Source organism: Frankia umida (assembly GCF_023242945.1).
Lineage (GTDB): Bacteria > Actinomycetota > Actinomycetes > Frankiales > Frankiaceae > Frankia > Frankia umida.
The window spans coordinates 1-54118 of sequence record NZ_JALKFT010000034.1 but is presented as its reverse complement, the minus strand read 5'-3'; the positions used below and the strand labels follow the sequence as shown (position 1 = coordinate 54118).

General features: G+C 70.7%; 32 protein-coding genes and 3 pseudogenes. 16 read left to right on the top strand and 19 right to left on the bottom strand.

Annotated elements, in window-relative coordinates; translation table 11 throughout:
• Positions 1-165 precede the first annotated feature (165 nt).
• Positions 166-414, top strand: a pseudogene (locus MXD59_RS22320) (IS30 family transposase); the annotation flags it as partial.
• A gap of 277 nt (positions 415-691) precedes the next feature.
• On the opposite strand, the gene MXD59_RS22315 reads toward MXD59_RS22320, so the two are convergent.
• On the bottom strand, positions 692-4420 hold the full coding sequence (locus MXD59_RS22315) for an ABC transporter ATP-binding protein (RefSeq protein WP_248826563.1): 3729 nt from the start codon (positions 4418-4420) through the stop codon (positions 692-694).
• 399 nt (positions 4421-4819) lie between these two features.
• Positions 4820-5749: a LysR family transcriptional regulator gene (locus MXD59_RS22310; RefSeq protein ID WP_248826562.1), complete on the bottom strand. Its 930-nt coding sequence runs from the start codon at positions 5747-5749 to the stop codon at positions 4820-4822.
• Positions 5750-6179: 430 nt separating this feature from the next.
• Here MXD59_RS22310 and MXD59_RS22305 point away from each other — a divergent pair, with 430 nt between their 5' ends.
• From MXD59_RS22305 to MXD59_RS22275, 7 genes are all read left to right on the top strand, one after another.
• A complete protein-coding gene (locus tag MXD59_RS22305) occupies positions 6180-6956 on the top strand; it encodes an SDR family NAD(P)-dependent oxidoreductase (protein WP_248826561.1) in 777 nt (258 codons plus the stop codon).
• Positions 6957-6983: 27 nt separating this feature from the next.
• Positions 6984-8618, top strand: coding sequence for a rhodanese-like domain-containing protein (locus MXD59_RS22300; RefSeq protein ID WP_248826560.1), 1635 nt, complete (start codon positions 6984-6986; stop codon positions 8616-8618).
• A 45-nt stretch (positions 8619-8663) separates the two neighbouring features.
• A complete protein-coding gene (locus MXD59_RS26700; protein ID WP_283097317.1) occupies positions 8664-9044 on the top strand; it encodes a TauD/TfdA dioxygenase family protein in 381 nt (126 codons plus the stop codon).
• Positions 9044-9946, top strand: a complete 903-nt coding sequence (locus MXD59_RS22290) for an ABC transporter permease (protein WP_248826559.1) — start codon at positions 9044-9046, stop codon at positions 9944-9946. The genes MXD59_RS26700 and MXD59_RS22290 overlap by 1 nt, the downstream gene beginning before the upstream one ends.
• Positions 9930-10844 carry an ABC transporter ATP-binding protein gene (locus MXD59_RS22285; RefSeq protein ID WP_372512171.1) on the top strand — a complete coding sequence of 305 codons (915 nt, stop codon included), beginning with the start codon at positions 9930-9932 and terminating at the stop codon, positions 10842-10844. Before MXD59_RS22290 ends, MXD59_RS22285 begins: the two co-directional genes overlap by 17 nt.
• Before the next feature lie 26 nt (positions 10845-10870).
• Complete coding sequence (locus tag MXD59_RS22280) at positions 10871-11980, top strand: ABC transporter substrate-binding protein (protein WP_248826558.1); 1110 nt, start codon at positions 10871-10873, stop codon at positions 11978-11980.
• 116 nt (positions 11981-12096) lie between these two features.
• Positions 12097-13113: an aldo/keto reductase gene (locus MXD59_RS22275; RefSeq protein WP_308301763.1), complete on the top strand. Its 1017-nt coding sequence runs from the start codon at positions 12097-12099 to the stop codon at positions 13111-13113.
• On the opposite strand, the gene MXD59_RS22270 is transcribed toward MXD59_RS22275, so the two are convergent.
• Positions 13094-14485, bottom strand: coding sequence for an NtaA/DmoA family FMN-dependent monooxygenase (locus MXD59_RS22270; RefSeq protein ID WP_308301762.1), 1392 nt, complete (start codon positions 14483-14485; stop codon positions 13094-13096). The two genes, MXD59_RS22275 and MXD59_RS22270, sit on opposite strands and share 20 nt — an antisense overlap.
• Before the next feature lie 17 nt (positions 14486-14502).
• The gene (locus MXD59_RS22265; protein WP_248826557.1) at positions 14503-15846 is read right to left on the bottom strand and encodes an NtaA/DmoA family FMN-dependent monooxygenase; all 1344 of its coding nucleotides are present in this window, start codon (positions 15844-15846) and stop codon (positions 14503-14505) included.
• Positions 15847-16056: 210 nt separating this feature from the next.
• Between MXD59_RS22265 and MXD59_RS22260 the strand changes: the two genes are divergently transcribed.
• Positions 16057-17262, top strand: a complete 1206-nt coding sequence (locus tag MXD59_RS22260; protein ID WP_248826556.1) for an acyl-CoA dehydrogenase family protein — start codon at positions 16057-16059, stop codon at positions 17260-17262.
• A gap of 170 nt (positions 17263-17432) precedes the next feature.
• Here MXD59_RS22260 and MXD59_RS22255 read toward each other — a convergent pair whose 3' ends face one another.
• Both MXD59_RS22255 and MXD59_RS22250 read right to left on the bottom strand, forming a co-directional pair.
• Positions 17433-18398, bottom strand: coding sequence for an MBL fold metallo-hydrolase (locus MXD59_RS22255; RefSeq protein ID WP_248826555.1), 966 nt, complete (start codon positions 18396-18398; stop codon positions 17433-17435).
• A gap of 303 nt (positions 18399-18701) precedes the next feature.
• Positions 18702-19604 carry an oxygenase MpaB family protein gene (locus MXD59_RS22250; protein ID WP_248826554.1) on the bottom strand — a complete coding sequence of 301 codons (903 nt, stop codon included), beginning with the start codon at positions 19602-19604 and terminating at the stop codon, positions 18702-18704.
• A gap of 341 nt (positions 19605-19945) precedes the next feature.
• Between MXD59_RS22250 and MXD59_RS27825 the strand changes: the two are divergent.
• Positions 19946-20167, top strand: a pseudogene (locus tag MXD59_RS27825) (transposase); the annotation flags it as partial.
• 434 nt (positions 20168-20601) lie between these two features.
• Here the strand turns inward: MXD59_RS27825 and MXD59_RS22240 are convergent.
• The 5 genes from MXD59_RS22240 to MXD59_RS22220 all read right to left on the bottom strand — a co-directional run bounded on the left by MXD59_RS22240 (position 20602) and on the right by MXD59_RS22220 (position 23689).
• Positions 20602-21114: a GNAT family N-acetyltransferase gene (locus MXD59_RS22240; protein ID WP_248826553.1), complete on the bottom strand. Its 513-nt coding sequence runs from the start codon at positions 21112-21114 to the stop codon at positions 20602-20604.
• On the bottom strand, positions 21080-21313 hold the full coding sequence (locus MXD59_RS27820; protein WP_308301765.1) for a type II toxin-antitoxin system RelE/ParE family toxin: 234 nt from the start codon (positions 21311-21313) through the stop codon (positions 21080-21082). Before MXD59_RS27820 ends, MXD59_RS22240 begins: the two co-directional genes overlap by 35 nt.
• 193 nt (positions 21314-21506) lie before the next feature.
• Positions 21507-22100 carry a riboflavin biosynthesis intermediates N-glycosidase gene (gene ybiA / locus MXD59_RS22230; protein WP_248826552.1) on the bottom strand — a complete coding sequence of 198 codons (594 nt, stop codon included), beginning with the start codon at positions 22098-22100 and terminating at the stop codon, positions 21507-21509.
• 903 nt (positions 22101-23003) lie between these two features.
• Complete coding sequence (locus tag MXD59_RS22225) at positions 23004-23330, bottom strand: helix-turn-helix domain-containing protein (RefSeq protein ID WP_248826551.1); 327 nt, start codon at positions 23328-23330, stop codon at positions 23004-23006.
• Entirely contained in the window at positions 23327-23689 is a 363-nt protein-coding gene (locus tag MXD59_RS22220) for a type II toxin-antitoxin system RelE/ParE family toxin (RefSeq protein WP_248826550.1), read from the bottom strand. Before MXD59_RS22220 ends, MXD59_RS22225 begins: the two co-directional genes overlap by 4 nt.
• Positions 23690-23818: 129 nt before the next feature.
• Between MXD59_RS22220 and MXD59_RS26695 the strand changes: the two genes are divergently transcribed.
• The 3 genes from MXD59_RS26695 to MXD59_RS22210 all read left to right on the top strand — a co-directional run bounded on the left by MXD59_RS26695 (position 23819) and on the right by MXD59_RS22210 (position 27715).
• The gene (locus MXD59_RS26695) at positions 23819-23950 is read left to right on the top strand and encodes a hypothetical protein (RefSeq protein WP_283097314.1); all 132 of its coding nucleotides are present in this window, start codon (positions 23819-23821) and stop codon (positions 23948-23950) included.
• 666 nt (positions 23951-24616) lie between these two features.
• Complete coding sequence (ltrA, locus tag MXD59_RS22215) at positions 24617-26020, top strand: group II intron reverse transcriptase/maturase (protein ID WP_248826549.1); 1404 nt, start codon at positions 24617-24619, stop codon at positions 26018-26020.
• Between the two features lie 438 nt (positions 26021-26458).
• Positions 26459-27715: a restriction endonuclease gene (locus tag MXD59_RS22210; RefSeq protein ID WP_308301761.1), complete on the top strand. Its 1257-nt coding sequence runs from the start codon at positions 26459-26461 to the stop codon at positions 27713-27715.
• Positions 27716-28282: 567 nt separating this feature from the next.
• Here the strand turns inward: MXD59_RS22210 and tnpC are convergent.
• Both tnpC and MXD59_RS22200 read right to left on the bottom strand, forming a co-directional pair.
• Positions 28283-29372: pseudogene (tnpC, locus tag MXD59_RS22205) on the bottom strand (IS66 family transposase); the annotation flags it as partial.
• A 38-nt stretch (positions 29373-29410) separates the two neighbouring features.
• Positions 29411-30103 (bottom strand): TetR/AcrR family transcriptional regulator, encoded by a 693-nt coding sequence (locus tag MXD59_RS22200; RefSeq protein WP_248826547.1) that lies wholly within the window; start codon positions 30101-30103, stop codon positions 29411-29413.
• Between the two features lie 226 nt (positions 30104-30329).
• Between MXD59_RS22200 and MXD59_RS22195 the strand changes: the two genes are divergently transcribed.
• Entirely contained in the window at positions 30330-31532 is a 1203-nt protein-coding gene (locus MXD59_RS22195) for a cytochrome P450 (protein ID WP_248826546.1), read from the top strand.
• A gap of 80 nt (positions 31533-31612) precedes the next feature.
• Here MXD59_RS22195 and MXD59_RS22190 read toward each other — a convergent pair whose 3' ends face one another.
• From MXD59_RS22190 to MXD59_RS22165, 6 genes are all read right to left on the bottom strand, one after another.
• Positions 31613-31870 (bottom strand): cytochrome P450, encoded by a 258-nt coding sequence (locus tag MXD59_RS22190; RefSeq protein WP_248812674.1) that lies wholly within the window; start codon positions 31868-31870, stop codon positions 31613-31615.
• 39 nt (positions 31871-31909) lie between these two features.
• Positions 31910-33310 carry a Dyp-type peroxidase gene (locus MXD59_RS22185; RefSeq protein WP_248826545.1) on the bottom strand — a complete coding sequence of 467 codons (1401 nt, stop codon included), beginning with the start codon at positions 33308-33310 and terminating at the stop codon, positions 31910-31912.
• The gene (locus tag MXD59_RS22180) at positions 33307-33849 is read right to left on the bottom strand and encodes a hypothetical protein (RefSeq protein ID WP_248826544.1); all 543 of its coding nucleotides are present in this window, start codon (positions 33847-33849) and stop codon (positions 33307-33309) included. The genes MXD59_RS22185 and MXD59_RS22180 overlap by 4 nt, the downstream gene beginning before the upstream one ends.
• Positions 33846-34454 (bottom strand): hypothetical protein, encoded by a 609-nt coding sequence (locus MXD59_RS22175; protein ID WP_248826543.1) that lies wholly within the window; start codon positions 34452-34454, stop codon positions 33846-33848. The genes MXD59_RS22180 and MXD59_RS22175 overlap by 4 nt, the downstream gene beginning before the upstream one ends.
• A gap of 1435 nt (positions 34455-35889) precedes the next feature.
• On the bottom strand, positions 35890-36549 hold the full coding sequence (locus tag MXD59_RS22170; protein ID WP_372512172.1) for an HAD family hydrolase: 660 nt from the start codon (positions 36547-36549) through the stop codon (positions 35890-35892).
• Positions 36550-36938: 389 nt separating this feature from the next.
• Positions 36939-39773, bottom strand: coding sequence for a helix-turn-helix transcriptional regulator (locus MXD59_RS22165; protein WP_248826542.1), 2835 nt, complete (start codon positions 39771-39773; stop codon positions 36939-36941).
• A 976-nt stretch (positions 39774-40749) separates the two neighbouring features.
• On the opposite strand from MXD59_RS22165, the gene MXD59_RS22160 reads away from it, so the two are divergent.
• Together MXD59_RS22160 and MXD59_RS26690 are read left to right on the top strand one after the other, a co-directional pair.
• A complete protein-coding gene (locus tag MXD59_RS22160; RefSeq protein ID WP_248826541.1) occupies positions 40750-47253 on the top strand; it encodes a type I polyketide synthase in 6504 nt (2167 codons plus the stop codon).
• Between the two features lie 78 nt (positions 47254-47331).
• A partial coding sequence (locus MXD59_RS26690) for a type I polyketide synthase (RefSeq protein WP_308301760.1) occupies positions 47332-54118 on the top strand: 6787 nt, incomplete at its 3' end.

Sequence of the window (54118 nt, the reverse complement as noted above, 5' to 3'; positions counted from 1 at the left end):
CGTCCAACTCGCCGAGGGTCGTCCCTGGATGCCCGCAACCACCTAACCGAAGATCAAAGCGATACCTGACCAGTTACAAAATCTCTAGTCGGACTAAAGGGGCGTAAATTTTCGAAAGGGATGATATGACGCAGGTGTCGCCGACCTCACCGTGGGCAAGGAAAAAGGTTCCAGGTCGTGACGCTGGTCGAGCGCACCACCAGGTTCGTCCTGCTCGTCCGGATTCCCTACGACCGCAACGCCGAGAAGGTTGCCTATCTGCTGGCCCGGAAGATGGAGACCCTGCCCGAGTTCATGAAGAACTCCGTCACCTGGGATCAGGGCAAGGAGATGGCCCGGCACGCGAAGTTCACCGTTGCCACCGGTATGCCCGTCTGTTTCTGTGATCCGCATTCGCCGTGGCAGCGGGGGTCGACCTGATCGCCGAGCCGTCGCCGCTGGCGCTGGAGCGCGCCACCAAGGCCGCGGCGGGGACCCGGCACCCGCAACGCGCGCGTCGTCCTCGCCGACGCCGGACCTGGTGCGGTCGTCCGTCACCGCGTCCTGGCTGCGCCAGCTCGGCCTGAACGAGGTCGCGGCCCTGCCGGTGACAGCGGCGGAACTGACCGAGTCGGGGCCCGGGCCCATCGCCTTCCGCGAGTTCCCCGCGGCCGAGCCGGCGGCGGCATCCGCGGCGGTGGGCCAGCGCCGCTCACCATGCTCCGGCGTCGAGGGGCGCGGTAAGCGGCCCGCCGTCGGCGGCCGCTGCCCACAGCTCGGCGTAGCGGCCGCCGAGGGCGATCAGCTCGTCGTGCGAGCCATCCTCGGCGATGGTGCCGTTGTCGACGACGAGGATGCGGTGCGCGGCTCTGGCGGTGTGCAGGCGATGGGCGATGAGCAGGGTCGTGCGACCGCTGGACACCAGGCCCATCGCCCGCTGGACCCGCGCCTCGGTGGCGAGGTCGAGGTTGGCCGTGGCCTCGTCGAGCAGGAGGATCGCCGGGTCGACGAGCAGCGCCCGCGCGAGACTGAGCAGCTGGCGCTGCCCCGCGGACAGCGAACGCCCCTGCTCGGAGACCGGGGTCAGGTAGCCCCGCGGCAACCCGGCGACGAACTCGTGTGCGCCCACCGCCCGCGCCGCGCGTTCGACCTGCAGGTCGCTGGCGTCCGGGCGGCCGTAGGCGATGGTGGACCGGATCGTGCCGGAGAACAGGAACGGTTCCTGCGGGACGTAGCCCAGCTGGTGCCGGTAGGCGGCCAGGTCGAGCTCGGTCAGGGGGACACCGTCGACGCGGACGGTGCCCCGCGAGGCGTCGTGGAAGCGGGCCACCAGCTTGACCAGCGTGGACTTGCCGGCGCCCGTGGTGCCGACCAGTGCCACGACCTGGCCGGGCGGGATGAACAGGCTCACGTCGTTCAGGGCCACCAGGCCGGTCCCCTCGTAGGCGAAGGTGACGTGCTCCAGGCTGATCTCGCCACGCAGCCGGCCGGGCGGCAGCACCGGGTGAGCGGCCTGCGGGGTGGCGGTGCGGGTCCGGAGCAGCTCGCCCAGCTGGCGCGCGGCCGCGTTCGCCTGCAGCCACTGGTCGAAGACGGTGGACAGCTGCTGGATGGGTGTGAAGAACTGGTCGAGGTAGAGCAGGAACGCGATCAGCAGGCCGGGGCTCAGCGACCCGTGGGCCACCTGGTGTGCGCCGACCACCAGCGCGACGGTCTTCGCGACGGTGCTGAGCAGCTGCAGGAACGGGAAGTAGCGGGCCTGGTACTCCGCCGCGAGACATCGGGCCTGGCAGTAGGACTCCGCGAGCGCCGCGAACCGGGCCTCGTTGGCTGGCTGTTGGCCGTAGGCCTGGCTGACCGCGACGCCGGCCAGGCTTTCCTGCAACTCGGCATAGAGCACCGAGATCCGCTCGCGGGCCACCTGGTAGGTGCGGCCCGACGCCCGCTGGAACCAGTACGTCGAGGCGACCAGCGGCACCAGCACCACCGCGACGGCCAGCGCCAGCGACGGGCTGAAGACGGCCAGCGCCACGGCGATACCCGCCATGCCCACCAGGCTGGTCATGGCGGCCAGCAGGCCCTGCTGCAGCAGCAGGGCGAACGCCTCGATGTCGGAGGTCATCCGGGTCATGATCGCGCCGGCCGGGCTGCGCTCGTAGAAGCTCAGCGACAGCCTCTGCAGGTGCGCGAAGGTGCGCACCCGCAGACCGACGAGCATCCGCTCGGCGGTGTGCTGCGAGCGGTAGGTCATCGCCCGTGCGTTGAACCAGACGATCACCTGCACCACCAGCAGCGCGGCGCAGACGGCGGCGAGCACCCGCACGGAACCACGGGAGACACCGTGGTCGACACCGAAGCGGATCAGCGCGGGGATCCCCGCACCTGCGGCGGCGTCCACCGCCACCAGCGCCGCGACCAGCGCCAGCGGCACCCGGAACCGGCCGAACTCGGCGCTCAGCGAGAACCCGTCCACGGGCCGCATCGCCTCGGCCACGTCGACGTCTGCTTCACCGCCGAGCGCCGGCAGCGCCGCCACGGCGGCGAGCAGCTCGGCCGAGCCGGTCGTGAGCCCCGCCAGCCGTGCGGTGTCGCCCGCGGGCCCGGCGCCCGGACCGCCGGCGGCCGCGGCGATGGCCTCACTCCCGTGGCTGCTTGTCTTCGGCGCGCCGGCCCGGTCGACGTCCACGGGCCACGCGGCCAGGTCGATCGCGTCCACCGGCCGGACTGAGGTGGTCGGCCCGGCGCCGGGGCCCGGACCGGTGAGCAGCTCGCGGAACAGTGCGGACCGTGCCAGTAGCTCCTCGGTGGTGCCCTCGTCGACGATGCGCCCCGCGTCCAGGACGACGACGCGGTCGGCGAGGCGCAGCGTCGAGAACCGCTTGGCGATCAGCACGGCGGAGCGGGTGCCGAGAACCTCCGTCAGGGAGGCGTGGATCGCGTGCTCGGTGCGGGCGTCGATGGCCGAGGTGGCGTCGTCGAGAACCAGCATCCGCGGGCCGGCGAGCACGGCCCGGGCCAGGGCGAGGCGCTGGCGCTGGCCACCCGACAGGGTGAAACCGCGTTCGCCGACCACGGTCTGGTAGCCGTCCGGCAGCCCGGCGACGAAGCCGTGCGCGTGTGCGGCGACCGCGGCGTGCTCGATCTCGTCATCAGTGGCGTCGGGGCGCCCGAAGGCGATGTTGTCGCGGATGGTGCCGGAGAACAGGAATCCCTCCTCCGGCACGATCCCGATCGAGGCGCGCAGCGAGGCGAGGGTGTAGTCGCGAACGTCGCGGCCGTCGACCCGCACCGTGCCGCGGTCCGGGTCGTGGAAGCGGACCAGCAGCTGGGCCAGCGTCGACTTGCCCGATCCGGAGGCGCCGACGATCGCGATCCGTTCGCCCGGTGCCACCCGCAGGCTGACGTCGCGCAGGACCGGTTTCCCGTCGGCGACGTCGACGTCGACGTGGTCGAGTTCGAGCAGGCCGACCGGGTCGCGCAGCGGCACGGCGTCCGGTGCCTCCACGACGGCCGACTCCGTGGCGAGCAGCTCCACGAGCCGCGCTGCGCCGGCCCGCGCCTGCTGGCTGGTCACCAGCATGCCGGACAGGAAGCGCACCGGCGTCACCAGCTGCAGGACGTAGCTGGAGAAGGCGAGGAAGACGCCGAGCGAGGCATGGCCGCGCAGCACCAGGAAGCCGCCGAGGGCGAGCACCGCGAGCTGGGTCAGGCCGGGGATCGTCTCCAGCGTCGCGCTGAAGAAGGCGGTGATCCGCGCGGTGCGCAGCCGGGACCGGAACAGCGCCCGGGCGGCGCGGCCCAGCTCCGCCTGCTCCTGCGCGTCCTGCCCGAACGCCTTGACGACCCGAACCCCGGTGACCGCCTCCTCGACGACCCCCGCGACCGCGCCCTTGTAGTACTGGTCGGCCCAGCTGGCGGGGAAGGAGCGGCGGCGGAAACAGACCGCGACGGCGAAGAACACCGGAACGGAGACCGCCATCACCAGCGCGAGCAGCGGCGCGAGGATCACCATCACCACCACGGCGACGACCAGCAGCGTCAGGCTGCCGAACGTGATGCCCAGCTGCTGCAGGAACATCTGGATGAGCGTGAGGTCGGACGTCGCGCGCGACATCACGTCGCCGGAACGGAACCGGTCGCGGCCGGTCGCGTCGAGGTACTGCAGGTGGTGGTGGACGCGGATCTGCAGGTCGCGCTGGCTGCGTACGGCCGCCTTGAAGCCGACGCGGCGGCGCAGGTAGTTACCGAGGTAGCTCGCCGCGCCGGCGACCAGCAGGAGCGTGGTCCACACGGCGAGCGAGCGGTCGTGACGCAGGATCGTGTCATCCAGGATGACCTGTTGGATCAGCGGCAGCAGACCCAGCGTCGCCTGGCCGGCGACCGCGAGCGCGATGGCCCACCGGATCGAGCGGAGATTTCGCCCCAGCAAAGGGGCGAGCATACGCAGAGCACCCTTGCGCGCCATGCTCACGTCGACCTTTCCGAAGGGGCCGTCTGATTTCCGGCGTGCGCGGTCGAGGGGACGGGCGACACTACGTGTGTGGCGCGGCACCCGTCCGTCGGACGGCGCGGCCCAGACCCGCCGCCACCGTTCCCTGCCGGCGGACATGGGCGGCTCGCCCGACTCGTCAGACGTTAACGCAGGGCGAAGGAATGTTTATTAAGTTTGTCTACAGTAACGATTTAGCATCAATTTGTTGATTGTCGATGCGCTCGACCCGGATCGTGAGGGGCGGCCACCCGCGGCTGTCACCGTTGCGCGGAGAACCCGCGGAGGACTGCTGGAATGCCGAGGTTCGCGCACGCACCGCACCGCATCGCCACCGCTGGCATCACGCGGTCACGAAGCGACGCTCAGCTGCGGCTCGCCCAGCGCCTGGGCGCCGATCACGCGCAGCGTGCGCAGGATGTGCGCGATGTTCGGGTCGGCGCGACGCCTGGTCCGCACGACCGCGCTGACCGTGCGATGCCCGACCGGGACACCCTCGACGATGAGGTGCTCCAGGTGTGGTGGCACCGACAGTCGGGGCACGATCGCCGGGACGACGCCGGTGGCGGCGAGGTCGCAGACGATCTGGGCGGTCACCAGCCGGTGCATGATCCGCGGGGTGAAACCGGCTCGCTCGGCGGCGCGCAGCAGAGCGATGTCCAGGCTCGAGTCGACCAGCCCTGTCACCCACGCGAGGTCCGCGAGGGCGGCGAGCCCTCGGCTGCGCACCCGCGGGTGCAGCCGGGTGGGTACCAGCAGCGCGAACGGCTCGACCAGCAGGGTCTCCTGGGTCAGCCCACTGAGCATGTCCTGAGCCTCGAAGTCGCAGCGGTAGATGATCGCGACGTCCACCTCGTTCTGGCGCAGCAGGCGCAGCGCGTCGCCCGCGTCGGCCTGCTGCAGCCGGATCTGCAGGTGTGGCTTGTCCGTGCTCAGGCGATGCACGAGCGGCGCGGCGAAGGCGGGGATGCCCAGGTTGTAGGACGCGACGGCGACCTGGCCGGAGATCTGGTCACGCTCGGCCGCCAGCGCGCTCATCGCGTCGTCCATGGCGCCCAGCACGACGCGCGCGTGCTCGACGAGGACGCGGCCGCTGCGGGTGAGGCCCAGGGTTCGCCCGTCCCGGCGGAACAGGATGGCGCCAGTCTCCTGCTCAAGCACCCGCAGCTGTTGGGACACGGCGGAGCTGGTGATGTTGCGCCGCTCGGCGACGGCGGTGACCGTGCCGAAGTCGGCGAGATCGCGGAGCAACATCATGCGGCGCAGGTCGAGCATGCTCATGGTTACCTCGGGGGTGAGCGAGTTGACCGCCACGACGCCGGGCAGGGCCGGCCGGCGTCGACGATGAACGTCTGGAAAAGGCGTGACGGGCCCGACCATCAGCGGGGCGGGCCACCATTCGGTTACCGGACGAAGCGGATCAACAACAGGCGGCGGCGCAGGCACGCATGAGATCCACATGCAGACGCGCGACGAGGTCCATCCTGCTGCTCACCCGCCGATGATGGCACAGACCTGCATGAACACACCACCTTGTCGATCGAACCGATCGACTTTCGCGCGGCGTGGCCGGGCGGCGCGTGGCCACGGTTAAGCCCAATTCCACCTGTTTCCGTAGAGGAACTTGCTTGTTCGGCATGTCGTAGGCCCCGCACGCTGAGCCGGTCCCGGCAGCCGAACGCTGCCACCGTGCACTCGATCGGGGAAACCTGTGGGTCTCGAACTGGCTGGCAAGCGTGCGATCGTCACCGGCGGCGGCACCGGCATCGGCCGTGCCATCGCCGAGGAACTGGCTCGCGAGGGCGTGCGGGTCGCGATAGCGGGGCGTCGCGAGGACGCGCTGGACCGGGCGGCCGCCGCGATCCGGGAGTCGACCGGCGCCGACGTTCTCGCCGTGCGGGCCGACACCGGCGACGACGACTCGGTGCGGGCCCTGGTCGACACCGTGCGGACGGCTTTCGGCGGCGTCGACATCCTCGTGAACAACGCCGCCGAGCAGCCCGCCCAGCACGGCCCGAGCCTGCACGACGCCGACGACGCGTGGTTCCAGCGGCAGCTCAACGTCAAGGTCATCGGCTACCTGCGGACGATCCGCGCAGTCGCCCCGCTGCTGGTCGAGAACGGCTGGGGCCGCATCATCAACATCAGCGGCACCGGCTCCCGGTCCACGGTCTCGGTCATCGGCTCGGTGCGCAACGCCTCGGTCACCGCGCTGACCAAGAACGTCGCCGACGAACTCGGCCCCCATGGCATCAACGTCACTGTCGTCCACCCCGGGCCCACCCGCACCGAGCGCTACACCGAACTGGTCGAAGCGAGGGCGCCCGGCACCGCGGCGGGGCCGGGCGCGGACACCGTCATCGGCCGGGTGATCGAGCCGTACGAGGTCGCCTGGGTCGTCGCCTTCCTTGCCTCCCCGCGCAGCGTCGCCATCACCGGGGACGGCGTCTTCGCCGGCGGCGGCGTGCCCGGGTCCATCCACTACTGAGCCCCGACACCAGCCCGGGAGAACCCCATGACCGACTTCACCACCCTCACCATCGACGCCACCGGACTGCGTGCGCTGCTCGGCGGCGGCGCGGAGTACGCGCTCGTCGACGTCCGCGAGCCGGGCGTCACCGCCGAGCAGGGCTCGATCCTGCTGGCCGTCTCGATCCCGCTCAGCGTCCTGGAGCGCCGGGTGGGGGCGCTCGTCCCCCGCCGGGACACGCCGGTCATCACCTATGACGGGGGCGACGGCGACGGCGGGCTCGCGGAGCGCGGCGCGGCCCGGCTGCGCGAGCTCGGCTACACCGATGTCCGCGTGCTTGCGGGCGGGCTCGCCGCGTGGGCCGAGGCCGGGTACAAGGTCCACAGCGGCGGAGACCACGTCATCGGGCAGGCCTTCGGCGAGTGGATCGAGGAGATCTACAAGACGCCGCACATCAGTGTGCCCGAGTTCCTCGAGCGCCGGGCCGCCGGTGAGGACATCGTGCTGCTGGACAGCCGGCCCATCGGCGAGTTCACGAACCACAGCCTGCCCGGCGGGACGTCGATCCCCGGCGCCGAGCTCGTCTACCGGGCCGCCGAGGTGGTGTCCTCGCCCGAGACCCTGGTCGTGGTCAACTGCGCCGGGCGCACGCGCAGCATCCTCGGCGCCCAGGTCCTGATCAACGCCGGCCTGCCGAACCGGGTCGTGTCCCTGGAGGGCGGCACCCAGTCGTGGGTGCTGGAGGGCCACGAGCTCGACCACGGCCAGCGGTCCGAGGCGCCGCTCCCGACGGGCGCGGCGCTGGACGCCGCGCGGGCGGCCGCAGACCGCTTCCGCGAGCGTTTCGGTATCCGGCACATTGACGCGGCGACGCTGGCGCGCTTCGCCGCGGACGACACCCGCTCGCTCTACGTCCTCGACGTGCGCACGCCCGAGGAGTTCGCGGCCGGCCACCGGCCCGGTTCGCGCTCGGCGCCGAGCTGGGACGTCGCGCCGTGGGTGTTCCGGCATGTCGGGACGCACGGTTCCCGCGTGGTCCTCGTCGACAACGACGGCGTGCGGGCCACCGTCGCCGCCTCCTGGATCATCCAGCTCGGCTGGGCCGAGGTCTTCGTCCTCGACGGCGCGCTCGACGGCGTCGAGCTGGAGACCGGGCCGGTGGTGAGCCCGGACCTCGGTCTGCCGAGCGGCGGCCCGCGCGCCGTCACCCCCGGCGAACTGGCCAGCGCGCCGGCAGGGGAGACGCTCGTGCTCGACGTCGCCCCCAGCCCCGACTACCGGGCCGGTCACCTGCCCGGGGCGTACTTCGCCATCCGCGCCCGGCTCACGGAGTCACCCTCCGCCCTGCCCGGCACCGGGCCGACCGGCACCGGGCCGATCGTGGTGACCTCCTCCGACGGTGTGCTCGCCCGGTACGCCGCCGCCGACCTCACGGCCGTCACCGACCGGGAGGTAAGGGTGCTCGACGGCGGTACCGCCGCCTGGCGTGCCGCGGGCCTGCCCGTGGAGACCGACCAGGTCACATGGCTGCACGAGCCGAACGACGTCGTCAGCTCCGGCTGGCGCGAGACCGATCCCGAGGCACGCAGGGCGGGATTCCGCCGCTACCTGGCCTGGGAACTCGGTCTTGTCGCCGAGCTGGACCAGGACGACACGGTCCCGTTCACGACGTTCGCCTGACCGCATCAGGTCCGCCCAACCGCATCAGCCAGTAAGGACCGGTTCATGAGCACACTCGCCTCAGGCCCACGATTTCGGCGGCTGAACGCCCACTTCGGCGCCGAGGTCACCGGCGTCGACCTGACGGCGGACCTCGACCCGGCGACCATCGCCGAGCTGCGGGCCGCCTGGCTGGAACACCAGGTGCTCCTCTTCCCCGGCCAGCACCTCGACCCCGCCGGGCAGGCTCGGTTCGCCGCGGGGATCGGCGAGCTCACCGCAGGCAGCGCCGTGCTGAGCCCGATCGAAGTCGACAGCCCCGTCGTCGCCTTCGACTCCCGCAGCTTCCGCAGCGACGACGGCTACCACCGCGTGCAGCTGCGCGGAACCCGTCCTGTGGGCACCGGCGACGGCGTCGGGGTCGGGGTCGGGGTCGGAGTGGCGTGATGGCGACCATGGAACTCGTCACCGACACCGCGCCAGCGCCGGACCGCAACAGCGCCGCGAAGGCCACCCTCGACCGGGCGCTGGTCGATCTCAGCCCGGACGGCCACGGCCGCGGGGTGGAGATCCGGCGGCGGATCCGTTTCTGGAGCGGCTGGACGCTGCGCATCGGCGTCCCCGTTTTCCTGGTCGTTTTCTGGCAGCTGGCGCTGAACTGGAAATGGACCTCTGAGGACACGCTGCCCTCACCGAAGACGATCCTGGAAGCCTACAAGTACCTGTGGAACAACGGATCGCTGCAGGACGCCATCCCGGTGTCGCTACGCCGTGCCGGCACGGGCCTGCTGATCGGCGGTTTCGCCGGCCTGCTCCTCGGTATCTTCGCCGGCCTGTGGAAGATCGGCGAGGAGATCTTCGACGCCACCCTGCAGATGCTGCGGACGGTGCCCTTCATCGCCCTGGTGCCGCTGTTCGTCACCTGGTTCGGCATCGACGAGTCGTCCAAGCTCGCGCTCATCACCGCGGCCGCGCTGTTCCCGCTCTACCTGAACACGTTCCAGGCGGTGAAGAACACCGACCAGAAGCTCATCGAGGCCGGGAGGACCTTCGGGCTCAGCGGTTTCCAGATAGCCCGCCGCATCATCTTCCCGACGGCGCTGCCCGGCATCCTCACCGGCCTTCGCTTCGCCTGTTCGTTCTCGCTGCTGTCGCTGGTGCTGGCCGAGCAGGTCAACTCCACCGCCGGCATCGGTTTCCTGATCATCAACGCCCAGAACAACCAGCGCCCGGACATCGTCATCGCCGGTATCTGGATCTACGCGGTGCTGGGCATCCTCATCGACCTGCTCATGCGAGGCGTGGAGCGCCTCGCCCTGCCCTGGAGGGCCCGTGTCGGCATCGGCTGAGATCCTGGACAACGCGACCGTCGCCGGGGCGCCGCCCGCCGCGGCGCCGGCGGACGGCGCGGGCCACGTGGTCGACGTGCTGGGCGTGCGGCGGGTCTTCAACGGCCGGGCGGTGCTCGACGGTGTCGACCTCCAGCTGCGCAAGGGGGACTTCGTCGCGCTGCTCGGCCCGTCCGGGACGGGCAAGACGACCCTGCTGCGCATCCTCGGCGGCCTCGACACCGCCGACGGGGGACGCGTGATCGTTCCCCGGGCGCGCTCGACCGTCTTCCAGGAACCGCGTCTGATCCCCGCCCAGAAGGTGTGGCGCAATGTCGTGCTCAGCGCTCCCCGGCCGCGGGCCGCGCGCCGCCGGGCGACGGACGCCCTGGCCGAGGTCGGCATCGCGGGGCACGGAGACGCCTGGCCGCGCACGCTGTCCGGCGGCGAGGCCCAGCGGGTGGCACTCGCCCGCGCCCTGGTCACCGAGCCGGACCTGCTGCTGCTCGACGAGCCGTTCGCGGCCCTCGACGCGCTGACCCGGATCCGGATGCATGACCTGTTGGCGGCGCTGTGCGCGAGGCATGAGCCGGCTGTCGTCCTGGTCACCCACGATGTCGACGAGGCGATCCTGCTCGCGGACCGGGTCCTGGTGCTCTCGAACGGCTCGATCGCCCTGGACCAGGCCGTCACCATCGACAAGCCCCGCAACCGCGACGATCCGCGATTCCTGGATTTGCGGGCGACGCTGCTCGAGCAGCTCGGCGTCGCCCGCACCGTCGGTGGCGGCGATGCGGGCGCCATCATCCCCGCCGGCGGCAACTCCGCAGGCATCCATTCCGCCAGTCACCATTCCGCCAGTCACCATTCCGCCAGTCACCATTCCGCCGACCAGACATCCGCAACGGACCCTCAGTGACCAACCCACGAGAAAGACCGCCTTTCATGTTCACCAGAAAGAAGCCCTGGCGTCTCCTCCAACGCGCGTCCGCCGCCACCGCGACCATCGCCCTGGCTGCGGTGGTCGCCGCCTGCGGGAGCGATGGCGGGTCCTCCACCGGGAGCGGGGCTTCGCCGGCCGCGGGCGGTGCGACGAGTGGGTCCTCCGTCGACCTCTCCGGTGTCAGCCTCAAGATCGGCTATCAGACCGCTGACTTCCCCGCGCTGCTCAAGGCGTCCGGCCTGTTCGAGGACACGCCGTACAAGTTCCAGATCCCGATCATCGCCGGGCCGGCGAACCAGCTCGCCGCGCTCTACGGCAAGCAGATCGACGTCGGCCAGACCGGCGAGAACACCGCCGCGTTCGAAGCCGCCAACGCCGCCACCCCCTGGGCCGAGAACGCCGCGCCCATCCAGGGCTTCGCCGTGACGTGGACGCCCGACGCGCCCTACCTGTCGGCCGTGTACGCGAGCAGGAGCTCCGGCATCAGATCGCTGGCCGACCTGCGGGGCAAGAAGATCGGCTTCAACTACGGCGGCAACATCTACGCCGAGTACGTCATCGCGCTGCAGAAGAGCGGTCTTGGCCTCAAGGATGTGCGCGGCGTGCAGTTCCCGAGCAACCAGGCCGCGGCCAACGCCTTTCTCGCCGGCAGTCTGGACGCCGTCGTCACCAGCTACAGCCTCGTGAAGAAGCTGGTCGATTCCAAGGACGCGGTCGAGATCGCCGACATGGCCTCGCTCGGCCTCATCGGCGGCAGCGGCTGGATCGCCCGGACCGACGTCCTGAAGAACCCGGCCAAGCTTGCCGCGATCAAGGATTTCTACGGGCGGCTACGGACCTTCTACGAGAAGTGGATCCCGACCCACGAGGCGGAGTACGTGAAGGTTCTGGTGGACCAGGTGGGCCAGAAGCCCGACGTGGCCCAGGTGAACTGGGAGAACGCCAGGCACTCGACCTTCTACCGGATCGGCGATCCGAAGTTCCTGCGGATCCAGCAGGTGACCGTGGACGCCGCGTTCGAGTACGGCGGGCTCAAGACCGATGTCGCGCCGAAGCTCGGGTTCAACTACACGACGGTCCTGGACAGCGTCACGACCGGCCCGGCCAGCTGATCCGCTGCTGGCCACCGCCCGGCCGGGCCCTGCGCTCGCGGCAGGCCCGGCCGGGCTTTCGCATGACCTGATGAGCCGCCTACAGCGGATCCGTGCGACCGAGGGAGACAACGACGGTGACAGGCACCATTGCTCGACGCAGGCTCGGCGCCCACGGCCCGGAGGTCTCCGCGCTCGGCCTGGGCTTCATGAGCTTCGTGCGGTCCGCCGCCGCCGACGAGCAGAGGCTCGCGACGGCGCTGCTCGACGAGGCGATCGAGGCCGGCATCACCTTCTTCGACACCGCCGACGTCTACGGCCCGGACGTCAGCGAGACGCTGCTCGGCCGTGCCATCGCCGGGCGCCGGGACGATCTGGTGATCGCCACGAAGTTCGGTAACGCACGCGACCGCGACACCAACCCGGACGCCCGCGGGGTGGACGGACGCCCGGAGTACGTCCGCGCGGCGGTGGAAGGCTCGCTGCGGCGCCTCGGCATCGACCACATAGACCTCTACTACCAACATCGCGTCGACCCGACGGTCCCCATCGAGGAGACCGTCGGCGCGCTGGGGGAGATCGTGGAGGCAGGCAAGATCCGTTACATCGGCCTGTCCGAGCCGGGGCCGCGGACCCTGCGCCGCGCGCATGCCACCCATCCGGTCACCGCGATCCAGAACGAGTGGTCGATCTTCAGTCGGGACATCGAGGACGGGACGCTGCCGATCGCCCGGGAGCTGGGCATCGGCATCGTCCCCTACTCGCCGCTCGGGCGGGGATGGCTGACCGGACGGGTGCGCAGCCGCGAGGACCTGCAGGGGCATCGGCTGGCGCATCCCCGGTTCGCGGCGGAGGTCTTCGACGCCAACCGGGCGCTCGCCGACGAGGTCGCGGCGATCGCCGCCGAGGTCGGCGCCCTGCCCAGCCAGGTGGCACTCGCCTGGGTGCTCTCGCGCGGCGAGGACGTCGTCCCGATCCCCGGCACCCGCCACGGCGCGTACCTGCGCGAGAACGTCGGGGCACTGGGCGTCACCCTCGCGCCGGAGCAGGCCGAGCGACTGACGGGGATCGCCGAGCGGGTCCGGGGAGAGCGGGCCCTGCGCCCGGCCGCGATCGGGGTGGAGGCACCCCCGCTCACGGGCGCCGTGTCCTGACTCGGCGCGGCGGCGCCGGGGCCGGGGCCAGCTCCGGCGCCGCCGTTGCGGGGGAGGACGATGCCGGGATGCGCAGGCCGAGGTGTCCGCGCAGCGTCGTGGACTCGTACTCCCTGCGGAAGATGCCGCGGCGCTGCAGCTCCGGTACCAGCTGGTCGACGATGAGATCGAGACCGTCGGGGTAGAAGTCGTGGTTGAGGTTGAAGCCGTCGGCGGCGCCCGCGGTGAAGAACGCCTCGATCTCGTCGGCGACCTGTTCCGGGGTGCCGACCACCATGCGGTGCCCGCCGCCGGCGATGTGCCGCTCGAGGAGGTCGCGGACCGTCAGGTTCTCGTTGCGGGCGGTCTGGAGCACGGAGGTGGCGAAGCCGTGGCTGGACGGCTTCCAGCCCGGTGAGTCGATCAGATCCCACGGCGGCTGCCGGTCCGGTCGCAGGCTGTCCACCGGCAGGCCGAGCTGGGCGGCGAGTGAGGCCAGCGCGTCGGTGTCGTCGGTGGACAGGCTGGCCAGCAGGTCGCGGCGCTCGCGCGCCTCGGCCTCGGTGCTGCCCAGCACCGGCCACAGCCCTGGCAGGATGAGAACCTCGTCCGGGTCGCGGCCATAGACATCACGCGCCCGGGACCTGACCCTGCGTGCGAAGTCCCGGCCCTGCTGGAGGCTGTGTTCGGCGCAGAACACCGCGTCGGCGTACTTCGCGGCCAGGTCGATGCCCTGCGGCGACGCCCCGGCCTGCAGCACGACGGGGTGGCCCTGCGGCGAGCGCGGTACCTGGTACCAGGTCCGCAGCCGCAGATGTTCGCCGGTGTGCTCGACCTCCCGGACCCTGGCCAGGTCGGTCAGCTCGCCGGAGTCCTGGTCGCCGACGAGGGCGTCCGGGTCCCACGACTGCCACAGCGCTTTGATCACCGAGATCGCCTCGTCGGCCCGGCCGTAGCGGGCGTCGCGGTCGGGGTGGGCGTCCAGCCCGAACTGGGCGCCGGCCCGCGTCGACTGTGTGGTGACGACGTTGATGGCGGCCCGGCCACCGGAGACCAGGTCGAGGGAGGAGGCGAGGCGGGCGATGTGGTAGGGGTGCCGGTAGGTGGACGACACCGTCGCCACCAGCCCGACATGCGTGGTCGCGCGCGCGATCGCGGTCAGCACGACGAAGGGATCGAGCGCGTTCCACGGCCGGGTGAAGTCCTGCTGGGCGAAACCGTGTGTTTCGGCGAGGAACACCGCGTCGAGCAGGCCCCGCTCGGCGGTCCGACCGAGCTTCTCCCATTCGGCGATGTCGACGAAGCCGAGCGGGTCGTCGCGCAGGCGCCACCCACCCGGCGCGCGCCCCAGCGCGTTCGCGTTGACGTTCAGATGCAGCTGGCGGGTGCTCACGGTCGGTGGTCTCCTGATCAGGCGAGGGGCGTGACCGCCGCGGTGGCGGCGGGAGAGGCATCGGGTGCGAGCGGCGGGAGGCCGTAGTGGCCGCGCAGGGTGGTGGAGGTGTACTCGCGGCGGAAGATCCCCCGTCGCTGCAGCTGCGGGATCAGCTGGTCGGCCACCTGCTCCAGACCGGACGGGAAGACGTCGAAATTGATGTTGAAGCCGTCGGCGGCTCGCTGGGTGAACCACACCTCGATCTCGTCGGCGACCTGCTCCGGCGTCCCGACCAGGGCGTTCTGCGCGTGCACGCGCCGTTCCAGCAGCTGGCGGACGGTGAGGCCCTCCCGGCGCGCCACCGACAGCACCGCGGTCGCGGCGCCCACGCTGCGCGGCCGCCACTCGGGGGAGTCGACGACATCCCAGGGCAGTGTCCTGTCCACGGCCAGCAGATCCACCGGGATGCCGAGCTGTGTCGACAACGCGCTCAGACTGGCGGCGTCGACGGTGGCCGGACCGTCCAGGTCGGCGCGGCGTGCCTTCGCCTCGGCCTCGGTGCCGCCGAGCGTGATGTTCAGGCCGGGCAGGATCAGCAGCTCGTCCGGATTACGGCCGTGGGTGGCGGCGCGTGCCTTCAGCGTGCGGTAGAACTCCTGCGCGGTCGGGATGGTGTTGGCCGCGCAGAACACCGCGTCGGCATGCTGGGCGGCCAGGTCGATGCCCCGCGGTGAGGCGCCGGCCTGAACGATCACCGGCTGCCCCTGGGCGGAGCGTGGGAACTGAAAACGCCCGGTGAAGCCGACGTGCGCGCCGTCGTAGTCCACTGTCGACACCAGGTGCTCGTGCACCAGCTCACCGGTCTCGGCGTCGGCGACGAGGGCCGCCGGGTCCCACGAGTTCCACAGCCGCTTGACGGCGATCAGCACCTCCTCGGCGCGGGCGTAGCGGACGTCTCGCTCGGGCAGCACGCCCCGGCCGTACAGCGCCGCCGCCGCGTCCTCACCCGAGGTGACGATGTTGACCGCCGCCCGACCGCCGGAGGCGAGGTCGAGTGTCGCGGCGCGGCGGGCGACGTCCCATGGCTGGTAGAAGGTCGCCGACAGCGTCGCGACCAGGCCGATGTGGCGGGTCGCGCGGGCCACGGCCGTCTGGAGCATGAACGGGTCGAAGGCATGCCAGGGGCTGCTGAAATCGGTGGCTCCCAGATGGTCGGCGAGGAACACCGCGTCGAGCAGGCCGCGCTCGGCGATCCGCCCGAGCTGCTCCCACCGGGCGAAATCCAGAAACCAGGTCGGCGGATCGCTGCGCCGCCAGCTGTTCGGCGGCTTCGCGAGCCCGTTGCCGTTGACGTTCAGATGCAGGAGTCGTTCGGCCACCCCTGCATCCTTCGGGGCAGCCGCCCCCCCGAGGAAGGAGAAACGGCTACAGGTTCGGTGAAGCAGGTCTTCGCGGTCGGCGGCGGCGCGGCCGGGGCGGGTCCGGCCGCGACAGTTAAGCGCGGGGCGTCCCATCGCGTTAGCCGGACCGCGTTGATCCCGCTCGCGCAGGGAGGCAAAGCTGGGTTGCCACACCGAGAAGGGGCCCCGATGACCGACCTTGCCGAAGCCACCGCAGCCGTCACCTATGGCTCCCCCCGGTTGCGGGAGCTGATCGAACACATCGCGCAGGGCGCCCTGGGACGCGACGAACGTGACGAGCTGCCGTTCGAGGCGATCGACGCCGTCCGGCGGGCCCGGCTCGGCGCGATCCGGCTGCCCGTCGCCCAGGGCGGCGGCGCGTCGCTCGTCGAGCTCTACAAGCTGTTCATCGAACTGGGCGCGGCCGACTCCAACGTCGCGCACATCCTGCGCAGCCATTTCGGTGTCGTGGAGAACCTGCTGCGCGGCACCGGCCCCGGTGCCGCGCGATGGCTGGAGCACGTCGCCCGAGGAGAGCTGATCGGCTCAGCGGCAACCGAGCTCGGCGCGAAGGCCGGCGCGACCGACTTCCCGTACGAGACCACGATCACCCGGACGCCGGACGGCCAGCGCCTGAACGGGACGAAGCATTACACCACCGGCAGCCTGTACATGGACTGGTTGCTGGTCAGCGCCACCGGCGTCGACGGCGAGAAGACGCAGCTGATCCTCCCTGGTGACCGCCCGGGCGTGCACCGGCCCAACGACTGGGACGGCTTCGGTCAGCGCTTCACCGGCAGCGGCACGGTGACCTTCGAGGACGTCGCCATCCACCCCGAGGACTACTTCGGCACGGACGCATCGGCCGGCGACGCCCTCCCGTACCCCGCGACGTTCTTCCACATCCAGCTGAACGCGATGATCGCCGGCATCCTGCGACGGGTGGCCAGCGACGCCGTCGAGCAGGTGCACCGCCGCACGCGGGCGTTCTACCACGCGAACGCCGACACGCCCGCCGACGACCCGATCGTGCAGTACAGCGTCGGGCTGCTGCACAGCCAGGCGTTCGCGGCCGAGGCTCTGGTCCTCACCGCCGGGGCGGCGCTGCAGGAGGCCTACGCGGCGCACGGCACTCCCGAGGAGGCTGAGCTCTCGCTGCGGGCGGCGCTGCTGAACGCCAAGGCGAAGGTCGTCATCGACGAGCTCGCCAACCGCGCGACCTCGGAGCTGTTCGACGTCGGCGGCGGCTCCCTGGTCCGCCGCGGCGCCCACCTGGACCGACACTGGCGAAACATCCGCGCGATCGCCGCCCACAATCCGAAGACGCTCAAGGCGGTCGTGGTCGGCCGCCACGCACTCCACGGCACGCCGCCACCCAACCAGGGCTTCTTCTGAGCTTGTCCTTTAGTACTACAGCCGCACTTGGCGTGATAGGAGCCCTTCCGCGGATAGCGCCAGCGTCCACGCTGCGCCAGGGAGTGAAGATGCCGCGCGGCAGTACGCGACATGTGCGGGCGTCGTGCGGGACGGGCACCGCGTAGGGAGTGCGGAATCCCCGGCGCCGTTCAGACGGATGTGGGCATGGGATGACCGAGCCAGGTCACCGCGTCGCAGAGGGCCGCGACCAGGTCCAGTTCGTGGCCGGCGTGGTCGGCGTGGACGCGATGGAGATTGAGTACCAGCCGCTCGGCGTCCGCCCAGTCTGCGAACTCGCCGAGCCGCGCGTCGCGAGCGATCTCCAACGGCGTCGCACCACGGGCGAGCCCGCGGTCTGCCTCGCTGAGCACGAACTGGAAGTAGCGACGATGCTCGTCGAGCACACGGTCGATCTCTCCGCCGGCCAGCACCGGGCCATGCCCGGGCACGATCACCTCAGGCGCCATCCCTGCCAGCCAGTCGAGTGCGGTGAGTGCTCCCGTCACCGAGCCCATGAACACCAGCGGAGTCAGGCCGGCGAAAAGCAGGTCCCCGGCGAACAGGATGCGATCGTCGGGAAGCCACGCGACGAGGTCTCCGGTCGTGTGGGCCGGACCGCCGGGGTGCAGGAGGTCCACACGCCGTTCACCGACGTGCACCGTCGCTGCCGCCGTGATCGTGACGTCGGGCAGGCGCCGCCGGACGCGCCCCCAGTCCGGGATCGGCGACCAGAACGCCGGGCAGCCGTCGATGATCGGGTCGGTGCGTAGGCCTTCCCGCATCCGCTCATGACCGATCAACACCGTCGCCGCGGGCAGAAGGCTGTTGCCGTAGGTGTGGTCACCGTGCTGGTGGGTGTTGACCGCCCACCGGATCGGGGCTCCACCGGTGACATCACCCAGCGCGGTGAGGAACCGGTGGGTGCGCCGCGCGGTGGCGCAGGTGTCGATGACCAGTGTTTCCCCGTCACCGCTCACAGCACCGGCGTTGTTCACCCACCAGGACCCGTCCGGCTGCACCCAGGCATACACACCCGGTCGAAGTTCGCACAACTGCGCCGCGTCGGGCGCGGCCGACGGGTCTCGACCCGCGAACCCCTGGGATTGAGTCGACATGTGATCACCTACCCATGGTGACGTCAAGGGGTCGAAATGACCGCGAGCTGAACCGGACCCCACCACAGCACTGTTACGTGTAGCGAGCTTAACATTACCTTCCGTGGGAGCGCGGTCGGGTCGGCTGGGCACAGCGAGCGGCGGTCGTCGGAGCGTGGTCACACTCCCCGACGAAGCTGGCGACGACGACACCGGGGAGGTTGCTCACACAGCGGATGGCCGCGTCGGCGTAGCGGTCGACGAAGTGGAACCGCAACCCGACACAGCCCGCGCCAAAGCCTCGACGGCTCACATCACACTCTCTCAGACCAGGGCGTCGCCGAAATCACCGTCTTCGCCAGGGGAGCGCGCCGAGCCCGTGGGGAAGGTGCCGAGCCGGGAGACGTCGTACCCCTGGGGGTAGCCGCGGAGCTCGGGGCGCTGCCGGGCGTACAGCGACTCGGTGCGCGGTGGGAGCAGCCGCACGACCCGCCCGCGCAGCCGCACGGCTCCCGCGCACAGGCTCTGCTCGGCGCGGGAAAAGCGCGGGTAGCCGAGCGCCGCGCGCAGCGGGTCGTCCATCAGTCCCAGCGCGAGGCGCCTGACCAGGGCGGCAGGCAGGCGACGCGTGAGGGGGAAGGTCGTGAACAGATCGAGCGCGGCGTCGCCGACGGCCCGCCCTCCCGGGTGGTGCGCGAACCGTTGCACCTCGTAGCTGTCGAGGTGGGCGGCGAATTCCTGGTGGGTGCGGGGCATGTCCGTGACGCCCAGGTGCCTGCCCAGTTCCCGGTAGTACTCGGCGCCGGCGGCTTTCTCCGTCTCGCTCAGTCGCCGCCAGCCGAACCGGTCGATCCAGCGGATCGGCTGGACGACGAACGTGGACAGCACGTATACGTAGTCCGCGTTGGTGATCGGATAGGCATGGTGCATCTGGTTCATCCGGCGAATCGCTGCCCGCCCCTCGACGCTGGCGAACCCGTGCTCGAGCACCGCGTCGAGAATGAGGACGGTGTCCTCGAAGCGTTTCTGGGACCGTGTCGTGAACTCTCCGGTGCTGGCCAGCAGCCGGCCGACCGACGGGACGGCGAAGGTGCGGAAAAGCGCGAAGGACATCGCGTTGAAGTAGTCCCATGGGAACTCGCAGGTCGAGCTGATCCGGTAGATCTCGTGAAAGTCCGATGCCGGGTCGAGCCGCTCGATCCGGCGCAGCCCGTCGAACCGCTTCATCGATCTCCCCCCGACCGGAAACGGCGGCCCCTGCCGCCGCGTGCGGTGTCCGACACCGCTGCTGTCCAACTCCGCGCACAGTAGCCGCACGGCGTCATCGTCGCACCCTGACATCGCATGATGGGACATTCTTCCCGCCGTGCGACCGGCCGGAACACCCTTGGCCGCCGGGCTCGGATCCGGGCCCGCGGTAGGACCGATCGTCGCGATCATCCAAGGAAACCCGTTATGAGTGAAGGTGAGAATCGGACTCGGTGTCGCCTCCATCCCGGTGTCCGCCTTGCCGGCGGGCGAACCGTTCGCGGCGGGCCGCGTGAGCACGGTCGAGAGGGCCTGAGAGAGTGTTATGTGAGCGGTTGAGGCTTTGGCGCGTGCTGTGTGCTGATGCTCTTTCTGGTCCTGGTCCTGGTCCTGGCCCGGTCCTGGACTCCTGGAAGGCCCGGCGCCCTTCGGTCAGCGGCCATACCGGCCGTTACGACCTCCGTGAGATCGTCAACACGATCCTTTGCCAGGCCCGGACCGGCTGCCAGTGGCGCTATCCGCCCCACGACCTGCCTCCGCCCGGCGCGGTCTACTACTACTTCGGGACCTGGCGCGACGACGGCACCACCAGGACCGTCCATGACCTGCTGCGCTGGCCGGCCCGCGAGCGGCGCAGACGCCGCGCCGACCCGAGCGCGGTCGTGTTGGACTCCCAGACCGTCCGGGCTTGCACCAACGCCCCGAGGGACACCACGGGACTGGACCCGGGGAAGAAGAGCCCGGGACGTACACGAGGGCTGGCGGTGGACATTCTCGCTCTGCTCGACCGGGTCGCCGCGCAGGGACCGGGGGTGCGTAAGGCATGGGTGGACGCGGGGTTCAAGAACACGGTGGTCGACCACGGCGCCGCTGTGGGGATCGAGGTCGAGGTGGTTCACCGTGAGCCCGAGGCCCGAGGCCCGAGGGTTCGCCCCGGAACCGAAACGGTGGGTGGTGGAGCAGGCCTACGGGTTGGCTACGACCTGAATCCAAGCTGCTCTCTTGCCACGATCCTGGCCTGGCCCGTCGAGTGGCTTGCTTCGCGCCGCATGGCGACGGTTGAGCCAGCTTCCCGATCGTCCCATGGCTGTCCTCGGACCACGAAGCCCGCCCGCTCGTAGAAGGGGACGGCCAGAAGCCGGGCGTTGCACCACAGGATCCCCCCGCCCCGGGCACCCGCGTACTCGATAAGCGCGGCGAGCAGGTGTGCGCCGACTCCGCGGCGCCGGTGGTCGACGTCGACGGCCATCCAACGCAGCCGCCACCCAGCCTCACCCCAGGGCGACTCCTGCCTGATCACCGTGCCGGTCCCGACGACCTCGCCACCGAGCAGCCTGACGATCACATGCGCCGTGTCCGCATTCCGATCCCCAGGCGTCTCCACCTCGCCCACGGTCAGACTCGGCCGCAGCACCCGCTGCCGCAGACCGAACGTCTCCTCGACAGCGACGCGCTCAAGCCGGACGTCCGCTATCCGCTCTGCGCTCACAGGACGATTGTTGTCCCCCTGTCCCGGTTGAGGCCTTGTCTCCGGCAACGTCTCCGGCAATGAGCAGGACCGCGCGGCGCTCGGGGTCGAAGACGAACAGAATGCGGACCTCGCTCGCTCCGCTCGAGGCGGGCCTGAGCTCCTTGAGGTTATGGAGTCGTGAACCCTTGATCCGGTCAACCCGCGTGTGTCGTCGCATAGGCATCGCGGCGATCATCACCGTCGGTCGAGACATCCGTCCGTTCACCGCGAGGGGCCTCGCAACTGCCACCGCGCAGTTACCCGATCACGACCAGGTCCGGCGCTCCCGCCGGAGCCTGCCTTGGCGGCGACGCCGGCCGGCGGAGCACGAACGCTGCCGGGCCACTAACCGGCCTCGATGCTATGCACCGTCAGGATCGCAGCGCCGCACGCACGTCCATGAGCGCGAAGCCGAGAAGGTTCAGACCGGGCCAGGCGACCGGAGACCCGGCGCGTGGATCCGTCGCCGTCAGGCCGATTCCCCAGACCGCGTCCAGCGGGCTGGCCTCCACCAGAACATCGTCACCGGTGCCCCGAAGAAAGCCGCGGAGCCGGTCATCCTGCGAGAACTTCGCGAGGTTGCCCGCCGCGACGATCCCGTAGCGGTGCCGTTCCCAGGTCGCCTCATCGAAGCCGCGGACGCGGCGGCCAAGTGCCTTCGCTCGGGCCGGGTCCGGCGCGGCGAGGATCGCCTCCGCGGTTTCGTCGTCGCCGAACAGCCTCGCCTTGCCCGCCATCATGAAGTGCTCTGCCGTGGCGTACCGCTGCCCGTCGACGGTGAACGCCGAGGCAAACCACTGGCTCAGACAACTCGCCCCGACCCCGCCACCGGCCGTCGGCCGGTGACCCCAGAAGAACCGGAACGGCAGCGCCACACCGTCGAACTCCGCCTGGATCAGATCCGCCACGGCAAGCGGATGCCCGAACTTCCGTACCGGCGCTGACTCTCGCGGCTCTCTGATCACGAGTGTGATCCTTCCGCAAAGCCACACCCAGCCGCACCTGCTTTTCCCAACCACCGCGAGGTCTCCCGCCTGCACGCGGCCCCACGAGCCTGACCAGCTGGCTGGGCAGCGTCCGTAGGATGTCGATCTCCCGTGGGGTCAGACCCGCGACCGTGGGCCTGACGGCTGACCAGCTGGCGGGAGGCGGTGCCGTGACCGGCGGAGCCGTGTCAGCGACAGAGCCATGGCCGCATCGGTGGGGGTACGACGGGAAAGGCCGTTGCGCGGTCCAGAACGGTGGTGAGGCGGGCCGCGGCCGCCGAGTCAAACTGGAAAGACCACGCCGGCCTGGGCCAGCCGGACAGTGGCGACCAGAGGCCCCTGAGCAGGTAGCCGGCCACGCCCGCGCGTCACATGGTCCATGCCCGCGCACCCAGTTTTCGCCCGCCGCTGGGCCGTCCGGGCAGCGGATCATCCTTGGGCGTCAGCGAAGGCGGAAGACATCCACGCCGTCGCTGTCCACGGCCCGCCGGCCCCAGCACTTCGGTCAGGCGGAGGCGGTTCGCATGGCTGCAACACGGTCATCCGGCCGGGGCTCGAACCAGCCGTCGAGGCCCTGACCAGCACCGTTACACGGCGCTGGATCTTAATCCAATAGATCAAAAACCGCATTCACCCAGGCCCCAAGCGTGATCAGAAAATGGGTGCACCGGTGTACGAACCGATCAATCCTGGTCATCGGCCCTGAAGTCACCGTCCGTCCGGTCGCCGTACGCACCCTGACCGGGGGCGATGCTCGATGACCGCGGGCGCCAAAACATCATCTAAAGAATCGAACATATGTTCCATGTGTCTGGCGGTTCCAGAGGGACGGCGCGCCCGCCCACCGTGATCGTGCGTGGGGGCCGGTCGGGTTGGCTGCTTTCAGCCAATGACGAGCCGTTCGCCGCCGAAGTCCGCAATGATCTCCAGGCGTCCCCCGAGCGCTTTGACGTAGGCGGCAAGGGTGCGTAGTTCGCTGGCATCGACGTTGGCCCGCTCGATGGCGGAGACACGTTCCTGCCGAACGTGCATGCGATCGGCGACGTCGGCCTGGGTGAGACCCAGACGCCGGCGCATCTCGGCGAGCCGATGGGCGCGGTTCTCCGCCACGAGCCGCCCCGCTCCCGCCTCGACCTCGCGGCGGTCGCCTTCCTCGGGGAAGAACTCTTTCAGGAAGCCGTCTCTGTCATACCCGTGGGTGGTGCTCATGCGTCACGCTCCTTGAGATGGAGGGCGTAGCGGGCTTCGGCCAGCGGGATCGCCCTGTCATACCAGGCCGACCACTGCCCGGCCTTGTCTCCGGCGACGAGCAGGACCGCGCGGCGCTCGGGATCGAAGACGAACAGGATCCGGACCTCGCTGGCGCCACTCGAGGCGGGCCTGAGCTCCTTGAGGTTGTGCAGGCGTGAGCCCTTGATCCGGTCGACAAACGGCCGCCCCAGGCTCGGACCCTCGTCGAGAAGAGCGGTCACGGCCTGGCCGACGAGGATCGCAGTGTTCCGGTCCGTTCGGCGTAGGTCATGCAGCCACTCCCGGACCTCGTTGACGATCTCGAGGTGGTAGGTCACGGCATCCTCTTCGGGGCGTGGGGTTCAGTACCTGAGTATACTGCCATCCTGCCGACGCGCAGGCCGGTCGCGTCGCTTCGGTCTCCCCTTGGACCCCTCGGCCGGCTCGTCGCCGAGCACGAACCGTAGATGCTCGCCGCGCACCGAACAGCGGTCGCGTCCCTGGCCGGCGCCACAGACACGTCGACGATCACGGCACTACGCAGAGCCGGCACCTCGACAACCGCCGACCTCATGGATCGTCTGATCCGCGACCACTGAACGCGGAAGATTGACCCGGACGGATCCGGGAGGTTGGCGGCAAAGAGGATGAGCGGCGTGATCGAAAGCTCAGCATCGAAGCCGCCTCTCATACTCACATTGAGCCTTTCCCGTGCGCCCAGCAGACTGGAGGTGACGCCGTGTAAACGGCTGATCTACCTTTCGTAAGCTCGTCGTCGCTTGCCGGTGGAAGTCCGGTCCGGGTAGCTGCCAGGAGGCCCGGTAGCAGGCTGGCGGCTTCGTCTGGAAACGGGTGGGGTCGAAGCCCAGCGTCAAAGGCCCTGTAAGGGGGAGCGACAGTGCGGTCCGTAGCATCACGCGAAGCCTGCGGCGTCGTTACTCAGCCCGTTCTGTGAACGGGACAAGGGAGTGCCGAGCCTCTCGGGATCGAGGCGAAGGCCATGGAAGCGGCGAAGAACCTGGAATTGCAGCCGTGAGGAACTCCCCGGCGTATAGGGGTGCGGAACGTACTGACAGTGGCGGCGGGAACTGGGGAGGCCCTCCCTGGCCCGGCAGGCTGCGGAAACCTGCCGGAGAGCTGTGCCCTATAACCGGTGATCCCGGGAAGTGGGTTACGGGCCGGGTGGGCGTCGGAGGCGGCCATATTACCGATCGAGCTGACCGGACAACATAACCGGCGGTGAGGGAAGGGCCGCTGCTTCGTCGATGCGTGGAGTTGAAAGGAGGGGCCCGGTGAGTGCCATGGTTGCTGGTCCCACCGCTGGAGGATCCCGTGCGGATTCGGTCCGAGCCTTGCAGCACACGCTCTACCGGACGGCCAAGGCCGATCCCGGACGGAGGTTCCATGCGCTCTCGGACAAAGTCCACCGTAGGGACGTCTTGGAGCGCGCGTGGGTTCAGGTGCGCGCCAACAGGGGGGCATCTGGCGTTGACCACACCACGGTGGCTCAGGCCGAGGAGTACGGAGTTTCCCTGCTCCTGGACGAGCTGGCCGCCGAGCTGCGGGAAAGAACGTATCGGTCACTACCGCTGCGGCGGGTCCTGATCCAGAAACCTGGGGTGAAGGGCGAGCTCAGGCCGTTGTCGATTCCCGCTGTTCGTGACCGCATCGTGCAGACAGCTACGAGGATCGTGCTCGAGCCGGTCTTCGAGGCTGACATGGCCGAATGTTCGTTCGGGTTCCGCCCACGGCGTTCGGCGCACGACGCCCTGCGGGTCCTCGTGGATGAGGCCGCGCGGGGCAAGCGGTGGGTGGTGGAGACGGATATCGCCGACTGCTTTACGGCGATCCCGTTTGACGGGTTGATGAGAGCGGTCGAGGAACGGGTCTGTGACCGGGGACTGCTCAGGCTGGTGCGCGAGATCCTGCGTGCCGGCGTGATGCGGGACGGCGAGGTCCGGCGGGAGGTCAGCGGGGTCCCGCAAGGGGGTCCTTTGTCCCCGTTGCTCTGCAATGTCTACCTACACCGGCTGGATCGGTCGTGGGATGAGGGTGACGGGACGCTGGTACGTTTTGCCGATGACCTGGTCGTGATGTGCTGGTCGCAAAGCCAGGCGGAGCGGGCGCTGGAATGCCTGACCCGGTTGCTGGCTGACTTGGGCTTGGAGCCCAAGGCAGCCAAGACCCGTATCGTCTGCCTCCAGCCCGGTGGAGGGGGCTTTGATTTTCTGGGCTTCCACCACCGGCTCGTGCGGTCCCGAGGAGACCGCGGCAGGCGAAAGGTGACATTCCTCGCTCGCTGGCCTTCGGACAAGGCGATGCGACATGCCCGTGACCAGATTCGGGAGATTACCGACCGGTCGCGGCTGTTGTTACCGCCGCAGGTGATCGTGGAACGGCTCAACGCGTTCCTGCGTGGTTGGGCTGGCTACTTCCGCTTCGGGCATTCTGCCCGGCGCCTCGGCGCGATCAGGAGGTTCGCGCAGGAGCGACTGGCCCGGTTCGTACGGGCCCGTCATAAACGCAGCATGGGGTTCGGCTGGTGGGTGCTGTCGCGCTCGCGGCCGGTTGACCTCGGCCTGATCGGCCTGTATGGGATCACTGTTTCGCCCAGGGCTGGGAAGACCTGGCGGGAGAAATCGAATGCCGGCGGTGAACGGCGTCGGTAAGCCGTGTGCGGGAGAACCGCATGCACGGTTTGACGGGGGGCGGCTGGAAACGGAGCATTGCCAGGGACGGCCGGGATGAAAAACGCGCGGGAAACCGTACGGACAAAGGTACCGGACCATGTGCCTACAGCGAGATGCCGCCGCGCCAGTCGCCTACCCTAAGGCAACGGCCAGCAACGCTGTGTGACGCTACTCAAACGGCTCCACCTGAGTGTGCTGCCATCCTGTCTACGCGCAGGCCGGTCGCGTCGCTTCGGTCTCCCCTTGGACCCCTCGGCCGGCTCCGCCAGCCATCACCGCACGCACCTTGATCGCCCATCTCCGAGCCGACCGAAGCCATGGTCGGCGACCTGACGGCTGACAGCAGCGTGGGGGCCGCCGCGTAGGCGAATCTCCCTGAAGGCACGACTCCTTTCGGCGAGTCACCTCCCGCGGGAGATGACTCGAGACCTGATTGTCAATTTTTTGTGCCATGTGCCGAGATCTGGGACGCTGTGTCTACGACGGACGGGGGATGTCGTAGAAGGTGCCCGAAAGGGTTCGGGTTCCGGTGCAGATCGCGCATGGGGATGGTGCATGACTAGCTTGGAGCAGCTGCGAGGCTACATCCTCGAGGAGGTACTGGCCCGCCTCCTTTACGAGAGTGGGTACCGCCTCCTGGTGTCTGAGACACAGGACCCTGAGGCGCTCAGACGGGGCGCGCATGGGCTCCTCGTTCGAGGCCGAGGCACCGATCACCAAGCCGACGTGCTCGGCGAGTTGACGTTGCCCGTCCCCTTCTCGCTACCGCTGCGCGTCTTTGTCGAAGCGAAATATCGCGCTGCGAAGACGGGTCTCGGTGACGTGCGGAACGCGCATGGAGTCATCCACGACGTTAACGAGCACCACTCGACAGCCTCAGCGGGTACCCGCGCAATCCCGATGCGGCGCTACCACTACCGGTACGTTTTGTTCTCCACTTCCGGGTTCACCAAGCCAGCTCAGCAGTTCGCCCTCGCCCAGCAGATCTCCCTTGTTGACCTTTCGAGCCCAGGATTCGCCGGGTTGCTGGGCGCCGCAGACAGGGTCGCGCTGGGACTCTACCGCCTCGCTGAAGAAGCGCAGGTGTCACCGTTTCCGACCGGGCAGGTCCGCACCGCTCTCAGGCTGGCGTTCGACACCTGGACCGACAGGGAATCCGACGATATCGATGACGTAGATGCCAATGATGCGGTCAGCTTCCAGCGACGCGCGAGTCGAGCCAGATGGGCAAACCAGATGAACCCAGCGCAGCGGGAGTTTCAAACGCTTCCCCTCGATCGCCTGGAGTCTCTCGCGGCCGAGCTTTCCGGACGGCTCGGTGAGAATTTGGTCTTCGCTTTCCCGTCTGCGCCCTTTGTGTTGGCTCTGCGGCCCTTCGATCTCTCTGCGCTCGACACCTACGTCGCTCGCAATGGCTCCGAGGTAAACGTGAACATCCTGTTCGTGACCCGACGCCAGGTCACCGGAGACTGGATGATCGTGCCCGCCGACGGTTCGCGATTCTTTCAGCTCCAGTTCTCGCTACCGGCGCTACTCGAAGACTGGCTTCTTCACGACGAGCGCACAGCGGCGCGTCGCGCACGCGGCATCAAGACCAAACTACTGTCCTCGATCTCGCTGTTCCGAAATGGCCGCCTCATCCGACTGCAGTACGAACGTCCACCTCGTGGATGACAGAAACATGACGAGCCACAGCACGCCTACATCGTGTCGACCGTCCACGGGACCGGCATACGCCACCGGAGGTGTACCCCTCGAAGATTCTGGAAACAGCATAGAAAATCGGCGGTGATCTTTAGGGCTGATGTCTGCGCTGCTCAGAGGCCTGCGGTCCCGGCGACGCGTCGAGCGTGTTCGGCAAGATCGGGTGCTCCTGGATGACCGGCGGCGGTAATGGCGCGGTGCACCTCGCTGATACGACCTGCCATGATCGACGATGGAACCGCGGTGGAGGTGATCGCCTCGCGGGCGATACTGATAGCGGCGTCTGGGTCACCGGCCTGGATGTGGGCCATGGCAAGATTGAGAAGGAATCCAAGTCGGTCGCGGGGTAGCTCGGTGCCGATTCGGTCGATTGCCGCCTGGAAATGTGGGATAGCTCCGGACGGGTCGCCAGTGCTCACGAGGTAGCTGTTCAGTTCGGGTGAGAGCCTCTCTTCCTGTGTTTGCGCAGGTTGGAGTGGCCGTCGGCGGAGGTGTGGTGGTGCTCCGCGGTCGGCTGGGCGGTGCGGGGTAGTCAGCCGGGTTGGGCTGCGGGGGTAGCCACGCGCCGGTGGTGAACAGTCGGGTGAGCGCGTCGAGGGTATCGAGCCCCGTTTCGTGGCGGTCGACAGGTAAGACTGCACGATGGCGAAGTCAGCGAGGCCGGTCAGGGTACGCCAACAGCCGCCGGATACTCTCTGTTGAACTTTGACGGGTCGGACGTCACGTTCCGCGAGATTGTTCGAGAACGGGACGGTCAGATCCGTCGCGAACCGCAGGATCATGTCCTCGTAGCGGCGGAAGCGGCGGATCAGAGCCCGGGCATCGGCGGACAGCGGACTACGTTTCCCGTGGTTGTCGGTCTCGCCGCGGGCGAGCGCACCGAGGTAGTGGTTCTGGACCTGGCCGCGTACCTCGGGGGCCAGCGCGGTCTGCCCGGCCTCACGGGCGGCCCGGGCGGCGTGATGGGCTTCCAGTAGGGTGGTGGCCATCGCATCGGCCCGGACCTGCCCGGCCAGGTCGCCCTCGTGGACTGACCGCAGGTCGCGAAGCAGGTGAGCGCCGCACCAGGCGTGCAGCGCGCCGGTGAGATGGGCGTAGCCGTCGCGGACCAGCACCCCGGTGAACGCCGGCCAGACCTCACCGGCGTCGATCGTGGCCGCCGAGCGGTCCCCGACGTGCATCACGGTCAGGTAGTCGGTGCACGCGACGTGCAGATAGCGCAGGGCTCCCTCGGCGCTGGCGGTGGTCTCGTCCGCATGCGCGACCGGCGCCGCCGCGACCAGCACCCGCACCCGCACCCGCGGCAGGAACATCGCCTCCAGCAGCCGGGCAGCCCGGCCCCGCACAGACCCGACCCAGCCCGTCGATACCTGCGCGCTGACCAGCGCGCCCAGCACCGCACCGGCCCGGCGGACCGGGAGGTGCTGGGCGCAGACCAGCCACGCCGCCCGGGCGAGCAGACCCGGCCCGTACCCGGCCCGTACCCGACCCGGCCGGTCACTCCCACCGGGGCCTGCCCGGCGCTGGTCACCACGCAGCACAGGCTCTGTTCCACTTTGGGACAGTCCCACCCGCACCCACGAGAGGTGCTGGTCTCGGCGGGTGAAGGCCTGGCCGGTGGTGTGGGGACGGGGGTGCTGAGGTCCGCCCGGGTGGCTGGCGACGTCAGTCGGGCGGGGGCGTGGCGCTTCCGGGAGCGTTCGCGTGGCGGGGTGGCCGGTGGCCGGCGCGGATGGCCGTCTCGATGAGGCCTATCACCCAGGTGGCGGCGTCCGCCGCGGCCGTTGGGTCGAGGTTCCAGGTCGTGACCATGCGTTCGAAGGTGGGCACGCTCCAGTAGGCGTCCAGCGCGGCGGTCGCCATTTCGCGTTCGTCGTCGGGCCAGTCCTCGGCCGCCTGGTTGACCGCCGCGCGCAGTGCGTCGCGACGGCGTTGGTCGAGTGCCGCGAAGGTCGGGTCGTGGATGGGCCGGGCCTCGATGGGGAACCTGCTGAGGTAGGCGAAGGTCTGGCTGATCGTGTGGCCGATTGTCTCCAGGCGCATCGACGCGAGTTCGACGCCGGCCTCGGTCTCGAGCCGGCGCAGGACGGCGTCGTGCAGATTCCGTTCCGTGGCGAAATGGCGGTAGACGGTGCTCTCGTTCACGCCGGCCTGGCGGGCGACCGCGCGGACGGTCAGGCTTCGCCAGTCCCAGTTCGGGAGGTCATGCACCAGCTGGGTCGCCGTGGTGAGGATCCGCTCCCGGGTGGCCGCGGCCTGCCGGGACCGTTGCGAGTTCTCGTAGACGCGGGCGCGCGGCGGGCGGGGCGCGGCGCGGCGGGAGGAGTCGGGGTCCTGCGCGTTGGTCGAGCCCGCCATCTGGTCTCCCGTCCGTGTCGCCGGTGGCTCGTCAGCGTGGCCGTTGGTGGCGGCCGGCGCGAGCGCAGGGACGAATCTAGTCGTGCGCACGCTGGCGCGTGGGTGGGTCGCCGGCGTCGGGCCGTCTCGTATGGGGCGATCTCGTGCGAGACATCTTGCTTGAGATGGCTTACGCTCGACGCACCTTGTCCGCTATGTACCGGGTGACCGGTGTCTGGAGACGATCGTGACGACAGTGGAGCTTCCCGCGGACGCGATGGACCCGACGCGCGACGACCGGAAGTCGGCGAAGATCGCCGCCGGGCGCGTCCGGCCTGAGCCCGGGGCGAGGGAGGTCGGTGGTTTCGGCTTAGGCCGGGAGGTCCTGCGCAGCGGCCAGATGCTGCAGGCTGGCGTGAGCGGTGACCGGTTCTCCCCGGAGGACAGGTTCTGCCCGGTGTTCTTCCTCGACGGCGAGCGGCACAAGAAGGCGCGGACCGCGATCGCGCGCTACTTCACCCCCAAGGCCATCAACACCCACCACCGGCTGGTCATGGAGCGCACCACCGAGCGGCTGCTCGGCCGGCTGCGCGCGACCGGTACCGCTCGTCTCGACGAGCTCAGCTACGAACTCGCCGTCGCTGTCGCGGCGGAGATCATCGGGCTGACCGGCAGTGACCAGGCCACGATGGCGGGCCGAATCGAGGCCTCGTTGTTCGCCACGCGGGTCGGTTCCAGGAACAAGGCCGTCCGGTTCGGTGTCGGGCTCGTGTCCGCGCTCCACGCGGGGCGGTTCTACCTGCGGGACGTCCGTCCGGCGATCAGGGCGCGCCGGGCCGAGCGGCGCGACGACGTTATCTCGCACCTGATCGACGAGAGCTACCCGGACCGGGCGATCCTGGTGGAGTGCATGACCTACGCGGTAGCCGGCATGGTCACGACGCGTGAGTTCATCGTGATGGCGGCCTGGCACCTGTTCGAGGACGACGCGCTGCGGGCCCGTTTCGTCGCGGCAGACGCGGCCGACCAGACCGCGATCCTGGAGGAGATCCTGCGCCTGGAGCCCGTCGCGGCGATGCTGCACCGCAGGGCCGAGCGTGACGTCGCGTTCACCGGCGCCGTCGCGGCCGCGGGCGACGTGCTCGCCATCAACATCCGCGCGGCCAACGTCGACCCGGCGGCGGTCGGTGCCTGCCCGCACGCGCTCGACCCGGACCGGGGGACGAAGCAGAAGCAGGTCGGCTCGTTCCTGAGCTTCGGCGACGGCAGCCACCGCTGCCCCGGCGCGCAGGTCGCGATGGCCGAGTCACGGATCTTTCTGGACGGGTTGTTCGCCGTGCCCGGCATCCGCCTGGAGCGTGCGCCGGACCTGACCTGGTTCGACGGCCTGGGGAGTTACGAACTGCGCCACGCCGTCATCGCCTGCACGCCAGCGCCCACGGCCGACTGACCTCCGCCCGCGACGGGTTCGAGCGGCCCGCGGCGGTAGTGCGGTCGCGGGCGCTGTCCTGGTCCGCGCGTCCGACGGCATCACTCGACCGACCAACGCCAGCGTCCCCCGTGCTGATGCCATTCGCGTCCTCCCCACGCCCGTGGGGGTGATCCGATGAACGGGCCGGTGATCTCGGCCATCTTCGGCGTGTAGAGCGCGACCGTGAAGTGCTCGTGGTCGCCGAGCACCGCGCGCACGTCGTCGGACCTGGTGACGACCGTGATCGGTCCGACGGACAGGATCGGGCGGAACCGCCGCAGCAGGACGAACATCCAGCCGGATCGGTCCACGAGCACGTCGCTGAGCCCGCGGGGGCGAGGGGGACGGCGCCCATGTCAGCCCGCCGTCCCGGCCGCTACGGCGCCGAGCCCCGTGATGCCGGGCACGAAGAGGTACTGGCCGCCGCGGGTCGTCACGAACGTCGGCTGCGGGCCGAGGAAGAACGGCGGCTCGCCCGGCACGGTCATCTTCCCGCTGCCGTCCGCCGGTCCGCGGAGCAGGAAGTCCTTGTCGCGGCCGAGCCCGAAGACGTTCCCGTCCTCCAGCCACTGCACCTGCACACTCTCGAACTGCCGGGAGATGCTCGCGACGTAGCAGACGAAGATCAGGCCACGCTTGTGGCCGTCCGGCCCGGTCGCCTCGGGCGGGAGGGGCGGCCCGTACGGCACCCCGCGCCGCAGCATCCGGTGCCGGAAGCTCAGCAGCTCACCGAACCCGATCGAGTCCCGCGGGTTGCAGCGGCGGATGTGAGCGCCGAGCGGGCAGCGCCGGCCGTCCGCGTCCACGTCGTGGTAAAGGAAGTCGTTGGCACCCGGCTCGTCCCCGCGGAAGCCGACCGCCGGGCTGTCGGGGGAGCGCACGATCGGCGTGCCGTTGCGCCATCGTCCGACGATCTTGGCGGCGAGCTTCTCCTCGTCGCCGCCGGGAAAGGCCGCCGCGAACGTGCGCAGCGTCTCCCGGAAGAGCGCAACGTCCTGTTCCAGTTTGCGCCACACGCCGTAGGTGCTGTTGCGCCCGAGCGGGCCGGCGGGGGCCCGCGGGAGATCCTGGCCGTTGCGGTCCCGGCCGGACTCGTCCGGATATCCGAGAACGAACTCGCCGAGGGCGAGGCCGCGCCAGCCGTCCTTGTCCCGCACGCCGCCGCCGGGTGCTTTCTCGTCGGTGACGCCCTCCACCGCGGGTTGGGCGAAGCCGTCGGCGAAACCGAAATGCTCGCGCATGCCGGGCAGCAGACTCGCGTGTTCCTGGTGCACCAGGGAAAGGCCATTGTACCGGCCGAGATCGGCGCGCAGGTCGGCGAGCCGGCCGGTCAGGTCATCCTCGCTCAGCGCGTTGACGACGAGGATCACATGCGCTCTGGCGGGGGTGTCCCAGTGCTCGGGCGCGGACGTGCCAACGTCGCCGAGCTGGGCCGCGCGCGCCGCCATCCCGGCGCGGAACTCGTCCGAGAACGTCGCGAGCAGCTCGGGGGAAAGGCCGAGGGCGCGCAGCCCGTCGTAGGTGAGGGCGACATTCAGCGTGGTCGCGGGCTTGCCCTCGGTCCACGACCGGGCGCTGGTGACGTCGTCCACGAGATGGCCGAGCCACCGCCGCCCGGTGCGCATCTCGGCCACGTTCACGAAGAGGTAGGTCGTGCGCGAATAGTCGTTTCCGTACGCGCGCAGGATCCCGCCCTGGATGTCGGCGAGATCGGGCACCGGCCGCGTCCGTCGGGTCCGGGGGGTGGCGACCGTCACGGCCGGAACTCCTTCAGGAAGGCCGCGCGGATCGCCGCCGGGCCGGCGAGCTGGGTGTCGACGAGCAGGCGGACGAACCGGTCGTGCACGGGCAGCGCCGCCTTCACCTCCTGCACGGTCGCGCGCGGGTAGGCGGCGAAGAACAGTCCGGTGCCGATCGCGTTGTGCCGCAGGTAGCGCGCGAGCCCCGCACCGGTGGCTGGCTGCGGGCAGCCGACGCACCGCCCCCAGATCTCGGGTGCCTCGGCGGTCAGCGTGTCCGCGACGGCGGCGAGGTAGGCGTCCGCGGACCCGTCGACGTTGCTGGTGAACAACAGGTGAGAAGAGCCGAGCGGGTCGGGAGCGGGCTGCTTCGGATCTGTCACGAGGTCGGGAACGATCACCCAGCGGGCGAAGTGCGTACCCGGCACCCGCGCCAGCGGGCTCCCGCCGGGCGCGTTACCCAGCCCCGTCAGGTAGCTCTCGAGCGCGTCCCGCTCGCCCGGCACGATCGGCGTGAGGACGGTGACCGGGCTCGCCTGCGCCCGCCGCGCCCTCACAGCAGGTCCTGGGCGTCGGTGAGGAACGCCGACCACGCGGCCTCGAACTCCGCCGACGACAGCCGGGCGGCACGCTCGGCGAAGTCGGCGACCCTGGGTGCCAACGCCAGGGCCTTCCGCACCATCGTCGCCGTCGCCTCCGGATAGGCCGAGTAGTAGTGGGCGGCTTCGAACTCGTTGCGATGGATGTAATCCTTGAACGGGCCGGTCGGGAGTGCTCCGGGGAATCCGTACGAACTGGCCCAGAAGAGGCTCATGCCGCGCGTCAGCACGTAGGAGAAGGCATCGATGTACTCCTCCCACCCGTCGTTGAAGTTGCTCTCGAAGAACAGGTGCGGGTAGCGGAGCCGGGTCCGCGGTGCGGCGTCGCCGTTCGCGGGAAGATCGCGGACCAGCGTCCACCTGGCGAAATGGATGAACGACAGCTTCCGCAGGTCGCGGGTCAGCGGCGGAATCAGTCGAAAGGTGGTGAAAAGAACAGGAAGCCAAAGCTTTCCCCACCATTTCACCGTGCTGAATACGGTGATGGCGATGGCCTGCCCGTTGATGTTGCCGGCGTCGGTGCCGGTGGCGGTCCCGACGGTTCCTGGCTCGGAGACGATCACCTCGGGTACCCTCTTCTGCCGGTGGAATCTCAAGAAGAGAAGGTACGTGGTAAGGCCCTGAAACGCTACTTTGACATCGGGTGACCGGTAATTATATTGCCGGTCAGACGGGAACGAACGAACCGTATACGGGTCGAACGGCTTGCACTCCGCGGATCGGCGTTTTCGTCATCGCGCGTCGAGCGTCATCGGATTCCGCTGAGTGGCGTCGCCGTACTTCCACGGCTACGCCGCCGCGGTCTGTTGTGATCAGCGTCGGACACATCTGGTCACAACATCCGCCGCGGCCACTGCGCGCTCGCCACCGGCACCGACCTCCAACTCCGGCTGGCCGCCGCATGTGCTGGACCAACAGCGCCGACATGCTCCTCACCGGCCGATGGCTGTCGAGCTCGATCAGGACCGTTCCGTAGACCGACCCCCGTCGCAGCGCGAAGTCATCCACCCCAAGAACCGTCACCACCCCGATCTGCGGGTCGGGCACGCCCGGATCCGGCATAGCAGCGCGTTCCGACCCGCGGGAAGCCCCATCCTGCCGGCGAGACGTGCTCCAGCTCTGCCCGTCAACGCCAACCCGATCGCCTCGATCATCCGACTCGCGAGCGGGGTGAGCCGGGCATGCGGACTCGTCAGGCCCACGACCTGCTCCGCGAACGTCACCCGTGGGCAGCCGGCTGCCAGGCAACGGAACCGCCGGATCGGCAGATCGATCTCGACGTGAGCACCCGCGATCGCCGCAGCGACCAACCGGCGGCGATACCGCCCGTGGACCCCAACGCCACCGACAGCGCCTGCCCAAGTCCGCTGGCCCGGACCGTCTCGGTCAGCATCAGCCCGCCCGCGTGCGACACGATCCCACGCCCGGCGGCGTCCACGCGGACAGACGGATACAGAGCGGTAGTCTTCACCGCGAAGGTGCTCCTTGGTTCGGTTGGATTCAGGCCCTCAGCAAGCCCAATCCTCCCAGCTCAGGAGCACTTTCCTATTCCCGGCACCCCAACAGACGGTCACCCCGGTGAAAGCCCGAGGCTAGGCAGCTCCCGGGCGGTGCTCACGGGTTCTGGGATCTCTGGCTGGCCGAAGGGCGCACTCGGCCCGGCGCCGACGCCGCCAGGGGAGCAGCACGCCTGCCCGTAGTTCACAAAGGTGCAGGTGGAGGGCATGCGGGGTAATAGTTCATCTCGGCGGGGGAGTTGGACCCAACGCCCTATATGTCCAGGCCAGAGACCATGTTGATCTCAAAAGGTTGTGTCCGAGGGGGCTCGAACCATTACCCCATCACCGGTCACCCTGTCCGGTGAGCTCATTCTCGCAGGTCAGACGGGGGTCGGGCGGTGAACGACGTGGTTTCCACGTTTCCTGCCGGCGAGGGGGCGGGGCCGTTCGTTCTGCGCGCGGTGGCCGTGCTGATCGCCGTCGTTGTCGCGTTGCTTCTTCAGATTCCCCGCAGGAGGTCGGGCACCTCGCGTAGGTCCGCGATGCGGGTCACGCCGGCTGGTACCGCGCGGTGGCCGGTGCGGTCGATCAGCAGTGCCATCGGGTTGCCCGCGGCGAGTGCGCCCTGGGCGTCGGTGGCCGGGTTGTCGCCGACGTGGACGACGTCGCCGGTGGTCAGTCCGAGTGCCGTGTTTACGTGTTCGAAGGCGGCCAGGTCTGGTTTCGCGACGCCGATCTCTCCGGACAGTGCGATGACGTCGAACAGAACGGCCAGGCCCAGCACCTGCAGTCTTCGCCGTTGAAATCGGCCGTCGGTGTTGGAGAGCAGGGCCAGGAGCATGCCTTCGGAGCGAAGGGTCCCCAGGCATGGCAGTACGTCCGGGTACAGCTGTAGCCCGGTTTCGGCGAGCGTGGTGCGTTGCTGTTCCAGCCGGTCGAGTTCGGCGTCGTTCGGGACCGGGTGACCGAGTGTGGTCAGCATCGCGGCCATGCGGGTGCGCAGGTAAGCCTCATGGCTGAGTGTGCCGTCCAGGTAGAGCGGGTGCAGGGTATCCATCCACGCCAGCCAGACATCGGGATCGGCATCGGCACCGAACAGCCCGCGCAGGCTCTGTGGGATCGATACGGAGTAGTCGATGAGGGTGTCATCGATATCGATGCTGACCGCCCGACCATCAGACTTCGGTCACCGGACAGCCCGGCACACCAGTGCCTTCAACGGTGATCCTCACCGGGTGGCCGGCGGCCAGCGGGCCCGTATCCGCGGGTGTTCCCGGTAGCGGCATGACCGCCGACCATCACCCGATCGGCGCGGGATCTCGTGGGTCATCTCGCTGGTCCGGACCTTCCGTCGTATCAGGCCATCCACATTGATGGCCAGTTCGACGTCCGCCACGAACGGCGGAAGTGCAACCAATGCACGTGGCACAGAGGCACCTGAGGGCACCCGTCGTCAACCGGCTTTCTCCGACACGTTGACGATCTGCATGCGATCTGCCTCCCTCGCGGAGCGCCGCATGACGCGCTCCGTCGGGGTGGGTCCCTGACTCATCTCATTTTGGCAGATAAGGCGGTGCGCGGACGTGGCGACACCGGGCCGAGTACACCGGGCAGATCTGCCCGGGACCGCACGTTCAGTTTCCGATACACCCTGGTCAGATGCTGTTCGACGGTGCTGGTCGTGATGTACAGGCGGTCCGCGATCTCTCCGTTGGTGTGTCCCATGGCGGCCAGGGCGGCGACCCGCCGTTCGGCGTCGGTCAGTGTGCCGACCGCAGCTGACGGGTGCTGCCGCGTAGCCCCGTATGATTCCTCACGTCTGCGGCTGCCGCGTTGCCTGGGGGGCTCGAGAATCGCCTCGGCCCGGCTTTGGTTCGCCAGTAGTCGGGCGCCTCGCGAGACGGAGCGGGCCTGGGCTGTGTTGCCGCTGCCGTGGTAGGCCATGCTCAGGTCGGCCATCGCGCGGGCGAGGTCCAGTCGGGCGCCGACCTGGCGCAGGACCTCGACCGATCGTCGCAGCAGAGGCAGTCGCTCGCCGGGTTCGCTGGCGGCTGCCAGCAGCCGAAACGCGTTTCCCGATGTCCTCGAGCTGGTGAATCCCTCGCGGGCGAGTTGTTCCTCGGCAAGGCGTCGGCTGCGGTCCAGCTGGCCCATCCGCAGGTATGCCTCGGCGGCGTCGGTCCGCCAGGCCACCAGACCGGACACGTCCATCCCCCAGCGAACCATCAGATCGCCGCAGGTGCTGAAGTCGGCGAGGGCCGCGTGCAGTCGACCGGTCGCGAGGTAGAAGTGCCCTCGGGCGTGTAGGTAGTGCAAGCCGAACCGGGTCTGGAACATTGCTTCCGGAACCGGGGTCGTCAGCCATCGCGCGGCCTCGGTCAGGCGGCCCATGCAGACCATGGCAAGCAGCAGGCTCGCCAGCGGTGCGCCGAGACCGACCCCCCAGCCATGTGGAGTCACGTCCGTCAGTGCCGTGCGGGCGTGTCTTTCCGCGTCGGGCAGGTCACCCCGTCTCAGTGCGATCTCGGCCCGTAGCCCGGAGACCACGGCTCGCCAGGTGTTCGAACGGGAGATCGCGGGGTGCGTGCTGAGGGTGTCGGTGCCGGTGGTGGCGGCGGCGAGGTGGTCTGTGTAGATCAGAACGAGTGCGGCCGACATGACGGCCTCAACGCCGGTGTCGGTCGGTGGCACGTTCTGGAGCAGATGTTCCGCTTCGGTGCTGGCCAGCGCATGCCCCCGGCCGGTGACCACGGCTGCTAGTGCGAGCGCGGCACGTTCCACCGGATCTGTCGTGGCCGGGTTCAGCGGCTGTGCCGCCGACGTGATGGAGACCTGGTGGACCTGGTCCATGAGTCCCGGGTAGGTGCAGAACAACAGGAGCCGCCCGACGTCGAGGTCGGTGGCGGCCTGCCCGCCGTGTCGAGCGCTCGCCTCGCTGACGTGGACGAGTGCCGCTGATGCCTCGGTCAACCGGCCGTGCCAGGCCAACGCCGCCACGAAGTCGACCGCCCGGCGGCCCACCAGATGGCCCTTGCGCGCCGCGGTGCTCAGACATGGCAGGTAGCGAAACGTCGTGGACGGGCTGAGCTGCCAATCGACCTTCGCCGCGTCCAGCAGGACCGCGCTGCGTTCCGACTCGGCGGAGCACGCCCGGGCGGCGTGCTGGAGAAACTCGACCGCGTGGGTCAACTGATCATCCGCGTCGGCCTCGGCCGCCGCAACCCGCAGCACCGGGAGGACCCAGATGTCCTCGGTGTGCCGCGCGGCGACCAGGTGCCGGGCGATGTCGACAGCGCGGGCGCCGTCGTGGTGCAGCAGTGCCGCGGCCCGGCGGTGCAGCTCCACACGCCGGTCGGCGTGGATGTCAGCCACGACCGCCTGACGGGCCGCCGGATGGCGCAGACACAGGTTCTCGATCAGCCCGGCCTGTTCCAGCACGCGAAGCCCTCGGTCGACGGCGTCCGCCGGGCTGCCGAGCAGCCGGGAGATCCGGTCGGGTTGGCCGGAATCGTCCAGCACCGCCACCGCCTGGGCGACGTCGAGGACCGCTGGCCCGGCGCGTTCGAGGCAGGACAGCACCGCCCGCTCGAAGGCCAGCCCGGCCACCGGCTCCGTCGCGGACATGGCGGCCCGCTGGCCGATCGCCGCCTGATGGTCCTCGATCAGTGCCCGTACCAGGAGGGGATTTCCGCCTGTGGCCAGGTGCACCGCCCGCGCCAACTGGATCGTCCCCCCGGTACCGGTTCGCCGTTCCATGATCAGGCCGACGTCCTCGGGGGACAGCGGCGACAGCCGGATGCGGGTGACCTGCGGCTGCAGGAAGACCCTGCTTGCCGCCGGATTGCCCCAAGCGGCTTCGCCGGTGGGCTCCGTCAACACGATCAGGGCGCGGAGGAAAGTAATTCGCTGCATGATATCGATGAGGCAGCGTTGGGATGCGGGGTCGGCCCTGCCTGCGTCGTCCACCAGGACGAGAGCCGGACCCCGAGTGCCGAGGTCACGCAGAAACACCTCGATACCACCCAGAACCCGGGAGTAGGCCGCCGTCAGCTCGTCCTCGCCCGAGTGGTCCAGGGCGAGCTTCACATAGTTGTCGATCGCCCTGGTCACCAGGTGGTGATAGCGCGAATCGCCCGCGAACTCGCTGAAGAGCTGTCGGGTCAGCCGGAACGGAAGCGAATTTCTCTCGGCGCACCCGATCGCGCGTAGCGGGCGAATTCCTGCCGCCACGGCTCGCTCGGCGAAGATACTCAGGAGTGCGCTTTTCCCGATTCCGGTCGGGCCGGTGACAAGGGCGATCTGACCGTTGGGAGGATCGCTCGCACATTCGGCGATCAAGCTTTCAAAAACCGCTATTTCGGTCTCGCGCGCGACGAAGATCATGGTCGGCGGTCTCCTTGCGGATGTGGTGGACGGGCCCTGCGGGCGGCTGGGTCGACGAGGCGGCGACGGCGCGGCGGGATGCCTGCCCGCTGCCCATGGGCGGAGGCGGTGATCGTCGGTGGAAGGAGCGGGGCGCGCCGATCGATGCCGGCGAGGTCGATGGGTCAGGTGTCTCTCGATGGATGGGCGTCGGTCGCTGTCCCGTGGGGTTCGCGAACTTTCGACATCAGATCAACAAGGGATGCTAAGGGCAAGAAGAAGGATGCGTTCTGTAGCGATTCTGCATGATAGGCGAGAGTTGATGGCTGTGCGTCTCCCTCTGCAGACTATGTGCACGCGGTGAGGTAGCTGGGGGATATCCCCCCAACTGTCCGCAGATGTGCAGGGATCGCGAAGCGCCCGGCTCGTGAGGCTGCTGGCCGCGTCCGGTGGTCACCGACCGGCAGTCGCCTCGCGCCGAGCCCCGTGGGGGAGCCGGGGAGAACCTGTTGGGTGGTGAGGGCGCCGTCGGTCGCGCGGGAAGCGGGGAAGCTCGAAGGAGCTTGCGATTCCCGAGGAGGGCCGACGACCCTTTCGTGTTCGGTCGCGATGCTGTACCCCTACGGCCCCCTGTTTCTCGTCTCACAGTGCCGGTTGATGCTGCGGCCGGTACAGGCCGTAGGGGTTGTCGCCGCGATCGAGGGTCAATCAGGATAAGAGTCGCGATGATGTGCCGCCGGTGAACGGTGCGGTCGCCCGGCCGATCCAATACTCCATTGAGTGGACGCTGATGACGGGGTCGATAGAATTGTGGGATTCTCGCGTGGATGATGCACGTCGAGTCATCCCGTGGGTTCTGGGGGCTGCTGGCCCAACGGATCTGCGAACGCGGGCGGCCGAGCTGTGTGCGCGATATCGCTCCGCTGCCGGGGATCGTCCGCTGGACATTGGATTCTCGCTGGCATCGCGGGTGACTCCGTCGCCCTACCGTGGTGTCGTGGTCGGCGTGACCCGCGGCGACTTCGTGCGGAGTCTGGAGGCCCTGGCCCGCGGCGAGACCGCCCCGGGCGTTGTGCACGGCCCGGCCGGTGCGGCGATGCGCCCGGTGTTCGTCTTTCCCGGACAGGGCTCCCAGTGGCCGGGAATGGCAACGGATCTCATGGCGATGTGGAGTCCCTTCGGCGCCGCGGTCCGGGCGGCGGACGAGGCGCTGGCGCCCTTCACCGATCGCTCGGTCGTCGACATCCTGGGTTCCAGCGCCGGTGCGGGGGCGCCGACGTTGGAACGCGTGGATGTGGTCCAACCGGCGTTGTTCGCCGTGATGGTGGCGCTCGCCGGGCTGTGGCGCGAGTTCGGGGTCGAGCCGGTGGCCGCCATCGGTCACAGCATCGGTGAGCCGGTGGCCGCCTGGCTGACCGGTGCCCTCTCCCTCGCTGACAGTGCGCGTGTCGCGGCCCGTCTGAGCCAGGCGCAGCAGACCCTCGCCGGCCAGGGCGAGATGGCCCTGGTGTCGCTGCCCGTAGCCGAGATCGAGCGCGATCTTGCCGCCGAGGGGGACCGGGTGGGCATCGCCGCGGTCAACGGTCCGGCATCCGTGGTGATCTCCGGTGACGCGGACTCCGTCCGGCGGGTCGTCGCGGATTACACGGCGCGGGGGGTGTGGGCGCGCCGGATCGCGGTCGGCCTGGCCGCGCATTCGAGCCAGATCGAGCGGGTCCGGGACCGTCTGCTGCGCGACCTGGTGCCGGTCGCACCCCGATCGGGGCGGTTGCCGTTCTACTCCGGCCTGGCCGGGGACGTCCTCGACGGAAGCGGCCTGACCGGTGACTACTGGTATCGATCTCTGCGGGAGCCGGTCCAGTTCGCCCGGGCGGCCCGGGCCGCCCATGTCGCCCATGCCACGGCCGCCGGTGCCGCCTTCATCGAGATCAGTCCGCATCCCGTGCTCACCGGGAGCCTGCGGGACATCGTCGATGCCCCGGATGCTCCTGTCGGTCCGACGGCGGTTCTCGCCTCCCTACGCCGCGATCAGGACGGCCCTCGCCGGTTCCTGCTCTCACTTGCCGAGGCCTGGGTCCGGGGCGTGGCGGTCGACTGGACGGTGGCCTTCTCCGGCAGCGGCGGTCGTCTCCTCGAGGACGTGGGCCGGCCGGTCGGCCACGGCGATCCGGCCCTGATCGCCGACGCGGTACCCGGTGACGTGGTGTCTGGCACGGCGGTGGTTGGTGACGGGTCGGCCGGCGCCGAGGGGCCCGAGCTGGTGCGGCGGCTGGCCGGCCGGTCCTCGGCGCAACGCCAACGGATCCTGCTCGCGGCAGTGCGTGGCGAGACGGCGTCCCTGCTGGGGCGTCCCTCGGCCGAGTCGGTGCCGCCCGGGGCGGCGCTGCGGGAGATCGGTCTCGACTCGGTGCCCGCGCTGGAGCTGCGCAGCCGGCTCGGCGAGCTGACCGGGCTGCGGCTGGCGCCGACCCTCGTCTTCGATCACCCGACACCTCGCGCGTTGGCCGGTCACCTGCTGGCCGAACTCGACGGCAGCGGCGAGGGGGAATCGTGGGAGCACGCCACGGTGGGGACGCCGACGCCCACCCCGAACGGCGTGGGCGATGCGGACAGCGCAGTCGATGGTACGGGCGACGCGGGTGCGGGTCCCGACGAGCCGATCGCGATCCTCGCGATGAGCTGTCGACTGCCCGGGGGCATCGACGACCCGGACGCGCTGTGGCGGTTGCTCGACGACGGCGGAGAAGTGGTCGGGGGGCTGCCGGGTGACCGTGGCTGGGACCTCGACCAGCTCACCGCGGCCCAGCCGGCCCACCACGGCCCCAACCGGCAGCGTGAGGCCGGCTTTCTGACCGGTGCGGCCACGTTCGACGCCGCCTTCTTCGGCATCAGCCCGCGTGAGGCGCTGGCGATGGATCCGCAGCAGCGCCTGCTGCTCGAGACCTCCTGGGAGGCCCTGGAACGGGCCAGGATCGACCCGACGAGTCTGCGCGGTACCGACACCGGGGTGTTCGCCGGGGTGACCGAGCAGGGATACGGCCCAAGGCTGGACGCGGCCCCCGCCGAACTCGAGGGCTTCGTCCTGACCGGCACCACCGCGAGCGTCGCCTCCGGGCGGGTGGCCTACGTGCTCGGCCTCGAAGGACCGGCGGTGTCAGTGGACACGGCCTGTTCGTCCTCGCTGGTGGCCATCCACCTCGCCGCGCAGGCGCTGCGCCGTCGGGAGTGCTCGCTGGCGCTGGCGGGGGGTGTCACCGTGATGCCGCATCCGGGCTCGTTCATCGAGTTCAGCCGCAAGAACGCACTGTCCGCCGACGGCCGGTGCCGGGCCTTCTCCGCCGACGCCGCCGGGTTCGGGCTGGCCGAAGGCGTGGGTGTCCTGGTCCTGGCCCGGCTGTCGACAGCGCGGCAGGCCGGGCATCCGATCCTCGCGCTGATCCGCGGCAGCGCGGTCAACTCGGACGGGGCGAGCAACGGTCTGACCGCACCCAACGGACGGTCCCAGCAGCGGGTCGTCCGGCGCGCGCTGGCCGCGGCGGGTCTGACCCCCGACGACGTCGACGTCGTCGAGGCTCACGGCACCGGCACGCCGCTGGGCGATCCGATCGAGGCCACCGCCCTGCTCGCCGCCTACGGCCGGGACCGGCCGGCCGACCGTCCGCTGTGGCTGGGCTCGGTGAAGTCCAACGTCGGCCATGCGCAGGCGGCCTCGGGCGTGGTGGGCGTCATCAAAATGATCCTGGCGATGCGTCACGGCCGGCTGCCGAAGACGTTGCACGTCACGTCGCCGACCCCGCACGTCGACTGGTCCTCGGGTGCGGTCCGGCTGCTGACCGCGAACACCGGGTGGCCCGCGGCGGACCGTCCGCGGCGGGCCGGCGTCTCCTCCTTCGGGATCAGCGGGACCAACGCCCACGCCATCCTCGAACAGGCGCCCGCCCCCGCGGCTGACACCGCCACCGGCTCGGCGAGGACCACCGCGACGCCCGACCCGGCCGACTCCGCCGGGCCCGATCCCGCCGCGCAGGTGGTCCCATGGCTGGTGTCCGGCCGTGGCGAGGCGGCGCTGGCGGCACAGGCGCGGCGTCTGCGCATCCAGGTCGAGGCGGGCGCGGCCGGCGCGACGCCGGGCGCGACGCCGGGGCCGGCCCTGGCCCGGCCGCGCGACACCGGCCATGCGCTGGCCACCACCCGGGCGGCGCTGAGCCATCGCGCCGTCGTCACCGCCGCCGATGTCGACGGATTCCACCGCGGGCTGCGCGCGCTCGAGACCGGCCAGCCGGCGGCGAACCTGATCCGGGGCGTCGCGGACATCGAGGGCGACGTCGCCTTCGTCTACCCCGGCCAGGGCTCCCAGTGGGACGGCATGGTCCGCGATCTGCTGGCAGACGAGCCGGATTTCGCGGCCTGCCTGCGGGAGTGCGCGGACGCGATCACTGTGCACACCGGCTGGTCCGTGCTCGACGTGGTGCGCGGCGAGCCGGGGGCACCGAACCTGCACCGCGTCGACGTGGTCCAACCGGTCCTGTTCGCGGTGATGGTGGGGCTCACGGCGTGGTGGCGGGCCCACGGGGTCGAGCCCGCAGCGGTGGTCGGGCACTCCCAGGGCGAGATCGCGGCGGCCTGCGTGGCCGGCGCGCTCTCCCTGCCGGACGCGGCGAAGGTCGTCTGCGTCCGCGCCCGGGCGCTGCGCGCCATGGCGGCCGGCCGGGGCGGCATGGTCTCGGTGTCGCTGCCCCGCGACGCTCTCGAGGCGGCCCTGCGGTCCTGGCCGGGTCGCCTCGAGGTCGCCGCCGTCAACGGGCCGGGATCACTCGTCGCGGCCGGTGATCCGCAGGCGCTCGACGAGCTGCTGGCGCGGTGCGAGGCCGACGGCATTCGGGCACGGCGGATTCCGGTCGACTACGCATCGCACACGGCGCAGGTGGAGACCCTACGCGAGCGTCTCCAGCGGGAGCTGGCCGACGTCACCCCACGCCCGGCCACCCTCCCGTTCTACTCCAGCCTCACCGGGTCGGAGCTGGACACCGCCACGCTCGACGCGGGCTACTGGTACCGCAACCTTCGTGGAACGGTGGAGTTCCAGCAGGCCACCGAGGCGCTGCTCACCGACGGGCACCGGGCGTTCGTGGAGATCAGCCCGCACCCCGTCCTGACGGCCGCGGTGGAGGCCACCGCGGCGCAGGCGGACCGGTCGGTCGTTGTCGTCGGTTCGCTGCGCCGCGACCACGGTGGTCGGGAACGACTGGTGGCCGGGGCCGCCGAGCTGTTCACGCGCGGCGTGGCCGTCGACTTCACCGCCGCCTTCGCGGACCCCCGCGGTGACCGGCCGCGCCCGGTCGACCTGCCGACCGTCGCGTTCCAACGCGAGCGGTTCTGGCTAGAGCCCCCGGCGGCCAGGCGCCCTGAGGCCGCCGGGGACGGCTGGCGCCACCGCGTCGTCTGGCGACCGATTCCGCCCCGACCGCTGCCGGCCGAATCGGTGCCGGCCCGACTGGCGTCGACCTCGGGCGCCGGTCCCGAGTCCTGGCTGATCGTCACACCAGCCGGCGACGCGGCCGTTCTGGCCGACGCGTGCGCAGACGCGTTGTCCCGGGCCGGTGTGCGGTCGGCGGTGCTGCCCGTCGATGCGGCCACGGTCGATCGCGCCGCGCTGACCCGCCTGCTGTCGTCGACTGCCCCGGACGGCTCCCGCAGCGGCGTACTGTCCCTGCTGGCCCTGGACACCGACCCGCATCCCGATCATTGCGAGCTCGCCCGCGGCCATGCGGCGACCGTGACCCTGCTCCAGGCGCTCAGCGACGTCGGGGCCGGCGGGTCAGCCGATCACGGGCCGCTGTGGTGTGCGACCCGGGGCGCCGTGCGCGCCGTCGCGGGCGACACGGTACCGCGCCCGACCCAGGCGCTGGTGTGGGGCCTCGCGCAGGTCACGAGCCTGGAGTACCCCGACCTGTGGGGCGGGATCGTCGACCTGCCCGCGGACGGCGAGCCGGCGGACCTCGACCTGCTCGTCGCCCTGCTGCGCGATCCGGACGGCGAGAACCAGCTGGCGATCCGCTCGTGCGGGGGGCTCGTCCGGCGGATCGCCCCCGCCCCGCTGCCCGGAGCGGCGGGGAGGTCCTGGCGACCACGGGGCACAGTGCTGGTCACTGGCGGGACGGGCGGCGTGGGAGCGCGGATCGCGCGGTGGCTTGCCGGCGCCGGCGCCGAGCATCTCGTCCTGGCCAGCCGGCGCGGCGCCGATGCACCCGGCGCGGCCGACCTGGCCGCGCAGGTGCGCGATCTCGGCGCCGACGTATCGCTGGTCAGCTGCGACGTCGGCGATCGTGACGCGGTCGCCGACCTGCTGGCGGGCATCCCGGCGGAGCTGCCGTTGCGCGCGGTCGTCCACGCCGCGGCCGTCCTCGACGACACGGTGGTGGACCGGCTGACGGCGCGACGGATGGCCGGGGTGTCGCGGGTCAAGGTCGGCGGGGCCTGGAATCTGCACGAACTGACCCGTGAGCTGGAACTGGACGCGTTCGTGCTCTTCTCGTCGGTGACAGCGACCTTCGGGCTGCCCGGGGTGGCCAACTACGCCCCGGGCAACGCCTACCTGGAAGCACTGGCCGAACATCGCCGGGCGCGGGGCCTGCCCGCGACCGCGGTGGCGTGGGGACTGTGGGCCGACGGCGGCATGGTCGAGGGGGCGGCCGGTGCGCGGCTGCGTCGCCACGGTCTGATCGACATGCATCCGGAACTGGCCACGAAGGCCCTGCAGGAGACGCTCGATCATGATCTCGTCACGTCGGTGGTCCTCGACGTCGACTGGGATCGGCTGGCCGCCGCGCTGGCCGGCGGGCGCCCGACCCGGCTGCTCGACGAGATACCGGCGCTACGACGGACGCCGCGACGGACCTCGTCCGGCCTGGGGACGTCGACGGAACAAAACGCGCCGCTCGCGTTGCGCCGGACGCTGGCGGAGCAGCCGGAGGCCGCGCGGTTGCGGACCCTGCTGACCGTCGTCGGCACGCACGCGGCCGCGGTACTCGGCCATGCCTCGGCCGCGGCGATCGGCGCCGACACGGCATTTCGGGACCTGGGATTCGACTCGCTCACCGCCGTCGAGCTGCGCAACCGGCTGAACGCGGCGGCCGGGACCCGGCTGGCGACGACGGCCGTCTTCGACCATCCGACCCCGACCGCACTCGCCCGCCAGCTCGGTGCGCTGTGCGGGCAGGACCTCGCGGACGGATTCCCGACCCCGGTCGACGGGACGTCGGTCACCGCGGCGGTGGCCCGCGTCCGTGCGGAACTCGACCGGCTCGCGCCGGCCCTGTCCGCCGTGTCCGCGTTCGGTCCCGAGTCCGCCGCGGACCAGGCGGAGATCGGTCGCCGGCTCCGGGGGCTGCTGGCCGCTCTGTCCACCTCGGCCGTCGCACCCGCGTCCGAAGCGGACGGCACGCCCGCTTCGGACGACGAACTGTTCGACCTGCTCGACTCCGAGCTCGAAACCCCCTGACGTGCTGACCCCAGCCCCGGCGATCACAGGAGTACGCGTGTCGCACCATGGAATGTCGCCGCGATCGGGCGCGCTCGCGTGAACACCGAGGACCGGCTTCGCGACTACCTACGGCGCACGACCGCCGACCTGCACCTCGCCCGGCGGCGACTGGCTGATGCGCAGGCCGCCGGGCGGGAGCCGGTGGCGATCGTCGGGATGGCCTGCCGGTTCCCCGGCGGGGTGCGCACACCGGCCGACCTGTGGCAACTGCTGGTCGACGACCGGGACGCCGTCACCGACTTTCCCGCCGATCGGGGCTGGGACCTCGACGGACTGTACGACCCGGACCCGGACCGGCCCGGACGTTCCTACGTCCGCTCGGGTGGCTTCCTCGACGACGCCGACGCGTTCGACGCCGAACTGTTCGGTATCTCGCCGCGGGAGGCCCTCGCGATGGACCCCCAGCAGCGGCTGCTGCTGGAGACGTCCTGGGAGGCGATCGAGACCGCCGGGGTGAATCCGCAGAGCCTGCGCGGCGCCGACACCGGGGTCTTCGTCGGTACGAACGGTCAGGACTACGCCTCGAACCTGCCGACGACCCCGCCCGAGGCCGAGGGCTTCCTGCTGACCGGACGGGCGGCCAGTGTCGTGTCGGGGCGCCTCGCCTACGTCCTGGGCCTGGAGGGTCCGGCGGTCACCGTCGACACCGCCTGCTCGGCGTCCCTGGTGGCGATCCACCTGGCGTGCCAGGCACTGCGCGCCGGTGAATGTGGAACCGCCCTGGCCGGCGGCGTGACGATCATGTCGACGGCCGGGCTGTTCGTCGAGTTCAGCCGGCAGCGCGGTCTCGCCCCCGACGGCCGGTGCAAGGCGTTCTCCGACACCGCCGACGGCACCGGCTGGGGCGAGGGCGTCGGCGTGCTGGTCCTGGAACGACTCCGCGACGCCCGCCGTCTCGGCCACCGGGTCCTGGCCGTCATCCGCGGCAGTGCGGTCAACTCCGACGGTGCCAGCAACGGCCTGACCGCACCGAACGGCCCGTCCCAGCAACGGGTGATCCGCCGGGCGCTGGCCGGGGCCGGCCTCGGACCGGACGAGGTCGACGCGGTCGAGGCCCATGGCACCGGAACCGTCCTGGGCGACCCGATCGAGGCCCAGGCGCTGCTGGCGACCTACGGGCAGGACCGGCCGGCCGACCGCCCTCTGCTCATCGGGTCGTTGAAGTCGAACATCGGCCACACCCAGGCCGCCGCCGGCGTCGGCGGTGTGATCAAGATGGTGCTGGCGATGCGGGCCGGCCTGCTGCCCCGCACGCTGCACGTGAACGCTCCGTCGGGCAAGGTCGACTGGTCGGCCGGCGCCGTGCGGGTGCTGACCGAACCCACACCGTGGCCGGTCACGGAACATCCACGACGGGCCGGCGTCTCGGCGTTCGGCGTCAGCGGGACGAACGCCCATCTCCTGCTCGAGCAGGCCCCACCCGATCCGGATCCCGCGGACCCGCCGGTGGTTCCGGACGTCCCGGCGGCTCTGGACAGCATGGCGGCTCTGGACAGCATGGCGGATCCCGGCGTTCCGGCCGCCGTGGACGTCCCCGGGGCCACGGATACCCGGGACGGTGCCGGCCCGACCGGTCCGTTCCCGCTGGTCGTGTCGGGCCGGGGCACCGAGGCGCTGGCGGCGCAGGCCGGCCGGTTGCACGATCACCTCGGACGGCGGCCGGAGCTGGGCCTGGCCGAACTGGGACACGCCCTGGTGACGACCCGGGCCACCCTCGGGAACCGGGCGGTCGTCCTGGCCGAGGACCGCGAGGAGGCCCTCGACGCGCTTGCCGCGATCGCCCGTGGCGAACCGACTCCGCATGCCGTGCGCGGGACCGCGGGGCCCGCCGGCCCGGTCGCCTTCCTCCTGCCGGGCCAGGGCAGCCAGCGCCTCGGCGCCGGCGCGCAGCTGCGCGCGACCAGCCCGGTCTTCGCCGCCGCCCTCGACGAGGTGTGCGCACAGTTCGACCGGCACCTGCCACGCCCCCTGCGTGAGGTCCTGTTCGCCGACCCCGGGACGCCCGCCGCGGCGGCCTTGGACCAGACCGGCTTCACCCAGCCGGCGCTGTTCGCCGTCGAGGTCGCGATGGTCCGGCTGTTCGAGTCGTGGGGTGTCGTCCCCGACCATCTGCTGGGCCACTCGGTGGGGGAGCTCGCGGCCGCCCACCTCGCCGGCGTCCTGTCGCTGCCCGACGCGTGCGCGCTGGTCGCCGCGCGGGGCCGGCTGATGCAGGCGCTCGCACCCGGCGGCGCGATGGTCGCCATCGAGGCGGACGAGGGCGAGGTACTGGCGACGCTGGTCGGCCTGGCGGACCGGGTGGACCTGGCAGCCGTCAACGGCCCGGCAGCCTGCGTGATCTCCGGCGACGCCGCGACCGTCGACGAACTCGCCGCCCGTTGGCGTGCCCGGGGACGGCGCACCACCCGCCTGCGGGTCAGCCATGCGTTCCACTCCCCGCACATGGATCCGATGCTGGCGGAGTTCCGCCGGGTCGCCGAGCAGCTCACCTATGCGCCGCCGCGTATTCCCGTGCTGTCCGACCTCACCGGCCGGCCGCACACCGTCGAACAGATCACCTCGCCCGACTACTGGGTGCGCCACGCCCGCGGTGCGGTGCGTTTCGCCGACGGTGTCCGCTGGTTGGACGAGGCCGGGACGCGGGCCTACGTCGAGGTCGGTCCGGGCGGTGCGCTGACCGCGATGACGCGGCGCTGCCTCGACGAGGCCGTGCCCGCCGGGGCCATCCCTGCCGCGAGCACCCCCGCCGAGGGACACGGGCAACCCGTCGTCGTTGCGACCCTGCGGCCGGGGCGGTCCGAGCCCCGGACCTGCCTGACCGCGCTGGCCAGTCTGCACGTGCACGGGTTCCCAGTGGACTGGTCGGCGGTCCTGCCGACCGCCGGAAGTCGTCCCGTCGAGCTCCCGACCTATGCCTTCACCCGCCGGCGTTACTGGCTGGCGCCCCCGGAACCGGCCGCCGGCCGGTCGCGGTCGTGGCGTTACCAGGTCGAGTGGAAACCACTCGGTGCCGCCCAGCCCGCCTCGCCCGCCGGCACCTGGCTGCTGGTGACCGCACCCCACCAGGCGGACGACGGCCCTCGCCGGGAGAGCGCGCGGATGCTCGCCGCCGCGGGCGTGCAGGTCATCGAACTCACCTGGGATCCGGCCGCTCTGGGCGATGACCCTTCGGGCTGGACGCAGGGGCTGCGTGCGGCGCTGCCGCCCGGACGCCGCGTCGACGGAGTTCTCGCACTACTGGCAACCGACCTCCCGGCCGAGGCTGCTGCCGACCGGGTGGTCGGCGGGGCGGCCCTCGAGGCCCTGCGTGCGGCGCTGGGTCTGCTGCGGGCCCTGGCCGATGCCGGCCCCGGCCCCGGCCAGGGCGACGATTCCCCCGCCCCGTTGTGGTTGGTGACCCGCGGCGCCGTCAGCGTTGGCGCGGACGAGAAGCTGACCAACCCCGACGCGGCGGCCGTGTGGGGTCTGGGCCGAGTCGCGGCGTTGGAGTATCCGCGCCGCTGGGGCGGACTGATCGACCTCGCCGGGCCCGATGCCGGCGCCGGGTCCGACGTCGATCCCGGATCCGAGGCGGAGATCCACCGGATGCTGGCGACGGTGCTCGCGGGCGGGTTCGGGGCCGAGGACCAGCTGGCCATCCGGCCGACCGGGGTGTTCGGCCGCCGCCTCTCGTCCGTCCCCGAGGCCGGCCGGGAGCCCGGTGCGGGTCGGCCGGCGTGGACGCCCCACGGCACGGTCCTCGTCACCGGCGGCCTGGGCGCTCTGGGCGCGCATACCGCCCGCTGGCTTGCCGGGGCGGGGGCGGAGCATCTCGTCCTGACCGGTCGGCGGGGATCGGCGACGCCCGGCACGGCCGAGCTGGTGGCGGAGCTCGCCGCGCTCGGCGCCTGTGTCACGGTCGCCGCCTGCGATGTCGCAGACCGCGCCGCCGTGGCCAACCTTCTGGAGACACTGGCGGCGCAGGGGGACAGCCCGAACGCCGTGGTGCATGCCGCGGGGGTCGAGCGCACCACGGCGCTGGCCGAGCTGAGCCCGGCCGAACTGGCCGAGGTGACCGCCGCGAAGATCGCTGGCGCGACTCATCTCGACGCGTTGCTCGATCATGACGCCCTCGAGGTCAACGTCTCCTTCTCGTCGGTCGCCGGCGTGTGGGGCAGCGGTGGCCAGGGCGCCTACGCGGCCGCGAACGCGTTCCTGGACGCCCTCGCGCAGCGGCGGCGGGACCGCGGCGGGCGGGCGAGTTCCGTGGCCTGGGGCCCCTGGGCCGGCGGGGGGATGCTGGCGGCGGCCGGTGCCTCCCGCGCCGACGACCTGCGCCGTCGAGGTCTGCCGCAGATGCCCCCGGACGCCGCGATCACGGCACTGGCGGACGTGCTGAGCGGGGTGCCGGCCAGCGTCGCCGTCGCCGACGTGCGGTGGGACCGGTTCGCGCCCGCCTTCACCGCGATGCGGCCCGGTCCACTGATCGAGGACCTGCCCGAGGTGCGCCGCGTGCTGGCTGGCCAGCGCGACGACCACTTCACCGGCCGCCCGGATCCGGTCGGCCAGCCGGCCGGCGACCCCGCCGGCCGGTCGGCGCCCGCGGCCCAGCCGTCGATCTCCCAGGAGCTCACCGCGTTGGCCGCGTCCGACCGTCCTGCGGCGGTCCTGGACCTCGTGCGGGCCGAGACAGCCCTGGTGCTGGGCCATGTCTCCGCGGCGGCGATCGATCCGGCCCGGGCCTTCCGTGACCTGGGCTTCGACTCCCTGACCGCGGTCGACCTGCGCAACCGCCTGTGTGCCCGGACCGGCCTGCCGCTGCCCACGACTGTCGTCTTCGACGTCCCGACCCCCCAGGAACTCGCCGCTCACGTGCTCGCGCTGGCCCTGGGCGGCACGGCCCTCGCCGAGGAGCAGGTGCGGCTACAGCTGATGGCAGCAGGTACCGATGCCGGTGCCGCGGGGGGTGCCGGCGAGCCGATCGCGATCGTGGCGATGAGCTGCCGTCTGCCGGGCGACGTCACCTCACCGGAGCAGCTGTGGGATCTGGTGGCCGCGGGCACGGACGCGATCTCCGGCTTTCCCGTCGACCGGGGCTGGGATGTCGAGGGCCTCTACGACCCCGATCCGCGGGCACCGGGGAAGTCCTACGTGCGCACGGGTGGGTTTCTCCACGACGCGCACCAGTTCGACGCCGACTTCTTCGGGATCTCGCCGCGGGAGGCGCTGGCGATGGACCCACAGCAGCGGCTGCTGCTCGAGAGCACCTGGGAGGTGTTCGAGCGGGCCGGGATCGACCCGGCCACGGTGCGGGGCAGCCAGACCGGCACCTTCGTCGGGCTGGCCGGCCAGGACTACGGCACCCGCGTCGGGGTGGCCGAGGCCGGGCTGGAAGGCCATCTGCTCACCGGTACGGCCGGCAGCGTGGCCTCCGGTCGTCTTGCCTACACCTTCGGTCTGGAGGGGCCGGCGGTGACGGTGGACACGGCGTGTTCGTCGTCGTTGGTGGCGTTGCATCTGGCGGTGCGGGCGCTGCGGTCGGGGGAGTGTTCGCTGGCTGTCGTCGGCGGGGCGACCGTGATGTCCACGCCGCAGGCCTTCGTCGAGTTCAGCCGGCAGCGGGGGCTGGCGCCGGACGGGCGGTGCAAGCCGTTCGCGGCCGCCGCGGACGGCACCGGATGGGCGGAGGGCGTGGGTGTCCTGCTGGTGGAGCGGCTCTCGGACGCGCGCCGCCTCGGTCATCCGGTGTGGGCGGTGGTGCGGGGGTCGGCGGTCAACTCGGACGGGGCGAGTAACGGGTTGACGGCGCCGAACGGTCCGTCGCAGCAGCGGGTGATCGTGCGGGCGTTGGCCGATGCCCGGCTTGGTGCGGGTGAGGTCGATGTGGTGGAGGCGCACGGTACGGGCACGACGTTGGGTGATCCGATCGAGGCGCAGGCGTTGCTGGCCACCTACGGGCAGGGTCGGGACGCGGACCGGCCGTTGTGGGTGGGGTCGGTCAAGTCGAACATCGGGCACACCGCCGGGCTTTCCGGGCTCGCCGGTGTGATCAGGACCGTGATGGCGATGCGGCACGGGACGGTGCCGAGGACCCTGCACCTCGACGAGCCGACCCCGCACGTCGACTGGTCGGCCGGCACCGTCCGCCTGCTGTCGGAGACGGTGCCCTGGCCGGCCGGGCAGCGGCCCCGGCGAGCGGGCGTGTCGTCCTTCGGCATGAGCGGCACCAACGTCCACGTGATTCTCGAGGAGAACCAGGATTCCGGCACTGTCTCCACCACCGGTGTCGCCGCCGCGGATTCCACGGCCGATGACACCGGTGGTACCGGGGTTTTCCCGTGGGTGGTGTCGGGGCGGGATGCGGCGGGTCTTTCGGCGCAGGCGGGTCGGTTGTCGGCGTTTGTGTCGGGGCGGCCTGAGCTGGGTCTGGGGGATGTGGGTTTTTCGTTGGTGACCGGCAGGTCGGTGTTTGCGCATCGGGCGGTGGTGGTGGCGAACGACCGGGCGGGTTTGCTGGCGGGGTTGGGGGCGTTGTCGCGAGAGGAGTCGGCGGCGGGCGTGGTGTCGGGGGTGGCGGTTGCCGGGGCGAAGCCGGTGTTTGTGTTTCCGGGTCAGGGGTCGCAGTGGGTGGGGATGGCGGTGGAACTGTCGGCTTCTTTTCCGGTTTTCCGGGAGCGGTTGGTGGAGTGTGCGGCGGCGTTGGAGCCGTTTGTGGACTGGTCGTTGATGGAGGTGCTGCACGGGGTGGAAGGTGCGCCGGGTCTGGGGCGGGTGGAGGTGGTGCAGCCGGTGTTGTGGGCGGTGATGGTGGCGTTGGCGGGGTTGTGGGGGTCGTTCGGGGTGG

Coding starts and splice junctions, on each gene's coding strand:
- MXD59_RS27820 (WP_308301765.1), bottom strand. CDS start 21,313: ATGCGACGACACACGCGGGTTGACCGGATCAAGGGTTCACGACTCCAT.
- MXD59_RS22250 (WP_248826554.1), bottom strand. CDS start 19,604: ATGAAGCGGTTCGACGGGCTGCGCCGGATCGAGCGGCTCGACCCGGCA.
- MXD59_RS22200 (WP_248826547.1), bottom strand. CDS start 30,103: ATGGCGGGCTCGACCAACGCGCAGGACCCCGACTCCTCCCGCCGCGCC.
- MXD59_RS22310 (WP_248826562.1), bottom strand. CDS start 5,749: ATGAGCATGCTCGACCTGCGCCGCATGATGTTGCTCCGCGATCTCGCC.
- MXD59_RS22260 (WP_248826556.1), top strand. CDS start 16,057: ATGACCGACCTTGCCGAAGCCACCGCAGCCGTCACCTATGGCTCCCCC.
- MXD59_RS22255 (WP_248826555.1), bottom strand. CDS start 18,398: ATGTCGACTCAATCCCAGGGGTTCGCGGGTCGAGACCCGTCGGCCGCG.
- MXD59_RS26700 (WP_283097317.1), top strand. CDS start 8,664: ATGAGCACACTCGCCTCAGGCCCACGATTTCGGCGGCTGAACGCCCAC.
- MXD59_RS22300 (WP_248826560.1), top strand. CDS start 6,984: ATGACCGACTTCACCACCCTCACCATCGACGCCACCGGACTGCGTGCG.
- ltrA (WP_248826549.1), top strand. CDS start 24,617: ATGCGTGGAGTTGAAAGGAGGGGCCCGGTGAGTGCCATGGTTGCTGGT.
- MXD59_RS22315 (WP_248826563.1), bottom strand. CDS start 4,420: ATGCTCGCCCCTTTGCTGGGGCGAAATCTCCGCTCGATCCGGTGGGCC.
- MXD59_RS22165 (WP_248826542.1), bottom strand. CDS start 39,773: ATGATCTTCGTCGCGCGCGAGACCGAAATAGCGGTTTTTGAAAGCTTG.
- MXD59_RS22210 (WP_308301761.1), top strand. CDS start 26,459: ATGACTCGAGACCTGATTGTCAATTTTTTGTGCCATGTGCCGAGATCT.
- MXD59_RS22280 (WP_248826558.1), top strand. CDS start 10,871: ATGTTCACCAGAAAGAAGCCCTGGCGTCTCCTCCAACGCGCGTCCGCC.
- MXD59_RS26695 (WP_283097314.1), top strand. CDS start 23,819: ATGCTCGCCGCGCACCGAACAGCGGTCGCGTCCCTGGCCGGCGCCACA.
- MXD59_RS22225 (WP_248826551.1), bottom strand. CDS start 23,330: ATGAGCACCACCCACGGGTATGACAGAGACGGCTTCCTGAAAGAGTTC.
- MXD59_RS22290 (WP_248826559.1), top strand. CDS start 9,044: ATGGCGACCATGGAACTCGTCACCGACACCGCGCCAGCGCCGGACCGC.